At 55.7% G+C, this 57,671-nt stretch carries 38 protein-coding genes (1 of these 38 cut by a window edge); 19 read left to right on the plus strand and 19 right to left on the minus strand.

All coding sequences use genetic code 11. The features are described from left to right. The first annotated feature begins 22 nt into the window (after positions 1-22). From URZ40_RS03670 to URZ40_RS03685, 4 genes are all read left to right on the plus strand, one after another. Positions 23-706, plus strand: a complete 684-nt coding sequence (locus tag URZ40_RS03670; protein WP_163330619.1) for a molecular chaperone — start codon at positions 23-25, stop codon at positions 704-706. Between the two features lie 36 nt (positions 707-742). Next, complete coding sequence (locus URZ40_RS03675; protein ID WP_320719777.1) at positions 743-3,259, plus strand: fimbria/pilus outer membrane usher protein; 2,517 nt, start codon at positions 743-745, stop codon at positions 3,257-3,259. Positions 3,260-3,261: 2 nt separating this feature from the next. Continuing rightward, entirely contained in the window at positions 3,262-4,290 is a 1,029-nt protein-coding gene (locus URZ40_RS03680) for a fimbrial protein (protein WP_163330617.1), read from the plus strand. Positions 4,291-4,398: 108 nt separating this feature from the next. After that, a complete protein-coding gene (locus URZ40_RS03685; protein WP_116342800.1) occupies positions 4,399-6,219 on the plus strand; it encodes an integrin alpha in 1,821 nt (606 codons plus the stop codon). Between the two features lie 54 nt (positions 6,220-6,273). Here the strand turns inward: URZ40_RS03685 and URZ40_RS03690 are convergent, their stop codons facing one another. Next, positions 6,274-7,470 (minus strand): NAD(P)/FAD-dependent oxidoreductase, encoded by a 1,197-nt coding sequence (locus URZ40_RS03690; protein WP_163330616.1) that lies wholly within the window; start codon positions 7,468-7,470, stop codon positions 6,274-6,276. Between the two features lie 228 nt (positions 7,471-7,698). On the opposite strand from URZ40_RS03690, the gene pitA reads away from it, so the two are divergent. Further along, positions 7,699-9,198: an inorganic phosphate transporter PitA gene (gene pitA, locus URZ40_RS03695; RefSeq protein ID WP_116342802.1), complete on the plus strand. Its 1,500-nt coding sequence runs from the start codon at positions 7,699-7,701 to the stop codon at positions 9,196-9,198. Between the two features lie 184 nt (positions 9,199-9,382). After that, the gene (locus URZ40_RS03700; protein WP_316380221.1) at positions 9,383-9,790 is read left to right on the plus strand and encodes a hypothetical protein; all 408 of its coding nucleotides are present in this window, start codon (positions 9,383-9,385) and stop codon (positions 9,788-9,790) included. 43 nt (positions 9,791-9,833) lie between these two features. Here the strand turns inward: URZ40_RS03700 and uspB are convergent, their stop codons facing one another. Further along, positions 9,834-10,169 carry a universal stress protein UspB gene (gene uspB, locus URZ40_RS03705; RefSeq protein ID WP_003861224.1) on the minus strand — a complete coding sequence of 112 codons (336 nt, stop codon included), beginning with the start codon at positions 10,167-10,169 and terminating at the stop codon, positions 9,834-9,836. Positions 10,170-10,452: 283 nt separating this feature from the next. On the opposite strand from uspB, the gene uspA reads away from it, so the two are divergent. Next, positions 10,453-10,890 (plus strand): universal stress protein UspA, encoded by a 438-nt coding sequence (uspA, locus tag URZ40_RS03710; protein ID WP_003861223.1) that lies wholly within the window; start codon positions 10,453-10,455, stop codon positions 10,888-10,890. A gap of 78 nt (positions 10,891-10,968) precedes the next feature. On the opposite strand, the gene rsmJ is transcribed toward uspA, so the two are convergent. Both rsmJ and prlC read right to left on the minus strand, forming a co-directional pair. Continuing rightward, positions 10,969-11,733 (minus strand): 16S rRNA (guanine(1516)-N(2))-methyltransferase RsmJ, encoded by a 765-nt coding sequence (gene rsmJ / locus URZ40_RS03715; protein ID WP_316380220.1) that lies wholly within the window; start codon positions 11,731-11,733, stop codon positions 10,969-10,971. Positions 11,734-11,740: 7 nt separating this feature from the next. After that, positions 11,741-13,783: an oligopeptidase A gene (gene prlC, locus URZ40_RS03720; protein WP_302220503.1), complete on the minus strand. Its 2,043-nt coding sequence runs from the start codon at positions 13,781-13,783 to the stop codon at positions 11,741-11,743. 177 nt (positions 13,784-13,960) lie between these two features. Between prlC and URZ40_RS03725 the strand changes: the two genes are divergently transcribed. Together URZ40_RS03725 and gorA are read left to right on the plus strand one after the other, a co-directional pair. Beyond that, positions 13,961-14,803 (plus strand): 23S rRNA (adenine(2030)-N(6))-methyltransferase RlmJ, encoded by an 843-nt coding sequence (locus URZ40_RS03725; protein WP_109846188.1) that lies wholly within the window; start codon positions 13,961-13,963, stop codon positions 14,801-14,803. A gap of 71 nt (positions 14,804-14,874) precedes the next feature. Continuing rightward, positions 14,875-16,227, plus strand: a complete 1,353-nt coding sequence (gorA, locus tag URZ40_RS03730) for a glutathione-disulfide reductase (RefSeq protein WP_320719780.1) — start codon at positions 14,875-14,877, stop codon at positions 16,225-16,227. A gap of 21 nt (positions 16,228-16,248) precedes the next feature. Here gorA and URZ40_RS03735 read toward each other — a convergent pair whose 3' ends face one another. Continuing rightward, a complete protein-coding gene (locus URZ40_RS03735) occupies positions 16,249-17,031 on the minus strand; it encodes an aminoglycoside adenylyltransferase family protein (protein ID WP_233003178.1) in 783 nt (260 codons plus the stop codon). Further along, positions 17,028-20,585, minus strand: a complete 3,558-nt coding sequence (locus URZ40_RS03740) for a response regulator (RefSeq protein WP_320719781.1) — start codon at positions 20,583-20,585, stop codon at positions 17,028-17,030. The genes URZ40_RS03735 and URZ40_RS03740 overlap by 4 nt, the downstream gene beginning before the upstream one ends. 246 nt (positions 20,586-20,831) lie before the next feature. Here URZ40_RS03740 and URZ40_RS03745 point away from each other — a divergent pair, with 246 nt between their 5' ends. After that, positions 20,832-21,206: a Biofilm associated protein A gene (locus URZ40_RS03745; protein WP_226857623.1), complete on the plus strand. Its 375-nt coding sequence runs from the start codon at positions 20,832-20,834 to the stop codon at positions 21,204-21,206. On the opposite strand, the gene URZ40_RS03750 is transcribed toward URZ40_RS03745, so the two are convergent. Further along, positions 21,197-22,423, minus strand: a complete 1,227-nt coding sequence (locus tag URZ40_RS03750) for a tetratricopeptide repeat protein (RefSeq protein ID WP_320719784.1) — start codon at positions 22,421-22,423, stop codon at positions 21,197-21,199. The genes URZ40_RS03745 and URZ40_RS03750 overlap by 10 nt on opposite strands. A gap of 451 nt (positions 22,424-22,874) precedes the next feature. On the opposite strand from URZ40_RS03750, the gene URZ40_RS03755 reads away from it, so the two are divergent. Then, entirely contained in the window at positions 22,875-25,721 is a 2,847-nt protein-coding gene (locus tag URZ40_RS03755) for a transporter substrate-binding domain-containing protein (RefSeq protein ID WP_320719786.1), read from the plus strand. 82 nt (positions 25,722-25,803) lie between these two features. Here the strand turns inward: URZ40_RS03755 and URZ40_RS03760 are convergent, their stop codons facing one another. The 7 genes from URZ40_RS03760 to URZ40_RS03790 all read right to left on the minus strand — a co-directional run bounded on the left by URZ40_RS03760 (position 25,804) and on the right by URZ40_RS03790 (position 43,040). Continuing rightward, the gene (locus URZ40_RS03760) at positions 25,804-26,490 is read right to left on the minus strand and encodes a response regulator transcription factor (protein WP_116342818.1); all 687 of its coding nucleotides are present in this window, start codon (positions 26,488-26,490) and stop codon (positions 25,804-25,806) included. A 50-nt stretch (positions 26,491-26,540) separates the two neighbouring features. Beyond that, the gene (locus URZ40_RS03765; RefSeq protein WP_320719788.1) at positions 26,541-28,001 is read right to left on the minus strand and encodes a TolC family protein; all 1,461 of its coding nucleotides are present in this window, start codon (positions 27,999-28,001) and stop codon (positions 26,541-26,543) included. A 1-nt stretch (position 28,002) separates the two neighbouring features. After that, positions 28,003-29,238: an HlyD family type I secretion periplasmic adaptor subunit gene (locus URZ40_RS03770; RefSeq protein WP_233003173.1), complete on the minus strand. Its 1,236-nt coding sequence runs from the start codon at positions 29,236-29,238 to the stop codon at positions 28,003-28,005. Further along, the gene (locus URZ40_RS03775) at positions 29,235-31,493 is read right to left on the minus strand and encodes a type I secretion system permease/ATPase (RefSeq protein ID WP_162874987.1); all 2,259 of its coding nucleotides are present in this window, start codon (positions 31,491-31,493) and stop codon (positions 29,235-29,237) included. The genes URZ40_RS03770 and URZ40_RS03775 overlap by 4 nt, the downstream gene beginning before the upstream one ends. 215 nt (positions 31,494-31,708) lie before the next feature. Continuing rightward, positions 31,709-32,614 (minus strand): OmpA family protein, encoded by a 906-nt coding sequence (locus URZ40_RS03780; protein WP_096928588.1) that lies wholly within the window; start codon positions 32,612-32,614, stop codon positions 31,709-31,711. Positions 32,615-32,658: 44 nt separating this feature from the next. Next, positions 32,659-38,046 (minus strand): Ig-like domain-containing protein, encoded by a 5,388-nt coding sequence (locus URZ40_RS03785; protein WP_320719792.1) that lies wholly within the window; start codon positions 38,044-38,046, stop codon positions 32,659-32,661. Positions 38,047-38,132: 86 nt separating this feature from the next. Next, positions 38,133-43,040: an Ig-like domain-containing protein gene (locus tag URZ40_RS03790; protein ID WP_320719793.1), complete on the minus strand. Its 4,908-nt coding sequence runs from the start codon at positions 43,038-43,040 to the stop codon at positions 38,133-38,135. Between the two features lie 276 nt (positions 43,041-43,316). Here URZ40_RS03790 and URZ40_RS03795 point away from each other — a divergent pair, with 276 nt between their 5' ends. Together URZ40_RS03795 and URZ40_RS03800 are read left to right on the plus strand one after the other, a co-directional pair. Further along, positions 43,317-43,940, plus strand: a complete 624-nt coding sequence (locus URZ40_RS03795; RefSeq protein ID WP_192983783.1) for a response regulator transcription factor — start codon at positions 43,317-43,319, stop codon at positions 43,938-43,940. A gap of 185 nt (positions 43,941-44,125) precedes the next feature. Beyond that, on the plus strand, positions 44,126-45,775 hold the full coding sequence (locus tag URZ40_RS03800) for an alpha,alpha-trehalase (RefSeq protein ID WP_116342834.1): 1,650 nt from the start codon (positions 44,126-44,128) through the stop codon (positions 45,773-45,775). A gap of 122 nt (positions 45,776-45,897) precedes the next feature. On the opposite strand, the gene URZ40_RS03805 is transcribed toward URZ40_RS03800, so the two are convergent. Beyond that, on the minus strand, positions 45,898-47,487 hold the full coding sequence (locus tag URZ40_RS03805; RefSeq protein ID WP_320719794.1) for an STY4199 family HEPN domain-containing protein: 1,590 nt from the start codon (positions 47,485-47,487) through the stop codon (positions 45,898-45,900). 147 nt (positions 47,488-47,634) lie between these two features. Here URZ40_RS03805 and URZ40_RS03810 point away from each other — a divergent pair, with 147 nt between their 5' ends. Together URZ40_RS03810 and URZ40_RS03815 are read left to right on the plus strand one after the other, a co-directional pair. Next, positions 47,635-48,174, plus strand: a complete 540-nt coding sequence (locus URZ40_RS03810) for a GNAT family N-acetyltransferase (RefSeq protein WP_163331098.1) — start codon at positions 47,635-47,637, stop codon at positions 48,172-48,174. A 71-nt stretch (positions 48,175-48,245) separates the two neighbouring features. Then, the gene (locus URZ40_RS03815) at positions 48,246-48,584 is read left to right on the plus strand and encodes a glycoside hydrolase family protein (protein ID WP_320719796.1); all 339 of its coding nucleotides are present in this window, start codon (positions 48,246-48,248) and stop codon (positions 48,582-48,584) included. Here URZ40_RS03815 and URZ40_RS03820 read toward each other — a convergent pair. Further along, positions 48,563-49,165 carry a response regulator transcription factor gene (locus URZ40_RS03820; RefSeq protein WP_320719797.1) on the minus strand — a complete coding sequence of 201 codons (603 nt, stop codon included), beginning with the start codon at positions 49,163-49,165 and terminating at the stop codon, positions 48,563-48,565. The two genes, URZ40_RS03815 and URZ40_RS03820, sit on opposite strands and share 22 nt — an antisense overlap. A gap of 173 nt (positions 49,166-49,338) precedes the next feature. Continuing rightward, positions 49,339-50,097 carry an SDR family NAD(P)-dependent oxidoreductase gene (locus URZ40_RS03825; protein WP_166712748.1) on the minus strand — a complete coding sequence of 253 codons (759 nt, stop codon included), beginning with the start codon at positions 50,095-50,097 and terminating at the stop codon, positions 49,339-49,341. 119 nt (positions 50,098-50,216) lie between these two features. Between URZ40_RS03825 and URZ40_RS03830 the strand changes: the two genes are divergently transcribed. The 3 genes from URZ40_RS03830 (at position 50,217) to URZ40_RS03840 (ending at position 53,776) form a co-directional block, all read left to right on the plus strand. Further along, entirely contained in the window at positions 50,217-51,116 is a 900-nt protein-coding gene (locus URZ40_RS03830) for a LysR family transcriptional regulator (RefSeq protein WP_151413439.1), read from the plus strand. Between the two features lie 51 nt (positions 51,117-51,167). Further along, the gene (gene yhjD / locus URZ40_RS03835) at positions 51,168-52,193 is read left to right on the plus strand and encodes an inner membrane protein YhjD (RefSeq protein WP_320719798.1); all 1,026 of its coding nucleotides are present in this window, start codon (positions 51,168-51,170) and stop codon (positions 52,191-52,193) included. A 260-nt stretch (positions 52,194-52,453) separates the two neighbouring features. After that, positions 52,454-53,776, plus strand: coding sequence for an MFS transporter (locus URZ40_RS03840; RefSeq protein ID WP_233003166.1), 1,323 nt, complete (start codon positions 52,454-52,456; stop codon positions 53,774-53,776). 60 nt (positions 53,777-53,836) lie between these two features. On the opposite strand, the gene URZ40_RS03845 is transcribed toward URZ40_RS03840, so the two are convergent. After that, on the minus strand, positions 53,837-55,879 hold the full coding sequence (locus URZ40_RS03845) for an AsmA family protein (protein WP_316380208.1): 2,043 nt from the start codon (positions 55,877-55,879) through the stop codon (positions 53,837-53,839). 65 nt (positions 55,880-55,944) lie between these two features. Beyond that, positions 55,945-56,718 (minus strand): cyclic-guanylate-specific phosphodiesterase, encoded by a 774-nt coding sequence (gene pdeH / locus URZ40_RS03850; RefSeq protein ID WP_166712593.1) that lies wholly within the window; start codon positions 56,716-56,718, stop codon positions 55,945-55,947. 229 nt (positions 56,719-56,947) lie between these two features. Here pdeH and URZ40_RS03855 point away from each other — a divergent pair, with 229 nt between their 5' ends. Next, positions 56,948-57,671, plus strand: partial view of a sugar kinase gene (locus URZ40_RS03855; RefSeq protein WP_320719801.1) — the 5' portion only. The gene runs 206 nt beyond the window's last position; only the first 724 of its 930 coding nucleotides appear in the window; the start codon lies at positions 56,948-56,950; its stop codon lies off the right edge, out of view.

Here is a 57,671-nt window from a genome sequence, read left to right on the forward strand (position 1 = left end):
GCCCGGAACGCAAGGATGTTTTATGTTAAGGAAACGCTACCTGACGCTGCTGGCCTTGCTCCTGGGCTCTTGTTTGTCACACGCCAGTGTGACCTTATCGAATACGCGAGTGGTATATAATGCCGACAAGAAAGAGAGCAATATTAATGTCAGAAACAATACTGCCAGCCCTTTCCTGGTACAAAGCTGGGTACAAGGCAATGATACACAGGGTACCAAAGCCCCGTTTATTGTGACGCCACCGCTATTTCGTCTTGATGGAGGTAAAGCCAACGCACTACGTATTATCTATAACGGCGCCGCGTTGCCGCAGGATCGTGAATCGCTTTTCTGGCTCAACGTAAAATCGATCCCGTCTTCTTCAAGAGAGGATGTCAACAAACTCCAGATAGCGGTAAATACCCGAATCAAATTATTTTACCGCCCGGCGAATTTAGCAGATGAAACGAGGGACATTGGCAAGAATGTCCAGTGGTCTGTTAAAAATAATGAACTCATCGTACGCAATAACTCGTCTTATTACATTTCATTTGCGGAGGTGAAGATCAATAACAAAAAATGGTCAGAGATTGATATGCTGGCACCTAAAAGCAGTAAAAAAATCACTGTGAATAACGCGCAACTAAAAAACAACGCAACCGTACAATGGAAATATATCAATGATTATGGCGGCAACAGCCAGTTAATCACACAAAAAATAGAATAACAATTTTAAAACAATAACCTCGCAGGGGTATTTTTCATGACTATATTTTGGGGCATTCGTCCAGCGCTTTGCTTTGCCTGGATATTACCCAGCGCACTATACGCCAGTGATTATTTCGACCCGGCCTTTCTGGAAACAGGCGGCGCGCCGCGCACCGCTGTCGACCTTTCTCTCTTTGAGAATAAAGATAGCCAGACACCCGGCGTTTATCGCGTTGACCTCTTTCTTAACAATAAAATGATCGACACGCGCGATATTACGTTTCGACTCGAAGAGAACGCGCAGCATAAAAATATTCTCGCTCCGTGCCTTAGCAGGGAGACGCTTCAGTCGTTTGGCGTAAAAACGGCTGCCTTCCCGCTGCTGCAGGATGATACTCAGGGCTGTGCAAAACTGGCGGCAATCCCGCACGCGAGCAGCGAGTTTGACTTCAGCGAGCAGGCGTTAAGACTTAGCATTCCCCAGGCGGCCCTGGACAGCCAGGCTCACGGCTACATCGATCCCGCGCGTCGGGAGCAGGGAATTCCGGGCCTGACGCTCAGCTACAACTACAGCGGCGCCAGCTGGACCTCGAATAACGGGACGGGAACCGATAGCCAGTACCTTAGCCTGCGTCCGGGTCTGAACGTTGGCCCATGGCGTTTACGCAATTTTTCGACCTGGAGCAATAGCCAGGGGCAAGCCGGTCGCTGGGAATCGGTCTATACCTATTTACAGCGCGATATCAGCGCCCTGAATAGCCAGCTGATTGTCGGGGATAATAGTTCAACCTCTGACGTCTTCGACAGCACCCCATTTCGCGGCGTGCAGCTCTATTCCGACGAACAGATGCTTCCGGGAAGCATGCGGGGCTATGCCCCCGTAATCCGCGGTATCGCCCGTACTAATGCCCAGATCACCATTTATCAGAATGGCTACAGCATTTATCAAAGCTATGTCCCGCCCGGCGAATTTGTCATCAACGATCTTTACCTCGGCAGCAGCGGCGAGCTGAAAGTGGTTGTGAAAGAGGCAGATGGCAGCGAGCAAGTCTCTTTAGTCCCCTACGCGTCGTTAGCGGTTATGCAGCGGGAAGGACAATATAAATATGAAGTCATTAGCGGCACCTATCGTTCCAGCAGCAGCGATGCTGAGAATGCGCCGTTTTCGCAAGGGAGCCTGATTTACGGTCTTCCATGGGAAACCTCGATATACGGTGGCATGCAGGCCGCCAGTCAATACCAGTCCCTGCTCTTTGGCATGGGAAAAAACATGGGTGATTTTGGCGCACTGTCATTTGATATTACCCAGGCCTGGGCAACCACGAAGCATGCAGAGAAAAACCGGGGGCAGTCGCTACGCCTTCGCTATAACAAAAACCTGCTCTCTACCGGCACTAACGTTGCGATTGCGGGCTATCGCTACTCAACGTCCGATTACTACACGCTGGGTGAAACGCTGAGCAGCTACCACTCGCAGCACTCCATCCCGGAGCGACGTCGCAGCCGTACAGAACTGACGCTAAACCAAAACCTGGGAGAAAACCTCGGCTATCTCTCCTCCATGCTGGTCAGCGAGGATTACCACACCAGCAAAAAACGCACGACCTCTGCCTCGCTGGGCTATGGCAATAGCTGGAACGGTATCAGCTATAGCCTGAACTACAGCCACTATCTGAACGTAACAAAAGAGGATAACCAGCGTCGCTATAACCAGGACAATCTGTTCAGCCTGAGCGTGAGCGTTCCTCTGGACAAATGGCTCCGCTCTGCACGTGCCGGTTACTCATTTTCCGCAGCAGATAACCGCTCGCCTGGCCACAGCGTTTCCCTGAGCGGCAGCGCCCTTGAGGACAATAACCTGAACTGGAGCGTACAGCAGAACATCAACCCAGGCAGCCAGGCAAACAGCAGCGATGCATCGCTTAGCTATAGCGGACGCTATGCGCAGGTTGGCGCCGGGTATGGCTATAGCCGGGACGCACAGCGGCTGAATTATAACCTGCGAGGCGGCGTGCTGGTTCACCCGCATGGCGTCACGCTGGCGCAGTCGCTGGGTGAAACGGTCGCTCTGGTTGAAGCGCCGGATGCCGCAGGTGTCAGCGTCCGTAACCACGCTGGCGTGCGTACCGACTCCCGGGGATATGCCGTGGTGCCGTACCTGGCCCCTTATCAGGAGAGCACAATCCAGCTGAGACCCGACACGCTGCCAGATGATGTTGAGCTGGAAAGCAATAGCCATAAAGTCGTTCCCACACGGGGAGCCATCGTTCGGGCACGTTTTACCACCGCTGTGGGTAAACGCCTGATGATGACCCTGAAAGATGCGCAGGGTAAACCCGTTCCATTCGGCGCCGTTGTTTCTCAAAACACCACCAGCAGCATTGTGGGTGATGAAGGCAGCGTATTCCTCACAGGGATGGCGGAAAAAGGAACGTTAGACGTGAGCTGGGGTAAGAAACCCAATCAGCGTTGCCAGGTTAACTATCAGCTTTCTGGCCAGGAACCCACGATTAGCGGAATTGTGCAGTTAACACAGATCTGCAAAAAACCCGTTAATGATGTAAGGAATTAATCATGAAAAAATTAGCGTTACTCGTGTGCCTGGCAGCAGGCGGATTGATGGGATCGCCTGCCTTTGCTGCTATTCCGGGCAGTTGCTGGCCAATTGGCGGAGCAACCGTTTTTCCGATTAGCAAAAATCTCACTGCCGAACATATACCAGGGTCTGTACAGGAGGGATGGGATAATAATCAAAACTTTTCGGGCATATGCTTCTGTAAAAACTCGTCCGATAAAGAAAGTGTCTTCTTTAAATTTACCAGTGACGTGCTGAAATCGGGAAGTGGTAAACGTAATGGCGAGTTTATTTACTATCCATTCGATGAAGAGAAAGGTATTAATATCGGCTTTAGGATAGACATTGGTGGTACTATCCAAAATCAAGCGACTGTTGATTTGCAAAATCTTTCAGGGGTAGATAATCAAAACATAACGAATCTCGACTGTGACGATGTTAATGAAGAACATCCGTTTAAAACGGGTTCTAGCGGGACGGTTTCAGTAGAGTTAACCAAGAAGATCACAGGCCATCATGTATACCCTGCACAAGAGCTACTTACAGTTTACGCCCGAAAAAAATCAGGTGATTTCGATCCCACTAAACCATTTGTGAAACTCAGCTTTGAAATGAGTATTACTATCCCGCCAAATTGTACGATTAATGGCGGAGAACCCATTAACATCCCGTTTGGTGATATTCCAGCAAATGAATTTACGCCTGAAGCCAACAGTAAGCAAAAAAGCATTCCGCTCAACGTAACCTGTGATGACGAAGCGGATGTCAGCAAGGCGAATATTAAATTTCGCACCTCCGATTTTAATGACGCTGGTTTTATCAGAACCCGTAACAAAGAAGGAGGGGATCGCAACGATTTAGGGATAAAACTTGAACACAACGGTAATAAAATTGATGGCAGCAGTTCGGCCATTCCGACACAGGAGGGTAATGTCACTATTGTAGCTACGCCCGTGCAACAAGGAGAAAAATCTCCAGAACCGGGGAAATTTGAAGCCACATCAACGCTGGATTTCGAGTTCAAATAAAGAAAAAACTTAATCCACTAAAGAAAGGTCTTATTTCACTGCAACTCATAGCGCTATAGAAATGAGTTGCCGGGTATTTAAAAATGGATTTGTATAAGGATATATAGCATGAAACTAAAAAGTAAAACGCGCATAGCATTTTGCATTGCGGCCTTATTAGGTACAGGCTTCACGGCATCTCAGGCCATCGCCAGCGATATTGAGCCCTACTCAGCGCCTTTCGCCATCAAGGGTGAAAAGAGTAATGACTATTTCGGTATGACAATGACCACTATCGGTAAGTTTTCCGATAAGGACAACGGCACACATATCGCGGGCGAAGATATTGTGATCACGGCCCCCTGGGGGGATGGCGCGAAAGGGATTGCCTACGTTATTTTCGGAACTTCCGGCGGTAAAACCATGCAGGAAGTGAACAACGTAGGTGAATTCGATCCGCAAAACGCGCTTAAAATCTTCCACAGCAATAAAGCGAATAAGCCCGGCTCAGTGACGACAAAATGGATGGGCGTTGCGGTACGCAAAATTGGTGATATTAACGGTGATGGATATGACGATTTAGTTATCGCCTCCCACTGGCATGATCAGGTCTATATTATCTGGGGCGGGCCGCATCACCGTACAGGCGCGCGTCTTTCTAATCAGATTGACCTCAATGATATCGACAACGGCGACGCTCGCCTGGGTATTCGCATCCGTACGGTGAATTCTTCAGGCAATGCGAATACCGGCGGCTGGTTTGGCGCCGCGGTAGGCCCAATTAAATATAAAAATTCTGCAGTGGCTAACAAGATGGTCGATCTCGCTATCGGCGATATCGAAGGCACTGGCGGACGCGGCGGCGCGGTCATTATCTACGGCGCCCAAAAGCCAGGCGACCAGTGGCAGAATATCGATATTAAGCGCAACAACCTGGGCGACTGGGAGATCCCTGCCGCAACCGGCGCCTATATTCGTCCGCAGATGACCGCCACCAACGGTCCGGAGAAACCGCTTAACTACAACCTTGGACAGCAGATCAGCGATGTCGGGGATATTAACGGCGACGGCTTCAGTGATTATCTGATCGTCGACCCGGAATCCGTCAATGAAGGCCGTAAATCCGAAAACAGCGGCACTGATGGGCGCGGTACGGCTTATCTTGTCTACGGCAGCAGCTTCAACCAGGGGAATCTCGACATTGCCTCGTTAAACGCGACGCAGGCAACCCGCATTCACGGTATGGGGGCAGCTTTCCTTGGCGGTCAGTCCGGCGGAGGTGAAGGGAGTAACGATCATAGCGCCTATACACAGGATAAGCCCAATAACGGCACCATTACGCCGTTAGGTAACTTCCTGAGTACACATTATAACGCTTTTGCGATTAGCGCCCCTGCCGACATGGGTATCGATAAAAAACGTTCCGGGCTGGTCTGGATTATCAAAGGTAAGACCGACGGCAGTAAGCTGCCATCATCCCTGTTCCTTGATGCGGCGCACACCCGGCTGAACTACAACAAAAAATTTAGCGTACGAGATGGCTATGCTATCTACGCCGACAGGCCTGGCAGCAAGCTGGCAGGGTTCGGGAACAGCATTCTCGGTAATGTGGACTTGAACGGTGACGGTAAGAAGGATCTGGTGATTGGCGATCCGAATGCGCTGAACTCCAGCGGCACTCAGGTCGGCGCCGTGTATGTGATCAACGGCGGTAAAAGCCTGGATGATTACGCTGATGATGAAGGCATGATCGATATTAATACGCTGGTGAGTGAAGGTGTTGCGAAAGTCTACTGGGGTAAAAATCAGTATGAAAAATTCGGTGCCTCCATTGCGGCCGGGAACTTCAATGGCTTCACTCAGGACAGTCTCGCCATTGGTTCTTACCGTGATAACAGCTGGACGGGTAAAGTCACCTTCCGCATTGCGGATTACATCATCCCGGATTAATTCTTACATCATCTGAATGGAGCAACACTGCCGGGGAGGAGACTCCCCGGCAATTTATTGCGCGTTTTGCAGCGCCTGCGCGCACGCCCAGGCGCTCGACCACGCCCACTGGAAATTATATCCGCCGAGCCAGCCGGTAACGTCCATCACTTCGCCGATAAAGTAGAGCCCCGGTACGTTACGCGCTTCCATCGTGCGTGAAGAAAGCTCATTCGTGTCAACGCCGCCCAGCGTCACTTCCGCCGTGCGATACCCCTCGGTGCCGTTTGGCTGAACGCGCCAGTTCGTTAGCGTATCCACCAACGCTTCCTGCTCGCGGCTGTTAAGCTGCTTGAGCGACACGTCCGGGATCTGCCCCAGCACCTGCAAACATTCCACCAGACGTTTTGGCAGCTGCATCGCCAGGGTGTTTTTCAGGCTCTGATTCGGGTGCGCGGTACGCTGCTCGTTAAGGAACGCGCCGAGATCGCAGTCCGGCAGCAGATTCACCGTAACAAATTCCCCCGGCTGCCAGTAGCTGGAGATTTGCAGTACCGCCGGGCCGGAGAGACCGCGGTGGGTAAAGAGCAGGTTTTCGCGGAATACCGTCCCGTCTTCGGCAGTAATGACTGAAGGTACAGAGACGCCGGAAAGCGTCTGAAGCTGCTCCAGCAGCGGCTTATGCAGCGTGAACGGCACCAGCCCGGCGCGGGTTGGCAGAACCTTCAGGCCAAACTGTTCGGCGATTTTATAGCCGAACGGTGACGCGCCCAGACCCGGCATCGAGAGGCCGCCGCTGGCGATCACCAGATTATCGGCGCTGACGGTTTCACCGTTCAGCTGCAGCGTGTAGCCCTGCTCGTCGCGAGCCACCTCCAGCACTTCCGTGCGCAGGCGCATCACCACGCCGCCCTTCTCGCACTCGGCCACCAGCATATCGACAATCTGCTGCGCGGAGTCGTCGCAGAACAGCTGCCCCAGGGTCTTTTCATGCCACGCGATGCCGTGCTTACCCACCAGGTCGATAAAGTCCCACTGGGTATATCGCGCCAGCGCAGATTTGCAAAAATGACGGTTCTGGCTCAAATAGGCCGCGGGTTCGACATAAAGATTGGTGAAGTTGCAGCGCCCGCCGCCCGACATCAGGATTTTGCGGCCTGGCTTTTTTCCGTTGTCCAGCAACAGTACGCGACGACCCGCCTGTCCGGCCATCGCCGCACAAAACATACCCGCCGCACCGGCGCCAATTACCACGGCATCAAACCTTTCCACGTCAAAACCCTCTTCGTTAACTGCCGCGGATTGTAAAGTTTCCTCTGTGGTCACACCAGCGTAAAAAGATATTACAAAGCCATTCCATTGAAATTTAACGATTATCCTTTCAGGCACTTTTCTCAAATCAGGTGGTATGTCAAAAAAAGTCTATATTTCACTTTGCCCGTTGCGCATTTGTCCTGGATAATGCGCCGCGTTCATGTCCTCAAAATGGCGTAACGTCCTATGCTACATTTGTTTGCCGGCCTGGATTTACATACCGGGCTTTTACTATTGCTTGCTCTGGTTTTTGTACTGTTTTACGAAGCGATCAACGGCTTCCACGACACTGCAAACGCAGTAGCAACGGTTATCTACACTCGCGCAATGCGATCGCAGCTTGCGGTCGTTATGGCGGCGGTATTTAACTTTTTTGGTGTCCTCCTGGGCGGACTGAGCGTTGCGTATGCCATCGTGCATATGCTGCCAACGGATCTGCTGCTTAACGTGAGTTCCGGTCATGGCCTTGCCATGGTGTTCTCAATGCTGCTTGCTGCCATTATCTGGAACCTCGGTACCTGGTATTTCGGCCTGCCTGCATCCAGCTCTCACACCCTCATCGGCGCGATTATCGGTATCGGGTTAACCAACGCCCTGATGACCGGGACATCGGTTGTTGATGCGCTGAACCTGCCCAAAGTACTGGGTATTTTCGGCTCTCTGATCATCTCCCCTATCGTGGGCCTGGTGGTTGCGGGTGGATTGATTTTCATCCTGCGTCGCTACTGGAGCAACACGAAGAAACGCGCGCGTATCCACCTGACGCCAGCTGAGCGTGAGAAGAAAGACGGCAAGAAAAAGCCGCCGTTCTGGACGCGTATCGCCCTGATCATTTCCGCTATCGGCGTGGCCTTCTCTCATGGCGCGAACGACGGGCAGAAAGGCATTGGTCTGGTGATGCTGGTTCTGATCGGCGTCGCACCGGCGGGCTTCGTGGTGAACATGAACGCTTCTGGTTACGAAATCACCCGTACCCGTGATGCGGTCAACAACGTTGAGACCTATTTCCAGCAGCACCCTGAGTTGCTGAAAAAAGCGACCGGCGTTGATCAGCTGATTCCTTCCCCGGAATCAGGTGCGACGACGGCACCGGGCGAATTCCACTGCCATCCGGCTAACGCGATTAACGCGCTGGAACGCGCCAAGGGCATGCTGGGTAATATCGAAAGCTACGACAAACTGGCCGTTGAACAGCGTGGTCAACTGCGTCGTATCATGCTCTGCATCTCTGACGTGACCGATAAAGTCGCGAAGCTGCCAGAGGTGAATGCTGACGACAAACGTCTGCTGAAGAAACTGAAAAGCGACATGCTCAACACCATCGAGTACGCGCCTATCTGGATCATCATGGCCGTCGCGCTGGCACTGGGTATTGGTACAATGATTGGCTGGCGTCGTGTAGCGACCACCATCGGCGAGAAGATCGGTAAGAAAGGCATGACCTATGCGCAGGGTATGTCCGCGCAGATGACGGCGGCGGTATCTATCGGTCTGGCGAGCTATACCGGTATGCCGGTATCCACCACTCACGTACTCTCCTCGTCCGTGGCAGGTACCATGATTGTTGACGGCGGCGGTCTGCAGCGCAAAACCGTGACCAACATTCTGATGGCCTGGGTGTTCACCCTTCCGGCGTCCATCCTGCTGTCTGGCGGTCTGTACTGGATTTCGTTGAAGCTGATTTAATCGCTTGAAGGCGACAAAAAAGCGGGTCAGGAAACTGGCCCGCTTTTTTTATGGCTGTTGTTTTACTCAACCCATTGCTGTCATCAGTACAATCTGAACATTATTCGTTCAGATTTTCCCTGCACAAATAATTATCCTAGTAGAGAGTCATCTCAGGACAAACATTCCACGGACGAAACAGATTATGTCATTCAAAACGGCTACTAAATGGATTCATCGCCTTGTGACACTATCGCTTTTAGCTCTGGTCATTGGATTTTTTTGGCTCAACCACCAGCCCAACCGGCAAGCGAGTGATGAACTTCAACGCGTTTATAAATTATCTGACCGCGTCTGGCTCTATATGACCGTGAACAACCAAGGCGGCGCAACCGTGCCAACAATCTACCGCTACTATCTCTCGCAAAAGATAGCAGGGGAAGATACTGACATTATCCATCAGCTCGCTATGAAGCATCCGGTCATTGAAGGTACAGGCACAATTACCTCTGCCAGCATTGATGCAAACGGAGAAGTGAAAATTACCTATAGCGGGAAGGTCATCTCGATTGAGGATACTGTTTCAAATCTCCAGTTCTCCGTTAAGCCCTGAGCCAGATGTAACAAGGCGGGGCTTACCCCGCCTGCTGTAATGCTCAGTGCCAAATCATCAATGCAATCATACTGACCACGACCAGCCCGCACAGGGCGCTGGTCAAAATGAACTGACGACGCAGACGCTCGCAGCGACGGATAAACTCTTCATCGTGATGATCGCGGTAGCGCTGGTAGTAGATATACCCGACCAGACGCATCTGCTTGCTGGGCTGTCCATGCGAGGTGAAGAACCCTCCACCGTCCACATACTGATACAGCAACGGATCGCAACCACGAAGTACCACTAACAGCGCACGTAACGATGAGAAGTAGCGCGCCATATTCACTATGCAAACTACGCATAACGCCCAAAACAATGCGACGGTGCTAATCATACATCCTCCCCGGCGTCCGCCCACGAAGCAAGGCTCCTGAGCTACCGCACCCCAATGCCCTGACAGACAGTTCAGTGAAAGAATGACCAAAAGTCGATCCGGTTCGCGTTTTAATATCCGAACGGCTCATTAAATAGTGTAGGAGATCCGTTAATTTTTTTGCCACAAGGTTAATCGTTATCAACACCAAAGCTTGAAAAATATGTTTAACTGGGCCGTAATGAAAGTATCAGACGACGGCATTCTCATTTAGTCATCGATAACTTAAGGAAGGAGTAACACTATGGCTTACAAACACATTCTCATCGCGGTAGACCTCTCTCCGGAGAGCAAAGTGCTGGTTGATAAAGCAGTATCCATGGCACGTCCCTACAACGCGAAAGTCTCCCTGATTCACGTTGATGTGAATTACTCCGACCTCTACACCGGTCTGATCGACGTAAATCTCGGCGATATGCAGAAACGCATCTCCGAAGAGACTCACCATGCCCTGAGCGAACTGTCCACCAACGCGGGCTATCCAATCACCGAAACCCTGAGCGGCAGCGGCGACCTGGGCCAGGTACTGGTTGATGCGATTAAGAAATACGATATGGATCTGGTGGTATGCGGACACCATCAGGACTTCTGGAGCAAGCTGATGTCTTCCGCGCGCCAGCTGATTAACACCGTTCACGTGGATATGCTGATTGTTCCACTGCGTGACGAAGAAGACGAGTAAGTAAGGCACAAACCTTAGCTTACCCCTCACCCTAACCCTCTCCCCATAGGGGAGAGGGAACGATCGAGCCCCTCGCCCCTATGGGGAGAGGGGTTGGGGTGAGGGGACATAAATATCAAACCGGTGTCCTTTAGTGGTCACCGCGTTGGTCGTGGCAACGTCCGCCAGCGGCGGCGCGTAGTCCGGACGCTTCACCACCACCCGCTTCGTCGCGAGCTGACGAGCCGGCTCCAGCAGGCCATCTGCGTCTAAATCCGGCCCCACCAGCGACTGAAACACCCGCATCTCTTTCTTCACCAGCGCGCTTTTCTGCTTATGCGGGAACATAGGGTCGAGATAGACCACCTGCGGGCGCGGGGTGATATCGGTCAGCGCCGTCAGGCTTGAAGCGTGGATAAGCTGCAAGCGCTCCTGCAGCCACGGGCCGATTTCCGGGTCTGCGTAGCCTCGCGCTAGCCCGTCGTCGAGCAGCGCGGCCACCACCGGATTGCGCTCCAGCATGCGCACATGACAGCCCACCGACGCCAGCACAAAGGCATCACGCCCCAGCCCCGCCGTGGCGTCCACCACGTCCGGGAGATAGCTTCCTTTAATGCCGACCGCTTTGGCCACCGCTTCGCCGCGACCGCCGCCGAACTTGCGCCGGTGCGCCATCGCCCCGCCAACGAAGTCGACAAAAATCCCGCCGAGCTTCGGTTCGTCGCGCTTGCGTAATTCGAGATGCGCTGTCGTCATCACCAGCGCCATCAGGTTCTCTTCGTCGTGCTCCAGCCCCCAGCGGGCCGCCAGAACGGATAAGGCGCCGTCTCCGGCGCCCGTTTCATCAACTAAGCAGATCTTCACGTAACAATCAGCCTTTGATCCCGTAATGTTCAAGCATCGCATCCAGCTGCGGCTCGCGGCCGCGGAAGCGTTTGAACAGCACCATTGGCTCTTCAGACCCGCCACGGGTCAGGATGTTGTCGAGGAACGACTGGCCGGTTTCGCGGTTGAAGATCCCCTCTTCTTCGAAGCGAGAGAAGGCATCCGCCGCCAGCACGTCGGCCCACAGGTAGCTGTAGTAGCCCGCCGCGTAGCCGCCCGCGAAGATGTGGCTGAACGCGTGCGGGAAGCGGCCCCAGGTTGGCCCTGGAATAACGGCAACCTGCTTTTTAATCTCGGCCAGGGTTTCAAGGATTTTCGCGCCCTGCTCCGGGCTAAACTCCGCGTGCAGGCGGAAGTCGAACAGGCCGAACTCCAGCTGACGCAGGATGAACATTGCCGCCTGGTAGTTTTTCGCCGCCAGCATTTTATCCAGCAGCGCTTTTGGCAGCGGTTCGCCGGTTTCATAGTGACCGGAGATAAACGCCAGCGCGTCCGGCTCCCAGCACCAGTTTTCCATAAACTGGCTTGGCAGCTCGACCGCATCCCACGGCACGCCGCTGATGCCGGCAACGCCTGCGGTTTCGATGCGGGTCAGCATATGGTGCAGGCCGTGACCGAACTCGTGGAACAGGGTAATCACTTCGTCGTGAGTGAACAGCGCAGGCTTGCCGTTCACCGGACGGTTGAAGTTACAGGTCAGGTAGGCGACCGGCTTCTGCAGGGAGCCGTCGGCTTTACGCATCTGGCCCACGCAGTCGTCCATCCACGCCCCGCCGCGCTTGTTTTCACGCGCGTAGAGGTCAAGGTAGAAGCTGCCGCGCAGCTCGTTTTTCTCGTCATACAGCTCGAAGAAGCGCACGTCCGGGTGCCATACGTCGATATCAGTACGCTCTTTGGCGGTGATGCCATAGATGCGTTTCACCACTTCGAACAGGCCGTTAACGGCTTTGTTTTCCGGGAAGTACGGGCGCAGCTGCTCGTCGCTGATGCTGTAGAGGTGCTGCTTCTGTTTTTCGCTGTAGTAGGCAATATCCCACGGCTGCAGCTCGTCTACGCCGAACTCCGCTTTCGCGAAGGCGCGCAGCTGGGCCAGCTCTTTCTCGCCCTGAGGACGGGCGCGTTTCGCCAGATCGGTCAGGAAGTCGAGTACCTGCTGCGGGTTCTCCGCCATTTTGGTGGCGAGGGATTTATCGGCGTAGCTGTCGAAGCCGAGCAGCTGGGCCAGCTCGTGGCGCAGGGCGAGGATCTCCGCCATCACCGGGCTGTTGTCCCACTTACCGGCATTCGGCCCCTGATCGGAGGCGCGAGTGCTGTACGCGCGATACATCTCTTCGCGCAGGGTCTGGTTGTCGCAGTAGGTCATCACCGGCAGATAGCTTGGGATATCCAGCGTTAACAGGAAACCTTCCTGCTCTTTCGCTTCGGCCTGGGCTTTTGCCGCCGCCAGCGCGCTTTCAGGCATACCGGCCAGTTCGGATTCATCGGTAATCAGCTTTGTCCAGCCCATGGTGGCGTCGAGGACGTTGTTGCTGTACTGGTTGCCCAGCTCGGACAGGCGCGCGGCGATTTCACCGTAGCGAACCTGCTTCTCTTTTGGCAGACCGATACCGGACAGCTCAAAATCACGCAGGGCGTTATCGACGGATTTTTTCTGCGCCGTGTTCAGTTCAGCATAGTGGTCGCCGTCGCGCAGGTCGCGGTAGGCTTTGTACAGCCCTTCGTGCTGACCAACCCAGGTGCTGTACTCAGAGAGCAGCGGCAGGGTTTGTTCGTAAGCTTCGCGCAGTTCCGGGCTGTTTTTAACCGAGTTCAGGTGGCTCACCGGGGAGAAGATGCGCCCCAGCACGTCGTCCACTTCGGCCAGCGGCTGACACAGATTTTCCCAGGTGTACGGCCCGCCCTGCGCAACCACGCTTTCTACCGCCGCACGGCAGTTTTCCAGCGACCGGGTAACGGCTGGAACAACATGCTCAGGGAGGATTTTAGAAAACGGCGGCAACGAAAAAGGCGTCAGTAATGGATTGGTCATAAACGCTGTCCTGTTGAAATAGGTGAATGAAGCGCGCATCCGGCGCTGTGCATATTGTTCAGTAATGGGGTTAAGTGTAGAGGATTTCAATAGCCGCGCTTACCGGGCCTACGGGTAATCTGTGCCGTTCTGCTGTAAACTGTGGCAAATCGTCAATTCAGCGGAATATCAATACCCATGCTCAGTTATCGCCACAGCTTCCACGCAGGCAACCACGCCGACGTCCTTAAACACACCGTTCAGAGCCTGATCATCGAATCGCTCAAAGAGAAAGAGAAGCCGTTTCTCTATCTGGACACCCACGCGGGCGCGGGCCGTTACCAGCTGAGCGGCGAACATGCTGAGCGTACCGGTGAATATCTGGAAGGGATTGCCCGCATCTGGCAGCAGGACGATCTGCCTGCCGAGCTGGAGCCGTACATCGGCGTGGTCAATCACTTCAACCGCAACGGACAGCTTCGCTACTACCCGGGCTCGCCGCTGATTGCCCGCCAGCTGCTGCGCGAGCAGGACAGCCTCCAGCTGACCGAGCTGCATCCGAGCGACTTCCCGCTGCTGCGTTCTGAATTCCAGAAAGACAGCCGCGCCCGCGTGGAAAAATCCGACGGCTACCAGCAGCTGAAAGCCAGGCTGCCGCCGGTTTCGCGCCGCGGCCTGGTGCTGATAGACCCGCCGTACGAAATCAAAACCGACTATCAGGCGGTGGTGACCGGCATCCATGAAGGCTACAAACGCTTCGCCACCGGGACCTACGCCCTGTGGTACCCGGTGGTGCTGCGCGCGCAGATCAAGCGCATGATCAAAGATCTGGAGGCAACCGGCATCCGCAAAATCCTGCAGATTGAGCTGGCGGTACGACCGGACAGCGACCAGCGCGGCATGACCGCCTCCGGGATGATTGTGATCAACCCGCCGTGGAAGCTCGAAGCGCAGATGAACAACGTGCTGCCGTGGCTGCATAAAACGCTGGTGCCAGCGGGTACAGGCCACGCCACCGTCAGTTGGATCGTGCCGGAGTAATCGCAGCCATCGGTGGAAACTATTGATTTCAGGTATACAATCGCGGCAATTCACGATTAAGGACAAAAGCTATGACTAAGCATTATGACTACATCGCAATCGGCGGCGGCAGCGGCGGCATCGCCTCCATCAACCGCGCGGCCATGTACGGCCAGAAGTGTGCGCTGATTGAAGCCAAAGCGCTGGGCGGCACCTGCGTGAACGTGGGTTGTGTACCGAAGAAAGTGATGTGGCACGCGGCGCAAATCCGTGAAGCTATCCATATGTATGGCCCGGACTACGGCTTTGACACCACTATCAATCACTTCGACTGGGACAAGCTGATCGCCAGCCGTACCGCCTACATCGACCGTATTCACACCTCATACGACAACGTGCTGGGTAAAAATAACGTTGACGTGATCCACGGCTTTGCCCGCTTTGTGGACGCGAAAACGATCGAAGTGAACGGCGAGACGATCACCGCCGATCACATCCTGATCGCCACCGGCGGCCGTCCGAGCCACCCGAACATTCCGGGCGCTGAATACGGCATCGACTCCGACGGTTTCTTCGAGCTGCCTGCCCTGCCAAAACGCGTTGCCGTTGTTGGCGCGGGGTACATCGCGGTGGAACTGGCCGGCGTGATTAACGGCCTGGGCGCAGAAGCGCACCTGTTCGTGCGTAAGCACGCGCCGCTGCGCAGCTTTGACCCGCTGATTGTCGATACCCTGGTCGAAGTGATGAACACCGAAGGCCCGACCCTGCACACTAATGCCGTGCCAAAAGCGGTGGTGAAAAACGCGGACGGCAGCCTGACGCTTGAGCTGGAAGATGGCCGCAGCCAGACCGTTGATTGCCTGATCTGGGCGATCGGCCGTGAACCGGCGAACGATAACTTCAACCTGGCTGTAACGGGCGTAAAAACCAACGATAAAGGCTACATCGTCGTTGATAAGTTCCAGAACACCAGCGTGCCGGGCATTTACGCGGTCGGCGATAACACCGGTGCCGTTGAGCTGACTCCGGTAGCTGTTGCGGCGGGCCGTCGTCTCTCCGAGCGCCTGTTTAACAACAAGCCGGACGAGCATCTGGACTACAACCTTATCCCAACCGTGGTCTTCAGCCACCCGCCAATCGGCACCGTCGGCTTAACCGAGCCGCAGGCGCGCGAGCAGTATGGCGACGACCAGGTGAAAGTGTATAAATCGGCGTTCACCGCGATGTATACCGCGGTTACCTCCCACCGCCAGCCGTGCCGCATGAAGCTGGTCTGCGTCGGCCCGGACGAGAAGATTGTCGGCATCCACGGCATCGGTTTCGGCATGGACGAGATCCTGCAGGGCTTTGCGGTGGCGCTGAAGATGGGCGCAACCAAAAAAGACTTCGACAATACCGTAGCGATCCACCCGACGGCGGCGGAAGAGTTTGTGACGATGCGCTAACCAGAGCGTTACAGGATGGCACTACGCCATTTTTTCCTGTATCGCTTTTTTGACATCACGGACAAATGCCGCAACCTGCGGCATTTTTTCTGCCCAGTCCACGGTGACCAACCCGAGATACTCTGCACGCGCCTCCTCAAGCAGTTTCGCATGAGCTTCGGGCAATTGCGGCCGCAGCCAGGCTGCGGCCTCGTCTTTAGCCGCGATCTTACCCGTCTCAACGCTATACCCGATACGCGCCAGCGTCAGGAGGATATGTCTTTCATCACCCTTAAGATCGTCAGCCCTGCTCCACAGCGCCAGAGTCTGACGAAAGGTCTCCAGCAGATCGTTTTCTGGCACAGCCTCGAACAACTCGCAGGCTGCTTTTCCCCGCAGAGGGAGACTGTTCTGACGCGCTTTGGTCAGTAAAATCGCCAGATCGGGGTCGGGCTGCGCCGGTTCGTATTTCCCGTTTGTAATATCATCCCGTAGCCATTCTCCAAACTGCAGTTCCCGCACGGGCGGAAAGTGCCATGGCACAATCTGCGACCAGACTACGACCGTTACTTCCAGCGCCCGGTAAATCTCCGACGTGCCGGGCCAGGCCGAAATCGCCAGCAGCTTCTGCATCAAGGTATGGCGTTGTTCATCCCGCAGCGGCGAACGTACCGTGACCAGCAGGTCGATATCGCTCAGCGGCTTCAGGCCACCGTCCATCGCCGAACCGTATAAGTGAATTGCCATCAGCTTGCTTCCGAGAACGCTTTCGATGAGCGCGCAGGCGCTCTGTAGCTGTTTTTGTGCGCAGGGGGGCTCGTTCATCCTACCTCTTCGTCTGACGATAGCTGCTGATTAAACCGGGTTATCTCTTCCAGCACGCGGTTGACCAGAAGGTCAATCTCTTGCCAGGGTCGATCGTCGTTACAGGCCGTTTCCAGCTGTTCACAGGCTTGCTGCAAAGATGTCATGCTCATCATCCTTGCGCCACCATTGATACGGTGCGCCATACGGCCAACCTTATCGCGATTTTTCTGTGCGAGCCACTGCGTCAACTGGCTGGCATCCTGTCTGTTCACCTCCACCATTTCGGCCTGCAGCGCCCGCGTGGCATCGCTCTCCAGGGCAGGCTTCGCGCTGCTGCCGGCAAAATAACGATCCAGCAGCGTCTGGAGTTTTTCCGCCGTCAGCGGTTTCTCCAGATATTCATTCATACCAGCATCGATACAGCGCGCTGCCGTTTCTGCGCCGCTCATCGCCGTCAGGCCGAATATCGGGACAGGCGGATGACCATAAAGCTGTTCGGTATGACGGATCTGCTGCGCCAGCTCATAGCCGTCCATCTCCGGCATCGTGCAGTCGGTAATAATCACATCGTAGCGGCCAGGATTTTGCTGCCACATCGACAGCGCCTCCGCCCCCTGTGTCGCCAGCGAAACCCGGTGCCCCCAGGACTCCAGCCGCTGCCGCAGCGCACGGCGTGCTGGCGGATAGTCGTCGACCCCAAGAATATGCAGGCTGCGCATATGTTCGACAGGCGGAGGGGTTAGCACTTTGCTGGCGGCAGGCACCGCGTTGAAGTGAAGGCTCACCACGCAGCCCTCATGCGGTTCACTGTCGATACGTACCTCCGCACCGGCGGCATGGGCCATATACAGGCAGGCCGGTAAACTGAACCCGGTGTCGGTCCACTCTGATTTCAGCGTCACGTGGTGCGCTCGTCTGGCAATGTCCTCAATCAGGTGCTCGTCAATGCCCTCGCCCCGATCGCACACTTCGATGACCAGCGGGATCGTCGTGGCATTCGGCTCTTTGCTGCCCTCATACACTTCAACGTCAATATCCTGACCATTCGAATGCTTGATGGCGTTACGCAGCAGGCTGGAGAGGATGCGAATAATCAGCAGCGGATCGGTGGTAAAACGCTCGACAGAGAGCTCGATCAGCACGTTCAGGGTGATCCCTTTCGCTTCAGCCTGCTGCCGGTAAAGCGCCACGGTACTGTGGATTAACTGGGGCAGATGCGTGCTGCGCATCGTTCCGTTCAGCTGCGGGTTATCTGCACGGAAGACGTCAAACATATCGCCGATCAGCGAAAGCAGGTTGAGGGAGGATTCCCAAATCAGATTCAGGTTTTCATTATGCTCATGCCGCGCATCGAGCGCCTGAAGCTCCATCTCCAGCAGGCCGGTGATGACGCTGAGTGGGGTGCGCACTTCATGCCCCATGCTCTGCATAAAGGCGTTTTTGCTGCCTATTGCCTGCTCAAGATTACTCTTCGTCTCAGAGAGCTGAGCAATCAGCAGCTCTTTTTCAGTGACATCCAGCCAGCCGCCAATCAGACCACCAATTTCACCCTGGCTGTCGTGCCACGGCACAACCCAGCCCTGCAGGTAGCGCGTCTGGTTGTTTATCGTAAAACTGTCAGCCCAGTTCTGCGGTTGCCCATCCTGTAACGCCTGCTGGTATTTTGCCTCCAGGTTCGCCAGCACCGCCGGTTCTACCATGTCGATCGCGGTTACTGGCTGCCCCTGGAAGGCATCGCCCGGCTGGCCGATGGTATCCGCCCAGGCCTGGTTGTAGCGCAGCAGATGGCCGTTACGATCGCGAACGTAGAGCGCCACGGGCGAGGCGTCGATCAGTGCCTGGGTAAAACGTAACTGTTCGGTAAGCTGGCGCTGCAAGACATTGCCACGGCGCAGCGCGGCGCGCAGATACTGTATCCATAGCCAACACCCTGTCACCACCAGCAGAAGCAGCACGCCCCAGACCAAAGAATTGAGTAATGAACTTTGCGCCCAGGTTTCACTATTGTCGATGGCCGCTTGTCGCCAGTCACCCGCCAGCTGCATCAGTGCCTGCGGCTGCATATCTGCCAGCGCTTTATTGAGAATATTAACTGGCTGGCTGGTCTCGGTTTGCGCGGCAATGACGACATCAATGAGGGGGACAGGCACCGTGACGGCAAGATGAAAACGGGTGGGATGATGGCGCGTCACCAGGTAGTTGGCGATAAACTGCGGCGCGATCACACCGCGCACTTCACCTTTTTTCAGCCGCGCCAGCGCGTCGTCCATGTGGGTCAACGACACCAGTTTGATTGTAGGATACCAGGTTTCCAGCCAGGGGCGCAGCGGATCGTCGGCCATAATCGCCAGCTTTTCACCCTTCAGCTGGGCAAAATCGTCCGGTCGTTTGATCGTCTGATCCATCACCACCACGGCCGGCGTGGTGAGCAACGGCGAGGTCATCGCCATGGCCGCGGACGTTTTTTGCGACACGTCAGCCACCTGCCTGAGCACCAGCGCATCCGGGTTATTCTGCTTTAACGCGTTGAGTTCGTCGTCGCTACCGGCGGTCAATATCGTGAAGTGAATATCATACTGCTCGCTAAATTGGTTGAGCAGATCAACCACCAGACCCGCTGGCGTGCCATCCTCCAGAAACGAGAGCGGGCGCTGGCGACTATCCAGAATCACCTGGATCTGACTATGCTCACGCAGCCAGTTCTCCTCCTCCCGATCCAGCGCCAGCGGATTGGCGGTAATGACGAAGCTCCGGTTAAGCCCCCAACTGGTGGTAATACGCAAACGGCTGGCTAAGGGGATATGTTTGAAGACCGCGTCGATGGCTTCCACCAGTTGCGGCAGCTGGCGATCTACACCAAAACTCATGTTCAGATTGGGCAGCGCCGGGCTGTAGCGCCAGCGTATCCCCTGAGCCTGATGATACTGGGTAAGGTACTCCGCACTGGCCCGGTTAATCCACAGGGCATCTATCTGCTTAAACGCCAGCGCGCTGACTGCTGAAGGATACCAGGACTGGAAACGGAGCGTACTGCCGGGATAGTGGCGACGCAGCGCCGGGCTGGCGTTGGTATCAGTCATCAAACCTAATGTCTTTGGGCTCTCTTCAGGCGCGTCATCGGCTCGCTCGCGAGTGGTCATTAAGACCGACTTATCCAGCAGCCATGGCGGCGTGGTCACCAGTTCGGCGTTTGGCCACAGCTCCGGGTTCCACATCGCCACCATCTGAATTTCATGGCGGCGCAGCGCCTGGAAAGCATCACGACTCTGGTTGTAATAGTGGAGTTTGACGTTGACCTTCAGGCTATCTTCCAGCAACGCTAGATAATCGGCCGCAATCCCGCTGAAAAGTCCGTGCCCCATGCCTTCGCTGAGAGGAGGATGCGGAGGCCCCCAGACGCCCACGTGAAGCGTCTGATTGTGTTTCAGCCATTGCTGCACGTCACCACTAAACTGGACATGCGGCGCATTGACCTGCACGCGGCGTTGCAGGGTCAGTTCCTGGGCCTGAATCTGCCCGATACTGCAAAGCAGCATAAAAAGGCTAATTAACCGGGCGGTGATAAAACGCATCGTTGGAGTCGTTCCCTGAAAAGTGAGGGCTGGAAATCAGCAGGCTGGCACAGCGTTAATTTTAGCAACCGCGCTTCGTTCTGCATTGTCTGGATAACCGCCATAATTTGCAGGAATTTTAGCAATAGGTGGGCAAGTCGGGATTAAGGTCGGTCTTGTTTTTAAAAACTATCGTTAGCGGATTTTTATAAGACCGGACTTATTGTCCCCTCCCCTGCTGGAAGGTAAAAACGCAGCAGATTTGCTATGCGTAAACAGGTTCCACAAAAAATGAATAACACGTTAACTGCCCACGGCGAAAACACTGCCGATGCCCATAAAGAGATGGCGACTGACGATCAATTTCCTGCACTGGTCGAAATCGCGCTCGGCGATATTTTCATTCAGGGGGAAGAGCGTCTTTTTATCGACGACGTTAATCAGCAGCTACTGATAAAAGGCCCTCCTGGGCAGCGGGTCAATCTGTCCGATCTGCTTCCTGCAGAATCAGAGCCAGGAGAATGGATGAAAGCCAGAGGCTCCGTTACCGTGAATGGCGTGCAATATGAGGTTTATCACCATCCGGGTATTGAGACGGAGCTACTGGTCCAGACAGGACTAGACGTTGCGCCTCAGACGTAATCAGGTTGCGTAATAACCTCAACCTGCACCTCGCCCGCGCGAAAACCGTCAGCGAGGAAGAATGGGATAGGCAATCGCCACTGCCCATCACGCACCACCGCCGTATAGCGATAGCTCTCCCCCTCAATCCGTAATACGACAGCCTGCTTTTCACCGCTGGCTTTCTCGCTCGGCCCCGCCAGCACGGTAAACCCGGCGTTGCTGCCCACGTGGAAGTGCTCAGTCTGCCAGCGAACAGGCGGATGTGCAGGCCACGGTTGAGCATGGTGAAAGGCGAAGATCTCATCATGATTCAAAATGCTCTGCCGGACCGTAGGCCAGATCGCCACTTTGAGGAAATACTGGTCGGTGAAACGGGCGCTTCCCCGGTAGCTCGCTACAAACTGACGCATCATTCCTTCCACGTCTGGGATCGCGCCGCCACAGCCGCCCCACATCCCTGCCAGCAACAGCTCGGTATGGGTGAAATAGTCGCGCATATGGTGGAAATAAAATGGCGAGCGCAGCCAGTCTTCCACGCAAACCTGTTCCCGTTCAGAGAGCAGAGAGTCAGCGTCACGCACTAAAAAACGCTCGACCTGCGGGTCATCCATCACCAGAAAACGCCACAGCGTGGGATAGATGCGCTTTTCCTGGCTCATATCCACCAGCGCGGCACCCGCCTGCGTCAGCCGCTGCCAGACGTGCTGGGGCACGGAGTCATCCAGATACACGCGACAGCGCCAGCCGGGAAACAGCTCTGCGGCGGCCTCAATGTTTTTAATTAAGGTTTCGCAGTAGCGCGGCAGATCGCCATACAGACTGAACGCGATAATGTTTTTTTCCGGGCAATCCGCCTGAAAAGGTGGCGGTGGTGTCTGGGGCAGCGGCCAGGCGGTTCCCTGACGAAAACGCTGGTCAGAGAGGGTCAACGACTCCAGACCATACGCGCGCATTTCATCCGTTTTGCCCATATGGCCGCACAGTTCCGCCAGGCCATCGAGCCAGGTTTCAGACGCTTCATGACGACGGGGCGACTGATAAATCTTGCGGTAGACTTTGTACGCCTTGTCATGTTTTCCCTCACGCATCAGGCTAAGGGCGTAATCGCTCTGTACCGACATATTATGCGGCAGAACGGCCAGCGCTTTTTCGCAGCAGCGAGAGGCCGTCGCATAATCCGTCACGGCCATTGCATGACGGTACTGCTCCGCCAGGGCAGAAAATGTCTGACGCATTGCTTCTTGTTTTGCAGCAGATGAATGAGGTTGAAGGGATCGACGCATTGTCCAGGCTCAAAATCAAATAATCGTGCGTATGATTTTCCCATTCATCTGTAAAGTAAGCGACAAGACCCGTCTTGATGTTCCCGGCAGTCAATGATGGCGCAGTATTTAAGCAGCAAAAAGCAGGCGAAAATGCACGTTTATATTAGTATTGAGAGGATAGCGTAGAAATAATAACGTTCCTGACCAGACATTGTGCTTTTCGTTATTCACAATCGCCAGAATAATAACCAAGCCTTGTCTTATAACAATGCTTTTAACGTTTAATCAGAATATCACTTTCAGTATCTTATGCTCAGGAGCGTTATAAAAAGTTATGCGTCACTACCTTCGTCATTTTTTGCTTCTGGTTTTATTTTTATTCGTGATGCCTCCGGCACACAGCGAAGAATATAAGATTCTGATGCGCACCCCCATTGAGGGCATGAGTCGCTTGCCGCTCACCGAAGAGCAGGCAACGCTGCTAAAGCATATGCAAAACTTGACGGTGGGTATCACACGTTATGACGTGCCTCCTTTCGGCATGCGCAACATACGCCATGAATATGAGGGGCTGAGCGCCGACTATCTCGGCCTGGTGTCCTGGCAGCTTAATCTGCCGGTGCAGGTTAAAATGTACGACTCGCAGGAAGAGCTGTGGCAGGCGCTGGCGCGCGGTGATATCGATCTTATCCCCTCTGTCTCCGCCTTTGACGCCAACGACGCATTTGTCTTCTCAACGCCCTATGCCAGCGATAAACCGGTGCTGGGGGCGAACGACCGGGATACCCAGCCTCTCGCGGACGACCTTGCTAACACCGACGTCGCGATGGTCCGGGACTACCTGCCTCTGGCACAGGTGAAAGCGGCCTATCCCAACGCGCGCTTTCGCCTGTTTGACAGCTATCAGGAAGCGCTGAGCGCCGTGGCGTTTGGGCATTCACGCGCCTATCTCGGTAACAGCTATTCGCTGAGCCGAAACTATTTAAACAATATTCATATCGATCGCATCTCGCGGCTGCCCAACCGTGAAGTGGGGTTCGCCCTGAGCCAGAATAACCCTCTGCTTAACCAGTTGATTAACGCGACCATCCGCGCGGTACCCGAAGAGGAAAAGCTGGATCTCTATCGCCGCTGGCAGCCCGATCGGGTCGATATTGCACAGGGAACCAAGTCGCTGGTCTTTACCGACCAGGAGAAAGCGTGGATCGCCCGGCATCCGGTGGTGAACGTGCTCATCTACAGCCAGGATAATGCCGCCCCGGTCTCCTTTATCGATAACAAGGGGATGCTGCGCGGGGTAGTGGCGGATCTCTTCTCCGTGGTGTCATTGCGCACCGGCTTGCGCTTTAGCTTTGAGACCGGCAATACCACCGATGATTTGATAGCCCAGGTCAACCACGGGCAGGCTGACATGCTCGCGTCAGTGACGCCGAGCGAGGCGCGCAAGGGTCAGGTCCTGTTCACGCGGCCCTACTTACGCAGCGCGTTTGCTCTTGCCACATCATCCTCACGTAACGACATTAACACGCTGGCCGACCTGCGCGGCAAACGCCTGGCGCTGGTGAAAAACATCGGCGTGGAGCAGCTGGTGCGCGAACGTTACCCGGAGATCAAAATAGTTCACGTGGGCAATGAATCGCAGCTGCTCGCCAGCATCACCAACGGCGATGCCGACGCGGCAATAGGTATTCTGGTGATGACGGATTACCAGATCTACACCAATTTTCAGGACAAGCTAAAGGTGGTTTCGATTGTTGGCGACTCCCCCGCCTGGATCTCCTTTGGCGTTGGCCTGGCAAGCCCGGAACTGCAGAGCATTCTGGATAAAGTCCTGCTGAGTATCTCACCCATTGAGATGGAAAATCTGGCGAACCGCTGGCGACCCAACGAGCTGGTGGTGGTCGACAGCTTCTGGTATCGCTATCGCGAAGTGCTGATTGCCACGGGTGTCTTCAGCGCCGTTCTGGTGCTGTTAGCGCTGGGATGGGCGCTCTATTTGCGTCGGCAGATTGTGCGTAAAGCGGCGCTGCGCAGGCAACTGAACGAGCAGCTCACCCAGCTGCGCGAGATGCTCACCGAACGTGAGTCGCTGCTGGCGGAACTGAGCGAGGCGAAAGATCGCGCCGAAGACTCTAACCGGGCAAAATCGGTATTCCTGTCAACCATGAGCCATGAGATCCGCACCCCTATGAACGCCATTATCGGCATGCTGGACATCGTTCTGAAAAAAGGGCGCAAGGGCGAGCACGATCTTCAGGCGCTGGAAGTCGCCTACGACTCGGCAGAGGGTCTGGTGGGGTTGATTGGCGATATCCTGGATATCTCCCGTATCGAGGGAGGGCATCTCGATTTCAACCCGGAACCCGTGCAGTTCGGCAAACTCATCGACAACATGATGCGGGTGTTCCAGGGCGTGGCGATAGAAAAAAATATCCAGTTGAATAAGGTCTTCCCGACAGAGGCGCTGTATGAGGTCTATGCCGACCCGCTGCGTATTAAGCAGGTGCTCTCCAACCTGCTCAGCAACGCCATCAAGTTTACCGACCGCGGCAGCGTGACGCTGACCTTATCGCAGCGTGAGGAGCCCGGCACCGATAACATCCAGTTTGTCATTGAGGTGCAGGACAGCGGTATCGGTATTGATGCAAGCCAGCAGGCCGCACTCTTTAAGCCATTCAGCCAGGCGGACAATCGTCGGGCGGGCACCGGCCTTGGGTTATATATCAGCCGAACCATCTGTGAAAGCATGAATGGCACGCTCACGCTCGCCAGCGAAAAGCATGTCGGTACCACCGTCAGGGCGACCTTCTCCCTGCCTAAAGTTACCCGTGCCGTTACGCCGCCTGCCCAGCCTGATGCGGAAGATGAAAAGTTACCGGCGCTTAACGTGCTGGTGGTGGATGACAATCCCGCAAACCGCATCCTGTTGGCCAAACAGCTGGCCTGGCTGGGGCAGCACGCGCATCTGGCTTCCGGTGGCGATGAGGCCCTCAAAATCTGGGCCGATACTGCCTTTGATGTGGTTATCACCGACTGCAATATGCCGGGCATCAACGGTTATCAGCTAACGGGCATGATGCGTAACGCTGAGCGTGAGCAGGGCCGGACACCGGCATGGATTATTGGTTTTACCGCCAATGCGATGCATGAGATTAAGGAACGGTGTTTGCAGGCGGGAATGAACGATTGTCTGTTTAAGCCGTGCTCTATTAGCGATCTGGCGACGGCGCTGCGTAACAGTACTTCTTGCCGGGTGGCGCTGCGCTGAGCCGGCCTACAATCGACAATAATATCAATTAATTGAACGATTTATTGTAGGCCCGTGCAAGCGTAGCGCCGCCGGACAACACTCACAGCAGTTGGTCGTGCCAGAGGAACAGCTCAGGGTCGGTCTTCACGCCCAGCTTTTTCATTGCGGATTTCTTCTGGCCGCTAACCGTTTTGCGGCTCCGGCTGAACTTCTCAGAAATTTGCAGCACCGACATACCGGAAAGGAAAAGGCGTAACACCTCCAGTTCCCGGGCAGAAAGCTGGTCCAGACGGCCAATGCCGTCAATTACATGCTGTTCATCTTCAGCGTCACCGGATGCAGATGGCTCGGAGATAAGATAAAACTCCTTCTCCATGCTTTCGGAAAGGCAGATATGCCCAGCCGCCACGCGGCGCACGGCATCCACCACTTCCGAGGCGTCACGGCTTTTGCCGATATGCCCGCGCACGCCTGCCTTCAGCGCCATACGAACAATGGCGGTATTTTCCAGCGTCGATGAGATCAAAATTTTCAGCCAGGGAAAATTGCTCATTAACTGCTTAATCATCGGCAATCCGTCAATGTCTTCATCCCCGAGCAAATAGTCGAGGATAAGCACATCAATCCGGTTGGTACGTAAAAAGTTAATCAGATCAATGCGGCTGGCAAAGCTGCCCTTCAGTTCGAAATCCGGCTCCTGGCTGAAAATAATTTCCAGCCCTTTGCGGACAATCGGATGATCGTCGAGTAAGGCGATATAAATTTTCTTTCCTGAATACTGATTCATCTGCACTCTCTTTCTGTGCCTGCTGTGTGGGTCATTATAAAAATGGCTGGTTACTGCTTTCTCAGCCACTGCAATAATGTTCCCGCACTGGCATAACTACGAAAAATAGCAGCGTAAGCGTCAAAGCGGTTGGTGGCTTCTGCAACCTGGTTACCGTAATAATCACTTTCTGCACTCAGCACATCCAGCAGGGTTCGTCTGCCAAGGTGGTACCATTGATCGAAGAAATCATGGCGAATGCGATCGGATTCAAAGGCTAAGTCATGGTACAACTCAGCGCGTTCCAGCATGCTGCGGGCGTCCTGATCCGCCGCGCGCACGCGGTTATCCAAATCGCGTAACTGTTTTTCTATAGTTTCTCTGCTGGCGTCCGCACGACGCGCGGCAGAGAGTGCAGCGGCTCGCTGAGAACCGCCGCGGAAAATCGGCCAGCTCACGTTCACACCCGTCTCCCAGGACTGTTCACGCCCCAGTTCGTCACGCCCGGTGCTTTTGCCCACGTTCCAGGTCACTGTCGGGTAAGAGGCCGAGCGCGCGACATCCGCATCCGCCAGCGCCGACGCGGTCTCCGCCTGAGCCTGGCGAATCGTCGGATGCGTGTCGATGGCCGAAAGCTGTGTCGTCAGTTCACCCGGTTTCAGGTTCCAGGTCGTCGCCGCAGGCAGGGGTACTTTTTTGTCCCCCAGCAGGCGGTTAAGGGTAATTTCAGTATCTCGCGCACGTGAGACGGCCGTGTCCAGCGACGATTGCGCCTGGAGCAGCCGCCCCCGGGCCTGCGTCAGCTCGCTGCGGCGCCCCTGATCAACCTTCACGATCCCGTCCAGCATCTCAACCAGCTCGTTCATCCGCGCCACATACTTTTGGCTCAGACTGATAATCTGGCGCTGCTTGCTCAGTTCGACGAGCGCGCTGCTGACCTGCCAGGCGATATCTTCCGCCTGGGCATCGACGTTATTTTTCGCCGCGTCATGCAGGGCTTCACGGCTTTTGATGGTGTTACTGGTGCGGCCAAAATCGAGCAGTGTGGTCGCCATATTCACGGTGACCGCCGGTCGGCTGTCGCTGTAGCGACGCTCACCACCACCAAACTGATAACTTTTGGAACGGGTGCCGACATCAATCTGCGGCCAGCGCTGACCTTTCGCTTCGTCAACATTCGCTTCTGCCGCTTCAGTATTATAATTCGCACCACGCACTTCGGGGCTGATACTGAGCGCGGTATTCACCGCATCATTAAACAGGGCGCGAATTTCCCTTTCGCTGGGCGTGCGGGCCGTATTATCACGTTTCGGCGCGGCGGCCGCATGTGTCACCGGCGCCTGCTCCACTAACGGCGCAGCGGGTGCGGGCGGTGTCGAGGCCATCACCATGCGAGATTTTACCGCAGGGTCTACAGGCGCAAAGGCTAATAAGCCATCGCTATTGGCGGTACTTTTAGCCGATGCCAGGCAAGCCGCGGCCGTTAACAGCGCCGCCAGGCGGCGCTGCATAAAAATAGAGTTACTTTTCATATTAACGCTCGCGGAACGCTTCCTTCGCTTTGAAGATAGGTTTCAACAGGTAATCGAGAATGGTTTTTTCACCGGTGCGGATTTCAACCGTGGCAATCATGCCGGGAATGATAGGCAGAGATTTACCGCCCGCATTCAGCGTGCTGCTGTCAGTTAATACCATCACCCGGTAATAGGTGTCGTCAGGGCGGCCAGCGGCGGCTTTGGCGTCATCCTTCAGCGTATCCGGGCTGACCAGAGACACGTGCCCTTTCAGGCCACCGTAGATGCCGAAATCGTATGCGGTGATTTTCACCATTGCCGGTAATCCGGCATGCAGGAAGGCGACGTCAGACGGTTTGATTTTCCCTTCAACCAGCAGCTGGTCTTCCAGCGGCACGATTTCCATAATGTGTTCACCGGGCTGGATAACGCCGCCGATGGTGGTGACACGCACGTTTTTCACGGTGCCTTTTACCAGCGCGGAGATGGTTGTCCGGCTCACCACGTCGGCACGTCCTGTCAGGCTCTCTTCGGCCTGCACCAGATCCAGCTCCTGGCGAATCAGCTCGGCGTTGGCATCCGCCTGATAGCGGTTACGACGCTCGACAATTTGCGATTGCAGGTCATTCGCCTGACGACGCATACGCAGCAGCTCCACTTCTGAGAGCAGGCCGCGCGCGGCCAGCGGCTCGGACATGGCAATTTCGTTTTGCGCCAGGCGGTAGCTTTTCTCGAGCGAGGCCACCCCTTCTTCCAGCGCCTGTTTGCGGCTGTTGTAGGCGCGGGTTTCCAGGTCCACTTCGGAAGGGTACTGTTTCACCCGGTCGCTAAACGTCAGCGGCAGGCCGTAGGCTTCTGCACGCAGGCGGTTAACGGTCGCTTCCAGCGCCACCACTTTACGCAGCGTCTCCTGATAGCTGGACTGGGCGCGGGTCGGGTCTATTTTCAGCAGTACCTGCCCCGGCTCGACAATGTCACCCTCGCGGACGTTCAGCTCTTCGAGAATCCCGCCTTCCAGGCTCTGGATTATTTGCTCGCGGCTTTTCGAGACGATTTTCGCGTCACCTTTGGTGATCTCCTCCACTTTGGCGAAATGCGCCCAGGTTAAAAACCCGACGAACACCGCCAGAATCAGCCATAGCACCAGGCGCGACTTTGGCGTGGTCTGGGAGAATAGCGCTTCCTGGATATCGCTCATCCAGGCGGCATCACGCGCGGATAATGCCTTGCTGTTGTTACGTTTTAAGAATTTCATGCGCTGGCCTCCACGGGCTGTTTTCCTGTAGCGGCTTTTGCAGGGGTACTGTCGTTTGCGGGTGCGCCGTTCAGAGCGGCCAGCACCTGCTGTTTAGGACCATCGGCCACAATTTTGCCGTCATCAATAATGACCATGCGATCGACCAGCGCCAGCAGCGACGGGCGATGGGTAACCACCACCAGCGTGTGTCCGGCGGTCGCGACTTTCAGATGTTGTAAGAAAAGGGCTTCCGTCTGGGAATCCATCGCGCTGGTCGGTTCATCCAGCAGCAAGAGATTCGGTTTCGCCAGCAGCGTACGCGCCAGTGATACCAGCTGACGCTGACCGCCGGACAAACTGTTGCCCTGCTCGCCAACAGGCATGTGGATACCGCGCGGGTGACGCGCCGCAATCTGATCCAGCCCCGTCAGACGCAGCACGTGCAGGAATTCATCAGAGGAGGCGTTCTGACGGCCAATCATAATGTTTTCACGCAGGGTGCCGTAAAAGAGGCGCGCTTCCTGGCCGACAAAGCCCACATTATTACGCCAGTCGGAGGGCTCAATCTGGTTCACATCCAGACCGCTGCTGAAGAGCTGCCCTTTCACCGGGGTGTAAAGGCGCGCGATGATGCGCAGCAGGGTCGATTTACCGCTGCCAATTTTGCCGACAATCGCCACGCGCTCGCCCGGCTTGATCGTCAGGTTGACCCCTTTGAGGATCTCCGGGTTTGGCTGCATCGGCGGCGCCGGATAGGAGAAGGTCACGCCTTTCAGCTCAATATCGCCATTCAGCTCAGGCTGTTTGATGTAATCAATGTCGCTGCTGCGATCGGTCGGGTGTTCCATCAGCCTGTTCAGCGAGCCCAGCGCGGCTTTCGCTTGCTGATAACGCACGGCTAAACCAATCACCTGGCTTAATGGCGCGGTCACGCGACCCGCCAGCATCACGGTACCGATCAGCGCACCCTGGGTCAGGTTACCGGCATCGATCAGGTATACACCGGTGACGATCAGCATCACCGTCTGCAGCTGCTGCAGGAAACTCACCGAGTTCATCGCCAGCGTCGAATAATGTTTTGACGCCGCCGCGCTGGAAGATTGCATGGCGCTGAATTTCTGCCAGCGGCTCTGCATCCAGGATTCACCGCCGACCGATTTCAGGGTTTCCATGCCTTCAATGGATTCAATCAGTACGCCCTGCTTTAACGAGGCTTCCTGCAGGCTGGCTTTCATTACCTTCGCCAGCGGCCACTGGATAAGCAGGCTGACGATCAGGATCATCGGCAACATCAGCATTGGAATAAAGGCCAGCGTACCGCCGATGGCAAAAATAATGCCGATAAACAGCAGCACAAAAGGTAAGTCGGCAATGGCCGCCAGGGTGGCTGATGAGACGAAGTCACGCACGGATTCAAACTCGCGCAGCTGGTTGGCAAACGAGCCGGAGGAGGCCGGTTTATGCTCCATTTTGACCGCCAGCGACTGACGGAACAGAACGCTGCCGACAATCAAATCCGCTTTCTTGCCGGCGGTGTCGAGCAGATGCGCCCGCACGGTACGGGTAATGGCCTCAAAGACCATCGCCACCAGTACGCCAGCCGCCAGCGACCAGAGCGTCGTAAAGGCCTGGTTAGGGATAACGCGGTCATACACGTTCATGGTGAAGAATACCGTTGCCAGCGCGAGCACGTTGACCAGCACCGACGCCAGCGCCGCGCTGCGGTAGTAGCTGCGATAGCGCCACAGGGTACTGAACAGCCAGTGACCTTTTGGTTGCGGCGGCGCGATATCGCTGACCCGGCTGTCAATGCGCGCAGTTGGTTTCGCCGCAATGGCATAACCGACATACAGCTCGCTGAGCGCCTCATGGTTCAGCTCAACCGGCTCGTCGCCCACTTCCGGCATGATCAGGGAGTAGAACAGATCCCATTTATCGTCGGCATTTTTACGACGCTCGCGCGCAAGCAGCACCATGCCGCCCGCACCTTTGCGCAGCAGAATCATGGGGAAAACCTGCTCGGGCAGTTCCGCACTATTACGCTTGATGAGCCCCCCGGTGATACCGGCATTTTTAAGCGCATCAAGCGCTAAAGAGGGTGTGAGAGTTTGTTCAACAGGCAGACCAGCCAGCAAGACATCGTCGCTCTTACCCAGACCATAATGATCGGACAGCCAGGCAATGCTTCTGAGCAGAGTGTCGTCATTGAGTCGGGTATCACGGGCGATAGTGTGCAGCTGTTCCTCCTGGGTATTGGCCATTGAGGATTCCATAATTCGCGTGTTCCTGGTTGTTAAAAGACAGTTAAATCAAAAAGATAAAATGACTTTTTGAGATGAATTAGGAATATTCTGTCACGCGGAATGGTCTTGCCTTAATGAGACCTGTCTCAATGGAACTGGTTATTTTTTGTCACGAAACAGGTTTTAGAGAGGAAACAGGGGGAAAAGATGGTGCCCTCCCGTTACGGGAAGGCAGGGTTTAGCGATTATTTCTGCGCAGGAGCAGTCACGTTCTGATCGCCGCTTACGCGTACCACAACACGGCGGTTAGGCGACAGACAGGAGATCAACGCGCTCTTGTTCGAGGCGTCACAGTCATTGACTACAGGCTCATTGCTGCCCACGCTGGTCGCCGTCATCAGGCGAGCCGGAAGACCGTTTTCAGCCAGCATGGTGCGGACAGTCTGCGCGCGCTTCAGGCCAAGCGCATAGTTGCTACGATCGCTGCCGATGGCGTCCGTGTGGCCGATCACTTGGATCTGTTTCAGTTCAACGTTTTCACGTTTGATCGTCGCCACCAGATCTTTTACTGCCTGGCGACCCTGAGCGGAAACGCCCTTCTCATTTCCCTTACCGAAGCGGAACATCACATCGCCCGAGAGGGTGTAATCTTTGTACTGTGGCGCAAGGTTCTTACAGGCCTCTACGCTTGAGGCACGGGACAGCACGTGCGTCTGCTCACGCAGACCAGCGAGATCCTTTTCCGCCTGCTCGCGCGTACGGGCTTCCGGCACCGCATTCATGGTTGAGCTGACGCGCACGAAATAGGTCTGGCCGCCGCTCATCTCGACGTTGTAGCCCTGCTCTTTGCCGCGATACTGCGGTGCATCATTCTGGTACGCGCCCAGATTATGCTTGCCCGGCGCCAGACAGAAAACGGTATAGCCGCCCGGCAGCAGTGCGTCGTGGAATTCGTTATCGACATAAATATGCGCTGCGCCACCTGCGGTGTTGCTGGCATCACGGTAGTAAACCACCTGCGTCTGCGTCTGGCCGACGGGAGCGACAGGCTGATAGGTCTTACCAAAATTCTCCGCCGCCAGCGCCGGGTGGATAACAAATGCGGAGGTAGTAAACAGCGCCGCGAATAAAGAGGTCTTGAAAAAAGTCATAAATCCTCCACAGGCCCCCTCCCGGGGGCCTGGAAAAGTTTTAGTTAGTGATTATTCACGTTGACGGTGACGCCGTTCTGCACCAGCAGTTCAACATCAAGGTTTTCCACCTGGTAAACCTGATATTCCACGCCGGAAACTTTAACGTTGCCTGCATTGGTCCAGTTACCCGGATCGCTGTTGTCTGGCAGCAGATCGCTCAGGTTCACAACATCACCTTTGTTACCCTGAACCATCATCTGTTTATTGCCATCGGCGATAAACAGATCTTTCTCAGCGTGAGTCAGCACGTCGTTCAGACTGATATTCAGCTTGTCCTGCTTGCTGTTGGTCAGATCAATGGTCTTGTGCTGGAGGTTATCCAGATTGATCTCATGACCGTTCAGCGTGCTGACGGCATGGGTGTTGTCGTCATGCTGCTCTTCCGTGCTCATCATCATGCTTCTGGAGGCAGTGCGGGTGGTGTTAACCGTCCAGCGAACATCATCAATCATGTACTGATCGGTGTTGATGGTATTACCACCGCCCGACAGACCACTGCTGGCCCCACGCCCCATATGGAAGACAATATTGCCAATCTCGCGTCCCGCTGGTGCGGTGGCGGAGAAGGTCGCTTCCCCAGAAGGCAGATACCCGGATGAAATCACCTTGCCTGCAGTATCGTAGACAATGAAGGTGGATTTCACGACACTCGATTGAATTGAGTCGTTTGCACCGGAAAGCTTCATGCTTACCGCATTCACACCATCAAAATGCATGGTGATATCACCGGTCAGTGCCAGTTTACGGCTATTCCCTACACCCCACTGATAAATTGAACCACCGTAACCCGGATAATAGTTATCGCTTAACGTAAATTTCAGACCACTCGCCAGTGTAACCAGCCCCTTCCCATAGCTCTGTGGGGTCAGCGCATTAAAGTCCTCAAAGCCACTTGTTTTCGGTGAGATTACCGTCAGGCTACGGGAAACACCCGCACTCCTGTTACCCGCCTGATCAATCGAGAAGACGCTAAAGGTATGGTTACCCAGCGGCAGTGCAGACGGTGTAAAGCTCCAGCTACCCGTCGCCGAGGCGGTGGTCGAGTAGGTGCCACCATTCACGGCGATATAGACCGTACTGCCTGCCTCCGCCGTACCGTTCAACGTTGGCGTGCTGTCATCCGTTTTACCCAGGTTGGCAACATTGCCGGTTTCATTCCCGACGTTATCCATCACGCTGGTAATGGTCGGTGCTGCGTTAACCGTATCAACCACTACATAGTGCTGGTTACCCAGAGCACTCTTGTTGCCCGCCAGGTCAGTCTGATTAGCACGGAAATACCAGGTTCCATCCTGCAATGCCTTCGGAATTTCCAGGCTCCAGGTACCGTCCGCTTTGGCGGTGGTGGTGTAAACGAGGTTTGTACCGCTCGTCCACCCCTGACTACCCAGCGCCAGCACGATTTCGATCTTCGCGCCCGCTTCCGCACCGTTACCGGTGATGGTCGGACGGTTGTCGTTAGTACGATCTCCGTCAACCAGGTTACCGACTTTACCGCCCGCCACGTTATCAGTAATAACCGTTACGTTCGGCGCGGCAGCCACGGTATCGACAACAACATAGTGCTGGTTCCCCAGAGCGCTCTTGTTGCCCGCCAGGTCAGTCTGATTAGCACGGAAGTACCAGGTGCCATCCTGCAATGCCTTCGGAATTTCAAGGCTCCAGGTACCATCGGCTTTGGCCGTGGTGGTGTAGACGAGGTTTGTACCGCTCGTCCATCCCTGGTTACCCAGCGCCAGCACGATCTCAATCTTCGCACCCGCTTCGGCACCATTACCGGTAATGGTCGGACGGTTATCGTTAGTACGATCTCCGTCAACCAGGTTACCGACTTTACCGCCGGTCACGTTATCAGAGATAACCGTTACGTTCGGTGCGGCCACCACGGTATCCACGGTAATCGCGAAGTTGGTGGAGTTCTCCGAACGGTTCCCGGCTTTATCAACAGAGTAAGCCTGGAAGTTATACGTCTGGTTATAGTTGGTGGTCAGCGGGAAAGACCATTGTCCATTCGCACCCGCCGTGGTTGAACCATGCACCCCACCGTTTGCCGGGTTGATGATATACACCACGCTGCCCGCTTCCGCCGTGCCGCGTAAATCCAGCGTTCTGTCGTTGGTTACGCCACCGTTACCCACCAGACCGTTATACACACCGCCCTGAACGTCATCCCAGGAGCCGGTAATGACAGGTGCGTTATTGACCGTATCAACTGTAATCGAGAACTTCGCAGAGTCCACTGAACGGTTGCCCGCCGGATCGACAGAGTACGCATGGAAGTCGTACTGCTGGTTGTAGTTAGTCGTGACAGGGAATGCCCAGTTACCTTTCGCATCCGCCGTCACGGAACCCGCAACAGTGCCATAGTTATCGATCACAATGTAAACAACACTATTTGCTTCCGCCGTGCCGCGTAAATCCAGCGTTCTGTCGTTGGTCACACCGCCATTACCCACCAGACCGTTATATACACCGCCCTGGACATCATCCCAGGAGCCGGTAATAACCGGCGCGTTTGGCGCTTCGGTATCAATGGTCAGGCTCCACGCAGCCGTTGGTGCGCTCTTCACGCCGGTCGGGCTCTGGAATACCGCTGTCAGAGACAGCTCAGTGCCGTTGTTCTGCTGTGGCAGCGTATAGTTCCAGGTATTTGCTGGGCCTACGGTGACCGAGTCAAGCAGTCGGGTACCGTCGTAGATAAACACCACATCACCTGCCACACCTTTACCGTACAGGGTTGGGGTGGTGTCATCGGTCACGGCCGGGTTCGCCAGATCGCCCTGAACCAGACCCACGTCATCCGCGACGCGATCCAGAGAACCTGTCGGCACTCGCGTATCCAGCGTCAGTTCGAACGGTGCGGTTTGTGCACTCTCACCTGCGCCTGCGTCTTCGCTGGCGGTGATCTTATAGGTTGCATCCGCTGTCAGCGCCGGGCTGAGGGTGTACTGCCATGCACCGGTTACGGCGTCAGCGCGCACGCTGTCGATGTATTTGCCATCAACGTACACTTTCACCAGGGCACCCGCCGTCGCACGGCCCACCACTGTTGGGGTCGTGTCGTCAGTGTGGCTACCGCTGCCCAGATTACCGACGAAGTCGCCCTGATCGTCCACAACGTGGCTGATGGAAACACCGTTACGGCTGGTATCCACGATAAAGTGGATCGGCGCAGACTCAGGACCCACGTTACCGGCTTTGTCTTCGATAGAGACTTTCCAGGTATAGTCGCCATCCGCCAGCGCTGGTGCCGGGGTGTAGCTCCAGTTACCTTTCTCGTCTACCGGTACGCGCACGGTAGTACCGTTACCCAGATCGATAATCGCGGTACCGTTCGCCTCACCCTTACCACGGTAGGTTGGGGTGTTGTCATCGGTGGTGCCGTCATTGGCGATGAGACCCGGCGTGCCGAAGTCGTCCCACAGCTCAATGTCCGTAGGTGCCAGCGGATCAACGGAATCGACAATAATCACCCACTCGCCGGTTTCCGGACCGCGGTTACCGGTTCTGTCTTCGGCCACAGCACGGAAGCGGTGCTCGCCCTGCGGCAGATCAGAATCAAAGTCAATGGTCCAGCGGCCACCCGTTACCACGGCACTGCCGATCGGATCCGGGTTAGTGCCATCGTACAGATAGACCGTGGTGCCATCCTGTGCGGTACCGGTAATGGTCGGGCGTGCGTCGTTCGTGATGCCGCCGTTTTGTACCGTACCCACGTGCGCGTCAACGTCGTCGATCACGTCAGTAATGGCCGGAGCCGTCGGAATACCGCCCGCCAGCAGGTCAAACGAGAACGCGTCAGACGGCTCGGAACGCAGCCCCGCTTTGTCCTGCGCCACAACGGTGACATCGTAATGGCCGTTGGCCATGCCCAGTGCTGGCGTCCAGGTCCAGATCCCGGTTGAGGCGTCAGCGGTCACAGAGTCAACGGTTTTCCCGTTCACAATGATAAACACCAGGCTGCCCTTCTCGGCCGTACCGGTAAAGTCTGGAGTGCTGTCGTCCGTAATACCACCGTTAGCGATATTGCCGGTCTGCTGACCTGCGTCATCATAAACGGTATCGATCGTCGGTTTTGCCGGCGGCTGCGTGTCGACGATAAAGTCGATCGGATCGGACGGCTCGCTGGCGTTGCCCGCAGGATCGGTGATCACGACTACCGCTTCATGTTCGCCTTCCGGCAGCGGTTTCTCCGGGGTCACTTCCCATTTACCGTCGTCACCGACAATCGCGGTCCCCACGACTTCGTCATCAACAATCAGTTCAACGGTATCGCCAGGCACGGCGCCTTCGCCGCTGAATACCGGCTGCGTGTCATCCGTGGTGTCACCGTTGTGAATAGGGCCGACATCCGGACCCTGGTCGTCCTCGACGTCGCCAATAATCGGTTTGTTTGGTGCTTCAGTATCAATCACCAGCTTCCACGGTGCGGTCGGTGCGCTTTCCACACCGGTCGGGCCACGGAAGACCACGCTGACGTCCAGCGCAGTGCCGTTCGTCTGCTCAGGCAGGGTGTATTCCCAGCTGCCGTCAGGGCGAACAGTGACTGAATCAATGATGTCGCTGCCGTTGCGCACGAACACGATATCCCCCGGACGGCCGGTACCGTGCAGGGTTGGGGTGGTGTCATCGGTCACGCCCGGGTTGGCCACATCACCCTTATAACGGCCTTCGTTGTCTTCAATACGATCGAAGGTGCCGGTCGGCACAACGGTATCTACCGTCAACAGGAACGGACGCGTCGGCGCAGGGATTTCGCCTGGGCCGCTATACTCGCCCGCGGTGATTTCGTAGGTTTTACCCGATTCCAGCGCCGGGTTGATCTCAATCGCCCACTCGCCGGTTGTCGGATCGGCCGTCATTGAACCAACCGGGTTACCGTCCACATACAGCGTTACCAGAGAACCCGGCGTCGCCGTCCCCACGATAACCGGGTTAACATCATCCGTGCTGCTGCCGCTTGCCAGCGGGTTGGTCAGCGTACCGGTGTTATCTTCAGCGTGGCTGATGGAGACCGCATTACCTACCGTATCGATGGTGAAGCTGATTGGCGGGGTAGACGGACCGCGGTTGCCCTGATTGTCTTCCAGAGCGACTGACCAGGTATAAGACCCGTCAGCCAGCGCAGGCGCAGGGGTCCAGCTCCAGATACCTTCTGAACTGACCGGTACGCGAACGCTCTGACCGCCACCGAGGTCGATCACCGCCGTCATGCCCGCCTCACCCTTACCGCTAAAGGTTGGGGTGTTATCTTCGCTCGGATCGCCGTTGTGAATTTCACGCGGGAACTGGTAGTCGTTCCACAGTAAAATGTCTGTCGGCAGCGGTGGCAATGTCGCCATTGCGGCGATATTTTCGGTATTGTTGTTAGAAGTAATGGTCTTTTTCATACAATTTTCCAAATGAATTCTGTTTATGTTTTGGTCTAAAACGTTCTGGAGGCTCCGGTGCAGGAGCCTCACTTTCCTGGCATCAATTAATGGTTCTGTAGCGTGACCGTGACTCCCATCTGAACGAGGATCTCGGTATTCAGGCTATCCATCTGATAAGACTGATACTCCACTCCCCCAACATTCACCGTCCCGCCATCGGTCCAGTTACCCGGGTCCATACCGTTCGGCAGCAGGTCGCTCAGATTCACCGTGTCCCCCGCGTCGCCCTTCACCATCATTTGGTTGAAGTCGTTGTCGTGGAACAGGTTCTGCGTGGCGTTTTCCAGCACATCCCCCGCACTCAGCGTCAGGGTGTTGTTGCCTGTTCCCGTAATGTCGAACACTTCCACTGACTGGACAGGGTGGGTCAGCGCGCTCAGGTCGAGGTGCTGATCCGCCCCCAGCAGCTTCAGCGTGTCGGTGCCTTCTCCACCCTGAATCACCGCACCGGTCAGGCTGGCCACGTCCGCAACCTGATACAGGTTGTCCGCTGCGTCCCCGTACCAGACATCGCCCTGGTTATCCGCCAGGAACTCACCCGGGGTGACGGTTTTCGCCGTTCCGCTCACCACCAGGTTATCGATGCTGAAACCAAACCCGGTGCTTGTTGGTTGCTCCTCGTGGTGGATCTCCATCCGGTAAACCGGTGTATCATCCGGGCTGGTAAACGACACCGGGACGTTACGGTTGCTGAGGAAAGCACTCACCGTCTGCGAACTAATCTCATTGCCGTTGATGTCGTAGAACGTCACCACCGTCGATGGGCCAGCAAGGCGCGGGTTGAAAACGAAATCGATCGTTTTAGCGCCATACTGGAAATCAACGAACATGCTGCCTGCCATCCCGTTATCTCCTGAGCTACTGTAGAGATACAGACTGTTGGTGCTACCCGTACCAATGACCTGTTTGTTGAACTCATAATCCGTCGGGCCGGTACCTGGTGTGTGGGAGAAACGCATCCCGTGTACCCACGCTCCCGCGTTAATGTCCGCGAACTCCGTGTCGTCTTCGAAGTTGTTGGTACTGGTAAACGCGCTGGTGCGGTAGCTGGAGCTGTTACCCGCCGCGTCAACAATCGCCGCGCCCACCGGAATATCGGTGTAGCCACCCGCAGGCATGGTCAGGGTCACGTTGCCGTTAGCAATGTCGGCAGCCGTCAGCGTATGGGTCACGGTAACGTCGCCGTTCTTCACCAGCACGGTGTCGCCCTCGACAATCCCGCTGCCTGGCAGCGTTACCGTCACGTCATTACCGCTGCGCACCACGTCGGTCGGTGCATCAGGTGCCACCTGATCCAGCACCACTTTCTGCGAGGATTCGGTGTAGTTCCCGGCGATATCGACCACACGCGTCAGGACAGTCCAGTCAGCACTGTGTCCCTGTCCGTCAACAAACGCCCATTTGTCGCCGTCGACCATCGCTTCAAGCCAGGTGTTCCCGCCGTCAGTGGAGACCAGTACTTTCCCGCCTGCTTCCAGCGGAGCTGAGAGATGACCGCTGACCAGGCTACCGGCTTTACCACTGTTAGTGATGAAGTCGCTGCCGCTGACACCGGAGTCCTGGGTCATCGCATCCACCACCGCGCTGCTTGTCGGCGCGTCGGTATCAATGGTGATTTTCCACTCCGCGGACGGGGCGCTTCTCACGCCGGTCGGACTCTGGAACACCGTCTTCAGGGCCAGTTCCGCGCCGTTGTTCTGTGCAGGCAGTGTAAAGTTCCAGGTGTTGCCCGGGCCTACGGTCACGGAGTCGATCAGCGTGTCACCGTCATAAATAAACACGACATCACCCGCGACGCCGGTCCCGTGCAGAGTTGGCGTGGTGTCATCGGTCACTGCCGGGTTCGCCAGGTCGTCCTGCACCAGACCGACGTCATCCGATACGCTATCGAATGAGCCAACCGGTACGCGGGTATCCAGCGTCAGTTCAAACGGCGCCGTCTGCGCGCTATCACCGGTGCCGGTATTTTCACTGGCGGTGATCTGGTACGTCTTGTCAGTGGTCAGCGCCGGGTTGAAGGTGTATTTCCACGCACCGGTCGCCGGGTCAGCGATCACGGTCTCGACAAAGTTGCCGTCCAGATACACTTTCACTTCGGCACCAGGCGTCGCGCGGCCCACAACGGTTGGTGTCGTGTCATCGGTATGGCTGCCGCTGGCCAGATTGCTCTTCAGTTCGCCTTCATCGTCTTCCACGTGGCTGATAGACACACCGTTGTGGCTGGTGTCCACGGTGAAGTGGATCGGCGCAGACTCTGGTCCAACGTTACCCGCTTTGTCTTCAATCGAGACTTTCCAGGTGTAGTCACCATCCGCCAGGGCCGGTGCCGGGGTGTAGCTCCAGTTACCGCTGCCATCTACCGGCACGCGCACGGTGGTGCCATTACCCAGATCGATGATCGCGGTACCGTTCGCGTCACCCTTACCACGGTAGGTTGGGGTGTTATCGTCGGTGGTACCGTTATCCGCAATAATTCCCGGCGTGCCGAAGTCGTCCCACAGTTCAATGTCCGTAGGTGCCAGCGGTTTAACGGAGTCCACAATAATCATCCACTCGCCGGTTTCCGGGCTGCGGTTGCCCACGGCGTTTTCCGCCACCGCGCGGAAGCGGTGCTCGCCCTGCGAAAGTGCAGTGTCGAAATCAATGGTCCAGGTGCCACCCGTAACCACAGCGCTACCGATTGGCGTCGGGTTAGTGCCGTCATACAGGTAAATGGTCGTCCCGTCCTGACCCGTACCGGTGATGGTCGGTTTGTCATCGTTCGTGATGCCACCCTGCTGTACGGTGCCAACATGGGCATCAACATCATCGATTACGTCCGTGATTGCCGGTGCCGGAGGAATGCCGCCTGCTACCAGCTCAAACGAGAACGCATCGGATGGTTCGGAACGCAGACCCGCTTTGTCTTCGGCAACCACTTTCACATCGTAGTGGCCGTTCGTCAGCGCCGGAGACGGCGTCCAGGTCCACTTACCTGTCGGGTCAGCGGTAACGGAATCCACTTCCTTACCGTTAACAATGATGTGCACCAGGCTATTTTTCTCAGCGGTACCGGTAAAGGCCGGGGTGCTGTCATCGGTGACCTCGCCGTTGGTCAGGTTGCCTGTTTTCAGGCCAGCATCATCAAACACACTATCAATCGTCGGTTTTAACGGCGGCGTGGTGTCTACGATGAAGCCGATCGGATCGGACGGATCGCTGGCGTTACCGACCGGATCAACGATGACGACGACAGCTTCATGATTCCCTTCCGGCAGCGGTTTCTCCGGAGTTACTTCCCACTTGCCGTCATCACCAACAATTGCGGTACCCACAACTTCGTCGTCAATAATCAGACGCACGGTGTCGCCAGGCGTACCCTTGTCGCCACTGAACACCGGCTGGGTATCGTCAGTGGTGTCACCATCATGAATTGGCCCTACGGACGGTCCCTGGTCGTCTTCAACGTCACCAATGACCGGCTTGTCAGGACCTTGCAGATCAACGATAAATTCGAAATCATCAGACGGTTCGCTGGCGTTGCCTTCTGGATCGGTAATCACCACTTTCCCGGTGTGGCTGCCTTCCGGCAACGGTTTCTCAGGGATCACTGCCCACTTGCCATCGTCACCGACGATCGCCGTTCCCACCAGTTCATCGTCCACGATCAGTCTGACGGTATCGCCAGGCGTGCCGTTTTCACCGCGGAACGTCGGCTGCGTGTCGTCAGTCGCACCGCCGTTCTGGATTGGCCCAACAACGGTACCCGCGTCATCTTCTACTTCGCCGATGACCGGTTTTTCTGGCGTAACGATAAATTTAAAGTCATCAGACGGTTCGCTGTCGTTCCCGGCCGGATCGGTGATGATCACCTTACCGGTATGGCTACCTTCCGGCAGAGGGTTTTCCGGCGTCACTTCCCATTTACCGTCTTCACCGACGATCGCCGTGCCGACCACTTCGTCGTCAACGATCAGGCGCACGGTATCGCCAGGCGTGGCACCTTCACCGCGGAAGACCGGCTGTTTATCATCAGTCGCATCGCCGTTTTGGATTGGGCCTGTTTTCGCGCCAACATCGTCTTCCACTTCGCCAATAATCGGCTTAACAGGGGCTTCCAGATCGACGGTGAAATCAAAAGAGTCGCTTGGCGCGCTGGTGCGGCCATCCGGGTCTTTACCGATCAGCACAATGCTGTGGTCGCCGTGCGCCAGCGGGGTTTCCGGCGTCCAGGTCCAGGTGCCGTCAGCGCCGACACGGGTTTCGCCGAGCTTGACGTTGTTTTCCCAGAACTCAACAATATCGCCCGCTTTTCCTGTACCGCTAAACGTTGGCGTGGCGTCATCAGTCACGCCGTTTTGCGGGATCGAGCCGGTTTTGGTGCCGTAATCGTCGTGCACATCGGTCAGTTTAGGGGTAGCAACAGGCGCAACGGTGCCTTTTTTGTCACCGCCATCGTCACGGTTATGACGAATAATGGCGCCCAGGCCTACCAGCGCACCAATCCCGGCTAACGCACCCAGCGCCAGCAGAGCAGGAGAAAATGCGGTGCCCGCAACGGCCAGACCATCGAGACCTGCAATCGCGCCCGCACCCAGCGCCTGGGCGGAAGATTCACCGTCCAGCAGGAACGCGGCTTTGTGGTCGTCGTCGCCATCGGTGGCGATGTACTCATGCCATTGACCGTCTTCGCCTTTACCGACCAGCTCACCCGGGTTATCGAAATAGTCTTCAATGATCAGCTGTGGCTGATCCTCGTCAGTGCCTTCCAGCATGACGAACAGGTCTTTGCCTACGCGTTTCAGCGTAATGTTTTCTGGCGCGACGCCATTCTCCCCTTCAGCAAGAATGTATTTTGCATTCGGGATGGCCTTAATTTTGACAGCACTGCCAACCTTTTCACTGCGCAGAACGTCAGCTTTGACAATCGTATCTTTCTCTACGACTGCAATATTTACTGGCTTGAGAGTCATTTTTTAAATTCTCGTGTAAATAATCGATCTGTGTCCGCGCAACGCGCCAGACGCACTTCCATACGGGATACATTCCCTGGCTGGCGTTATCTTCCCGGCTGGCAAGTGTTGGCTTAATAAGACCTGTCGCAAACCGGTCTTATAAGTCATTTAAGGGAAAGGTTCGGTAGAGATGGCGTGAAGAAAATAATGGCAAAGATAAAGACAAGTCTTGGTTCACTTTTTTAGAGACGGAGAGAAAATAATGTTTTTGTTACCCACTCAGGACAGACAGGAATGTCAGGTAGAAAAGTCATTCTCATGGATTCCAGCCCACTGCTGCGTGCAGGTATCAAGGGCTTATTAACAGAACAAGATTATGAGGTTGTGGCACAATTTCCTACAATCGAGGAATTGCACAGCGCATTACCTGCGTTAAGCGCGGACCTGATTATCATGGAACATCTGCAACAAAGCGCTGAGGTATTTTCTTACCTGGCGAAAATAAGAAAAACGTACCCGGATATTCGGATTCTCATCTTGTCCTCGTCTTTCAGCGATTTTCACATCCAGCTAAGCAGGCGAGCTGGCGCGGCCGGTTACATCAATAAAAATAGCTCGTTAGATAAAATAATCACTACCATCAATAACGTACTCTCCGGCCAGTATTGCTACGGTTCTGAGCTTTGGCATCATCATGCCAGATATCCGCGGGATGCCTCGTTATTATTATCTTTGTCCCATATTGATATTTGTATTTTGCGCTACATTTCTGCCGGCTATAGCAACCAGATTATTGCCTCGATGCTGGACATGAATAATAAAAAGGTGAGCGCGTATAAGCAGCGTATCATGGCAAAATTTAACATTACCCGTCTGGCGGACCTGGTCGATCTGGCAAAACGGAATTATCTGTACTGAGCACCGGAAGATGCCCGGATGACGGTTTGTTCGGGCTTGATGACATAAATCGTTGCAAAACGAATGCTCCGAAAAGAGTGATCTACCGCACATATCCCTCCACATCTACCGAAGCGAATGTCTACGCTTATAAGACGCCCGGAAAAACCTGTCTTTAGAACACACAACCGGAGGTCCTTATCACCATGTTCAACCAGAAACTACAGGCTACCGAGAACATCGAATTCGAGATTGCAGAAGAGCTGCGCTACGAGACCGATCCCTGCGAGTTAAAACTGGATGAGATGATTGAGGCGGAGCCGGAACCCGAAATGATCGAGGGGCTTCCCGCCTCCGATGCGTTGACGCCCGCTGACCGCTATCTTGAACTGTTCGAACACGTACAGTCGACGCGGCTGTTTGCGGACAGCAAAACCTTCCCCGACTGCGCGCCGAAGATGGATCCGCTGGATATCCTGATCCGCTACCGCAAGGTCAGACGCCACCGGGATTTTGACCTGCGCCAGTTCGTGGAGAACCACTTCTGGCTGCCGGAAACCTACAGCACTGAATATGTCTCCGACCCTGGCCTGTCGCTGAAAGAGCACATTGATAGCCTGTGGCCCGTCCTGACGCGCGAACCGCAGGATCACATTCCCTGGTCCTCCCTGCTGGCGCTGCCGCAGGCCTATATCGTCCCCGGCGGGCGGTTCAGCGAGACCTACTACTGGGATTCATACTTCTCCATGCTGGGGCTGGCGGAGAGCGGCCGTAACGATCTGCTCAAATGCATGGCGGATAATTTCGCGTGGCTGATCGAACGCTACGGCCATATTCCGAACGGTAACCGCACCTACTACCTCAGCCGCTCCCAGCCGCCGGTCTTTGCCCTGATGGTGGAGCTGTTTGAAGAGGACGGCGTGCGCGGCGCGAAACGCTACCTTGAGCACCTTAAAATGGAGCATGCCTTCTGGATGGACGGCGCGGAGTCGCTGCTGCTTAATCAGGCCTACCGCAGCGCGGTACGCATGCCGGACGGTTCATTGCTGAACCGCTACTGGGACGACCGTGATACCCCACGCGACGAATCGTGGATTGAGGACGTGGAAACAGCCCGCCACTCGGGTCGTCCGCCGAATGAGGTGTATCGCGATCTGCGCGCCGGTGCGGCCTCCGGCTGGGATTATTCCTCTCGCTGGCTGCGCGAGCCGGGCCGATTAGCCAGCATCCGCACGACGCAGTTTATCCCGATTGACTTGAACGCCTTCCTGTTCAAGCTGGAGAGCGCGATCGCCAATATTTCGGCGTCGAAAGGGGATAAAGAGACCGCCGAGCTGTTCCGCCAGAAGGCCAGCGATCGCCGCGCGGCGGTGAACCGCTACCTGTGGGATGAAGAGAACGGCTGCTACCGCGACTACGACTGGCGCCGCGAGGTGATGGCGCTGTTCTCCGCGGCGAGCATTGTGCCGCTGTACGTGGGCATGGCCACCCATGAGCAGGCCGAGCGCCTGTCTGATGCGGTAAAAGCGCGCCTGCTGACACCGGGCGGGATTCTGGCAACCGAATACGAAACCGGCGAGCAGTGGGATAAACCCAACGGCTGGGCGCCGCTGCAGTGGATGGCGATTCAGGGGTTCAAACAGTACGGCAACGACTCGTTGGGGGATGAAATCGCCTGGAGCTGGCTGCATACGGTGAACCACTTCTACAAGACGCACCACAAGCTGATCGAGAAGTACCATATCGCCAGCAGTACGCCGCGCGAAGGGGGCGGCGGGGAGTATCCGCTGCAGGACGGCTTCGGCTGGACGAACGGCGTGGTGCGGCGGTTGATTGGGTTGTATGGGGAGCCTTGAGAGGGGTGCGGTCTGGCCCCCTCACCCTAACCCTCTCCCCAGAGGGGCGAGGGAACTGCGCGGTGCGGTCTTTTCCCCCTCTCCCCTCTGGGGAGAGGGCAAGGGTGAGGGGTCGAATAACTTTAACGAACCACCTCATAAATGGCGGTCTGAATGGACTGCCATTTTTTTGTGGTGGCATCCGGCTGTGACTGCGCGCGTCGCGTTGCCATCTCAAGATCGTGCTTCTGGCGCTTCACCACGGCCGGCACGGTGCAGAACGCTTTCAAATACTCTTTACGTATTGAGGTCAGAGACTCGCCGTTCGACATGGCATGGCTGAGCGTATTGATGAAACGACGACACGGCTTCTCTTCCGCCATGTTCTGCCGGTAGCGCAGCATAAGCTCCAGAACGTCGTCATAGCCGGCCGACATCGCCTCTTCGGTCCATGACAGCTTCCAGTCCATCCCACCCTGTAAGAAGAGCAACGCCACGCGGGTATCGTTGCGGTTAATCGCCGAACGGAAATTATTGTCGTCCCAGGTCACCCCCATGCGCGTCAGCGTCTCGCGCGAGGAAGGGGTTTCACGCATCTCCTGCGGCGGAGCCGCTTGCGCCGTATTTTCCGCCGCAGGCGGCTTCTTGCTGCTGGTCACCAGCCAGAAGCCGCCTACCACGATGGCAATCACCATCACGCCAACCGCCCCCCATAACGCACCGGAGATAAGCTGCTCACGCTGTTCGGGCGTGCGCGGCGCGCGCTGGGTCGGCTTTTCAATCGTGTCGCGAACTTCAAACAGATCCCCACCGGTGACCCGATCCATTTTTTGCGCCTTTTCCCAGAAAGCGTGCAGCTCGCTGGCATCCACCGCCATAAATCCAGCCGGGTTGACGCGCGTTCTTCCCTCTTCAAACGCGCGTTGAACCGGCCGGGAGATCTGCATGTAGTAGTTATCCAGCAGCTGAATTTGCGCCGAACTTAACGTTTTCTGCACCGTGATGTTGTTGCGGATTTGCCGGATGTCGTCGAGAAATGTTTGCAGCGTTTTGCGCGGCTCTACCAGGAGCGTCAGCATGGACGGGTCGCTAAACAGCGAGGCGTAGTAGCGACTGAACTCTTTTTTATCCACCAGCATCTGCGCCAGTTCGCTGAACATCATGCCGCTCAGGACGTCGTTGATTTCGCCATGCTTCAGCCAGCGTCGTACGCGGTCAGCGTTGAATAAGGTTTTAAGATGATTATTGAGCCGCACCTGATCGGGCCAGGCCTGCTGAATGAGGCCTTTAATCATTAACTCAATTGCGCGTACCTGCTTGTGCGCCTGCTGCTGCTGAAGTTCACTACCCGGCACCAGCTCGGTGCTGTAGGTCAGAAGCGGCTGCTGCAGACGAAGATGTTCCAGCGTAGTCACAAACCGCATCGCCGCAATAAGCTGGTTTTCGCTGACATCCTGCCCGCTTTCATACTGCGGGACGCGCTGCTGCAGCAGGCGCAGCTGCAGCGTAAATTCCGACATCTCGGCATCATTCAGGTTGAGCTTCTTCGCAACCGCAGCCCATCCCCCGAGGCCTAAACGCGCGCTGTCCAGCTGTTCCAGAAACCAGCGTGGATCTTTTCCCTCAGAAACATGTACATTCAGAAGAAGCAAGATTTCCACCGACGCCTGGCGAATGACCGCCAGACAGTGTTCAAACTGTTCGCGGATATGATGTGATGTGCTGAGAGTCATTGTTTTCCTTAAGCGACAACGAAGACATCCGGAATGGGCACTAACGGCCGTTTTTCTTTTTATTTATACGCGCTTAACCATACCTGACTTTCTGTTGAAATAAAGTGACAACCCTAAAATCATTTAAAAAGCTTCAGGAGAATCTCAATGCCAGTTTTAATGACCTCGCGCCTGACCTGCACCCCCGTGCAGGAACAAGACTGGCCCTTTTTCCTGGCGCTGCAGCAGCATCCCGACGTCATGCGCTTTGTGGCGGAGGACCGCCCCGTCGCGGCGATCCGCGAGGCGTTTGATTCGCGCCTGACGCCCTGGACGCCGGGGAGCGCGCACTGGCTGTGCCTCGTCGTTCGTGATGCCCTCTCACAGGCCCCGCTGGGCCTTACCGGGTATATTCATCGGGAGGAGGATTGCGCCGAAGTGGGCTTTCTTTTTGCCCCCGAGGCACAGGGAAAAGGTTACGGCTTCGAATCCCTGCAGGCGCTTTGCGATTACGCTTTTCATCAGGGCGGTATACGTCGGCTCACCGCCACCGTCACTGCAGGAAATGTCGCCTCCAGGCGCCTGCTGGAAAAAGCCCGCTTCCGGCTGGAAGGCGAGCTACGCGAGAGCTATTACCTTTCCGGTCGCTGGCAAAATGACTGGTTATTTGGGTTATTGCGGCAGGAATACCTGAACAAAAATTCCTGAACAACAGCCATTTGGCGGATATTTCTCCTGCCTCGATTCCTCTACAGTATCGCCACTAAGAGGAAACGAATATGAAAGGTCATGCGCTGAATATTTCTTCTGCCGCCATTGAGTTAATAAAGAAACATCAGGGGCTTTCACTGGAGAAATATCGTGATGAAAAGGGTTTATGGGTTATCGGCTACGGACATGCGATCCGCGAAGGGGAACATTTTCGCGGCCTTATTACGCCTCTTCAGGCTGAATATTTACTCTACGAAGATATTCAGCGGGTTGAGACGCTGCTGCAGGAAAAGGGGGTTGGGCCATTAACCCAGCAGCAGCATGACGCTGTAGTACTGATGATATTGAGTTTCGGCGCGGCATCCGCGCTCCCGAAAGCGGTGCTTCAGGCCGTCGCCCGGGTATAGTACATGGCGGCCTGGGTTCGGTTTTTCACCTCCAGCCGGCGAAAAAGCGCTTCCAGATGTGCTTTTACCGTGGCCGCACTGATGTTGAGATTACGGCCAATCTCTTTGTTTGATTCACCCGCCGCCAGCAGCTTCAGAACCTCTCGCTGACGCTCGCTCAACGAGAGTAACGCCTGCGCTGACGATTGCTGGCTGACCCACTCTCCGGGAAAGCAGACCATCCCTCTCGACACGGAATCCAGCACGGCGGCAAACCGCTCAGGGTTGGCGTTACGGGGGATAATAGCCATCACGTTTCGCTGCATGAGTTGCTCAACCCATCTGGTCTCTTTTTTTGCCAGAACCATCATCACCCGTACCGACGGGAAGCGATGCATGATTTTGTCCAGGAAAGAACTCTCCTCATCCTGAATTAAATTGCCGTCAATCATGACGATAGCAGACGGTGACGCGGATATTTGCGCCCATAAATCGTCTGCCTGACAAGTCCCCGTTATATTTATTTCAGGAATTAATTTCCGCAAACCGTGTATCGCTCCATGAATAAATATCGACTGCCTGTCAAACATGATTACTCGCATCGTATTTCTCCCTCTGAGAATAGCGAAGGGGGATTCTACAGAGGCGCAATTTAAGAAAAAACTCAATGAATGCAGAGGTTACAAATCCGCCAGTGGTTTTTATATTTACCCGTATTTTGACACATCCATATTAAGGATTTCCTTAAGGGGTTCCCTCCCCTTAACATCAGACATCACAGGAACATACCGCCTGACACTTCAATACGTTGCGCATTCATCCAGCCCAGCCTGTCGCTGAGCAGGGCCGCAATAGCATCGCCGATATCGTCCGGCAGCCCCACCCGCCCCAGCGCCGTCTGTGACGCCAGCATCTGGTTAAGCTGCGCGTTGTCGCGCACGCGTCCCTCGCCAAAGTCGGTTTCGATCGCGCCTGGCGCGATAATATTGACGGAGATTCCGCGCGCCCCAAGCTCCTTCGCCTGATAGCGGGTGAGCACTTCCATCGCCCCTTTCATGGCCGCGTAGGTTCCTGAACCTGGCTGGGTAAAGCGGGCCAGTCCGCTGGAGACGTTGAGGATCCGCCCCCCGTCGTTAAGCAGGGGCAGCAGGCGCTGCGTCAGGAAGAAAGGCCCTTTGAAGTGAATGTTCAGCGCTTCATCAAACTGGGCTTCCGTCGTGTCGGTGTAGGGTGCGTATAAACCCGTCCCGGCGTTGTTCAATAAATAATCAAATGTTTCACGCTGCCAGACGCTGCTCAGGATCTCCTGAAGCTGGTGAGCAAAATTTTCGAAACTGGCAATATCACCGACGTTGAGCTGTAATGCCGCCGCCTTGACGCCTTTTCCCTGAATTTCGCGCACCACGTCCAGCGCTTCCTGCTGGCTACGATTGTAGGTCAGGATAATTCCCGTGCCGTCTGCCGCCAGCTTTAACGCAGCGTTTTTACCCAATCCACGGCTACCACCCGTCACTAATGCGATACGTTCAGTCATCATAAACCTCGTTTTGGCTGTTATGGAGATTGAGAAAGAGCTTATTAGGTGATAGAAGATCAATAAAGATGGGCAATAACGCTTCACTGTTTCAGTACAAACAACAATGAGCTTCATCTATGGATAAAATTCACGCAATGCAGCTGTTTGTTCGCGTCGCGGAACTGGAGAGTTTTTCCCGCGCGGCAGAGACATTAACGCTTCCGAAAGGCAGCGTTTCCCGGCAAATCCAGGCTCTGGAAAACCGGCTTGGCACCCAGCTACTGCACCGCACCACGCGCCGCGTCAGCCTGACGCAGGACGGCATGGTCTATTACGAACGGGCAAAAGATCTGCTGGCGAACCTGGATGAACTCGACGGTATGTTTCAGCACGATCCCTCCAGCATCAGCGGAAGGCTCCGCGTGGATATGCCCGTCGGTGTTGCTCGAAATGTCGTCATCCCCAAACTGCCTGCTTTTTTACAGCAGTATCCGGGTATCGAACTGGAGCTCAGCAGCAGCGATCGCCTGGTGGATGTGATCCGCGAAGGGTTTGATTGCGTCGTCCGCGTGGGTTCCCTGAAGGACTCAGGGCTGATTGCCCGTCCGCTGGGCAAGCTGTCGGTGATCAACTGTGCCAGCCCTGATTATCTGGCGCGTTTTGGCTACCCCGACACGCTGGACGATTTAGGCTCGCACGCCGTGATTCATTACGCCGCGATGCTGGGAAGTCGCCCTCAGGGCTTTGAATTTTATAACGGCAGCACGACGCAGTGGATAAAAACGGGCGGGGTGCTAACCGTAAACAGCACGGAAACTTACCAGGCCGCCTGCCTTGCCGGGCTGGGGATCATTCAGGCCCCGCGCGTTGGGGTACGCGACCTGCTGCGCGCGAAGAAACTGATTGAGATCCTCCCGCAGTATCGCGCGGAACCGATGCCTGTCTCCCTGATTTACCCCCACCGGCGCAACCTCTCTCGCCGGGTTCATCTGTTTATGGAGTGGCTGACCGAACTCACAAAAGCTTACGTGGATTAGTCGCAAGCTATAATTCAGTAACATCCAGCCAAACGAAAAAGGAAAAGACGCGTGACGCCGGAAAATAACCCGCAACGACCCACCCAACATTTAGATTATGAACCCATCAAGAAGATGGAAACCGAGCCAGAAGAGGCTAAAGCCCCCGGTACCGCCAGCAAGGCGCTGGGCACCGTCACCAGCCTGGCGGAGAGAATTCAGCAGTTTCCCATGGTTGCGCATCTGATACGCGCGACCGAGCGCTTTAATGACCGCATGGGGAACCAGTTCGGTGCCGCGATCACCTATTTTTCGTTCCTGTCGATGATCCCCATCCTGATGGTGTCGTTTGCAGCGGCCGGTTTTGTGCTCGCGTCGCACCCGACGCTGCTGCAGGATATCTTCAATAAGATCCTGAATAACGTCAGTGACCCGACCCTTGCCACCACGCTGAAAAGCACCATCAATACCGCCGTTCAGCAGCGTACTACTGTCGGCATCGTCGGTTTGCTCATCGCCCTATATTCCGGCGTTAACTGGATGGGCAACCTCCGCGAGGCCATTCGCGCCCAGTCGCGCGACGTGTGGGAGCGCACGCCTCAGGATCAGGAGAAAATTTGGATTAAGTATTTCCGCGATTTTATTTCGCTGATTGGTCTGCTCGTCGCGCTGGTCGTGACGCTCTCGATCACCTCTGTTGCCGGTTCAGCACAGCAGATGATTATCTCTGCGCTCTATCTTGATTACATCGAATGGCTGAAGCCCGCCTGGCGCGGCATCGGGCTGGCGATTTCTATCTTCGCCAACTACCTGCTGTTCTTCTGGATTTTCTGGCGCTTGCCTCGGCATCGTCCGCGCAAGAAGGCGCTGCTCCGGGGCACGTTGATCGCAGCAATCGGCTTTGAGGTGATTAAGATCGTGATGACCTATACCCTCCCGTCGCTGGTGAAATCCCCCTCCGGCGCGGCGTTTGGCTCTGTGCTCGGACTGATGGCCTTCTTCTACTTCTTCGCCCGCCTGACCCTGTTCTGTGCGGCGTGGATTGCCACCGCCGAGTACAAAGGCGACACGCGGATGCCCGGAAAAACACACCGCTAACTCCGCTCTCGGGCTGATATTTCAGCCCGACTCATCATTTCAGCATATAAATCCAGTCCGTAACTTTTATTTAACCGAAAACCAGTTTTATCCACCAATATTTAAAAACTGTGAAGCATTTCATGGAAGCATTTTGGCTGGCCTGAACATTATCCGCTTTTTGTTGCTTTTATCACCAGAACGCGGCTTTGTTACAGATTGAAATGTCGCTTTTGCTGTGCGTAATATGGCCTTTCGTTCGACAAAAATAAGAAAATATTATGCAATCAACAGCCACAACACTCGACTCTGGTACGGAACACGTCCCGGTAAACTCGCGCAATAAAGTTGTCGTCGCCTCGCTAATTGGCACTGCCATTGAGTTCTTCGACTTTTACATTTACGCCACCGCGGCGGTCATCGTTTTCCCGCATATTTTCTTCCCGCAGGGAGACCCGACGGCGGCAACGCTACAGTCTCTGGCGACCTTTGCTATCGCGTTTGTGGCGCGTCCGATTGGCTCTGCGCTGTTTGGACATTTTGGCGACCGCATTGGTCGTAAGGTCACCCTGGTGGCCTCGCTGCTGACGATGGGGATCTCCACCGTGGCGATTGGCCTGCTGCCGACCTACGAAACCATCGGCATTCTGGCGCCGGTGCTGCTGGCGCTGGCGCGCTTTGGTCAGGGTCTGGGGCTGGGCGGTGAATGGGGTGGCGCGGCGCTGCTGGCGACCGAGAACGCCCCGCCGCGTAAACGCGCGCTGTACGGTTCATTTCCGCAGCTTGGCGCGCCGATTGGCTTCTTCTTTGCCAACGGGACCTTCCTGCTGCTCTCCTGGCTGCTGACGGACGAACAGTTCATGAGCTGGGGCTGGCGTATTCCGTTTGTCTTCTCGGCGGTACTGGTGCTGATTGGCCTGTACGTCCGCGTTTCCCTGCATGAGACGCCGGTGTTTGCGAAAGTGGCTGCGGCGAAAAAACAGGTAAAAGTGCCGCTGGGCACCCTGCTGACCAAACACCTCCGCGTAACCGTGCTTGGCACGTTTATCATGCTGGCGACCTACACGCTGTTCTACATCATGACGGTGTACTCCATGACCTACAGCACCGCCGCCGCGCCGGTAGGGCTGGGTCTGCCGCGTAATGAAGTGCTGTGGATGCTGATGATGGCGGTGATTGGGTTTGGCGTGATGGTACCGATTGCCGGCCTGCTGGCGGATAAATTCGGCCGTCGTGCGAGCATGATTACGATCACCACGCTGATCATTCTGTTTGCTCTGTTCGTCTTCCCGCCGCTGTTGAGTTCAGGTAACCCGGCGCTGGTGATGGCGTATCTGCTGATTGGCCTGAGCCTGATGGGGCTGACCTTCGGCCCGATGGGCGCACTGCTGCCGGAGCTGTTCCCGACGGAAGTGCGTTATACCGGCGCGTCGTTCTCCTATAACGTCTCCTCCATTCTGGGCGCGTCCGTGGCGCCGTATATCGCCACCTGGCTGCAGGCAAATTATGGTCTGTTCTACGTGGGGGTGTATCTGGCGGCCATGGCGGCGCTGACGCTGATTGCCCTGCTGCTGACGCACGAGACTAAGCATCAGGCGCTGTAATTTATTGCGGCCTGATGCCCTCATCCCGACCCTCTCCCACAGGGAGAGGGAGAAAGGGAGCTACTTCTTCATCTGCGACAAAATCGTCCGGCACTGATTCGCTTCGCCTTCTGACGGCGAGATCAACGCCAGCAGCGCGGCGGCCGGGGTGACCAGCGTCGCGAGGGCTGCGGCCACCGCGCCACGCGCAATCAGCGGCCCGGGCTTGACGCCCGCCTGCGGATTTTTAAAGGTCCCGCGCACGTAAAGCGGTGAGCGCAGAGTAATAATACGAATCCCCTTACTTTCCGGGTCAATGGTCAAATCCAGCTGCTCCGAGGCCATGCTGGCAGTACCGGTCACGTTAATCACCGCGTTTTCCGTGTCGAAGGCAAAAATCTGCGGACGCGCCACGCCGTTAACCAGATCCACATTCGCCGCTGCGCAGTTCACCCGCACCTCATCATCGCCAAAGATTTGCCCGATGATAAAGTTACCGACGTTTAGCCCCAGGATCTCCATCAGGTTGCGGCTGACCAGCCCGTCGTTCATCAGCAGTTTCAGGTTACCGTTGCCGCTGCCCAGCAGCGCCGCCACGGAATTCCCCACCCCGCGAATGTCCGCATCGCCGTTCATTTCACCGAGGGTTTTCTGCATCAGCTCCACGTTCGGCATCAGCTCTTTCAGCTTCAATCGACGCGCCTGGATCTCCGCCCGTCCCTGCATCGGCTTCTTATCGCCTTCCAGGTGAATGTTGGAGGAAATTGTCCCGCCCGCCATGCCAAACTTCAGCGGCTGCAGGCGCAGATCGGCATTTTTCAGGATGATATGCGTCGACAGATCGCTCAGCGGAAGCGTGCTGCCATGCTCAATTTTACGCCCTTTGAAGCGCACATCCGCATCCATCACGTCCCATTTGTCAGTTTCAAAGCGGTCGTAAGGCAACACTTTACCCGCAGGCTGAACGTCCTTTTTGACCTCTTTTGATTTGGTGCCTTTTCCGGAATCCACGCCAATCAGCGGGCCAAGATCGGCCAGACGAAGCTGGCGAGATTCGACATCCCCTTCCAGTTTCGGCCGTGGTTTTCCGGTGGTGTAGGTCAGCGTGCCGTGGATATCGCTGTCGCCGATGCGGCCGTTGAAATCCCGGTAGTCAAAAACGGACGATTTTTCGGTGTCGATTTTGGCAACCAGATGCCCGTCCGTTTCGAACGGCGGGGTATCCGGCAGCAGTACGCCGGTCAGTTCATACAATTCACCCAGCGAGTCACCGGCAAACTTGAGCTGGAGGTCGACGCCCCCCATGTTCATCGGGTCATTAACCGTGCCCACGAACGCCACGCGCGTGTTACCCGAGCGGAAATCCGCCTGCACCGGGAACGGCGTGCCTTCACTCCGGAGCGCCAGCATGCCGCCTATTTTCCCTTTCCCGGTCAGCGGCTGGCCGTTATAGCGCCCTTTTGCCGTCAGGCCGAAGACATAGTCACCCGCTTTGGCGCTATCGTCTTTCGCTTTGTTGCCCGTGACTTCGCTAAACGGCAGCGGCTTGCCCAGCGGATCGACCAGGATCTCCACGTCCGCCTTGCTGACCTTATCGTCGATGGCGATCCGCCCGCGATCGAAAAGAATATTGTCGAGACGGAATGACCATGATGAGGGTTGAGCATTTGGATCCTTTTCACCGTCGCTGGCAAGGTTAAACGTCCAGTTATTGTTTTTTTCAGAGAGGCGGATCAGGCGCGCATCGGGCTGCTGGAGCTTGATCCACGGCAGATAGACGGTTTTGGTCAGCAGCGCTAACGGTGCCAGCGTGGCCTCCACGCGCGGCAGATGGATCATGGTTACTTCGGGGATATCCGGCGGGTTGCCGAGAATGATGTCGTCGGCGTGGATGTGGGGCCAGGGGATCCAGCTTCGCCAGCCGGTCTCCTCTTTCTGACGCTCCCATACCACACCCAGATCGCCTCGGATGGCGAAGGGACGGTTCAGCTCAGCGGAGACTTTCTGGTTGATGGTCGGCTTAAGGCGGTTCCAGTCAAACGTCGCGATAATGACGACGACGATTGCGATCAACAACAAGAAAATCCCTGTAGTCCAGGAAATGACCCTGGTTGTTTTTGTCATTGTTATCCCCTTTCCTGATGACCTGTCCTGTAAAACTATAGTCCAGACAAAGGGAAGCGGGGTTATCAGAGGGTCGTTCTGACGCTTTCGAGGAGATCCATCGGCACGGGGCGAGAGAGGAAATAGCCTTGCGCCGCCGCTGCGGGAGAGTTTTGCACGTCACGCCACTCTTCCAGTGTTTCCACGCCTTCAACGATCACGCCCTGGCAATAGCGGTTCATCAGTTGCAATAACAGCGTAAACAGATTCCGTCCTTCCGGGGTCTGACGCAGCATGATGAACAGATCGCGGGCCACCTTGATGTAGTCATAGCGCACTTCGCTGAGGGCCGAAAAGTTCGCCATACCGGTGCCAAAGTCATCCAGCCACAGCGGACCAAATTCACACATCGACGCAAAAGAGGAATCCTGCGGCAGGCGAACATGCTCCACCAGCTCAAAGCGCAGCCACGGCAGAGTGGCGATCAGCTCCTGCAGTTTCGCGTTCTGACGCAGCGCCAGCAGGGTCGGGCCGTCCACGTTAACCGAGGCGAGGATAGTATGCTGCTCGAAAAAGGCCTGTTTTGTCGCCAGCATACGGAGCTGCTCTTCCAGCACGTCCAGACGCTGGCGAACGGCAACTTCGGCAAAATAGCGATCCGGCGCGATACGCTGGGAAGGGTTTGACGGGTGCGTGACGACGGTCAAAACTTCAATTGCCATCAGTCGACCGTCCGTTCGGTAGATCGGCTGATACGTGTACGCACGCTCGCATTGCAGCCAGTAGCGATGCTCCTGCAAGTTCTCAATACTTGCCTCAGGCGTAGTGCTCAGCCGCTGGATAACCTGCTCTGACTTCATTTCAGATGTCCTGTTGTTGGGATGGCCTTTCTGGACTCGTCACTGGGTTATCGGCGCGATAATTGAGAACTTTATGTTCAATTCACCGTGAAAATGAAATTAAGATGACAGAAATTTGCCGGAACACGCGCTGGCTCAAATAAAATAATGGAACGTCGTTTTAATATAGTTGACCATCTAATTCACTCAGCGCACACTGCTGAAAATTCTTCTGTTCAGGTTCATGACTATGTCCAAAAAAATTGCCGTGATTGGCGAATGTATGATTGAGCTGTCACAAAAAGGCGCGGAAGTCAGCCGCGGATTTGGTGGCGATACGTTAAACACCTCTGTTTACATTGCCCGTCAGGTTGCGCCTGAAGCACTCGCCGTGAACTACGTCACCGCTCTTGGTACGGACAGCTTCAGCCAGCAGATGCTGGAAGCCTGGCAGAGTGAACATGTTGAAACGTCGCTGATCCAGCGTATGGAAAACCGCCTGCCTGGGCTGTATTACATCGAAACCGACAGCACCGGCGAACGCACGTTTTATTACTGGCGTAACGAAGCCGCGGCCAAATTCTGGCTGGAGAGCGATGCTGCCGCTGCCATCTGCGAAGAGCTGGCGACGTTTGACTATCTCTATCTGAGTGGGATCAGCCTGGCGATTTTAAGCCCGGCCAGCCGCGAAAAGCTTCTCTCGCTGCTGCGCGAATGCCGCGCCAACGGCGGGAAGGTGATTTTCGATAACAACTACCGCCCGCGCCTGTGGGCCAGCCGCGAAGAGACGCAGCAGGTTTATCAGCAGATGCTTCAGTGCACGGACATCGCCTTCCTGACGCTCGACGATGAAGACGCCCTGTGGGGTGAGAAGCCGGTCGATGACGTGATTGCCCGTACGCACGCAGCAGGCGTGAGCGAAGTGGTGATTAAGCGTGGTGCGGAGTCGTGCCTGGTCGCGATTGCGTGTGAAA

Source organism: Enterobacter sp. 296B2 (assembly GCF_034106185.1).
Taxonomy (GTDB): Bacteria; Pseudomonadota; Gammaproteobacteria; order Enterobacterales; family Enterobacteriaceae; genus Enterobacter; species Enterobacter cloacae_N.

What these genes read in the sequence shown, in the direction of transcription:
- URZ40_RS03825 (WP_166712748.1), bottom strand. Translation starts at nt 50,097, where the DNA reads ATGACTGAACGTATCGCATTAGTGACGGGTGGTAGCCGTGGATTGGGT.
- URZ40_RS03830 (WP_151413439.1), top strand. Translation starts at nt 50,217, where the DNA reads ATGGATAAAATTCACGCAATGCAGCTGTTTGTTCGCGTCGCGGAACTG.
- URZ40_RS03750 (WP_320719784.1), bottom strand. Translation starts at nt 22,423, where the DNA reads ATGCGTCAGACATTTTCTGCCCTGGCGGAGCAGTACCGTCATGCAATG.
- URZ40_RS03745 (WP_226857623.1), top strand. Translation starts at nt 20,832, where the DNA reads ATGCGTAAACAGGTTCCACAAAAAATGAATAACACGTTAACTGCCCAC.
- pitA (WP_116342802.1), top strand. Translation starts at nt 7,699, where the DNA reads ATGCTACATTTGTTTGCCGGCCTGGATTTACATACCGGGCTTTTACTA.
- URZ40_RS03810 (WP_163331098.1), top strand. Translation starts at nt 47,635, where the DNA reads ATGCCAGTTTTAATGACCTCGCGCCTGACCTGCACCCCCGTGCAGGAA.
- URZ40_RS03685 (WP_116342800.1), top strand. Translation starts at nt 4,399, where the DNA reads ATGAAACTAAAAAGTAAAACGCGCATAGCATTTTGCATTGCGGCCTTA.
- URZ40_RS03675 (WP_320719777.1), top strand. Translation starts at nt 743, where the DNA reads ATGACTATATTTTGGGGCATTCGTCCAGCGCTTTGCTTTGCCTGGATA.
- prlC (WP_302220503.1), bottom strand. Translation starts at nt 13,783, where the DNA reads ATGACCAATCCATTACTGACGCCTTTTTCGTTGCCGCCGTTTTCTAAA.
- URZ40_RS03785 (WP_320719792.1), bottom strand. Translation starts at nt 38,046, where the DNA reads ATGAAAAAGACCATTACTTCTAACAACAATACCGAAAATATCGCCGCA.
- URZ40_RS03760 (WP_116342818.1), bottom strand. Translation starts at nt 26,490, where the DNA reads ATGAATCAGTATTCAGGAAAGAAAATTTATATCGCCTTACTCGACGAT.
- URZ40_RS03670 (WP_163330619.1), top strand. Translation starts at nt 23, where the DNA reads ATGTTAAGGAAACGCTACCTGACGCTGCTGGCCTTGCTCCTGGGCTCT.
- URZ40_RS03765 (WP_320719788.1), bottom strand. Translation starts at nt 28,001, where the DNA reads ATGAAAAGTAACTCTATTTTTATGCAGCGCCGCCTGGCGGCGCTGTTA.
- URZ40_RS03755 (WP_320719786.1), top strand. Translation starts at nt 22,875, where the DNA reads ATGCGCACCCCCATTGAGGGCATGAGTCGCTTGCCGCTCACCGAAGAG.
- URZ40_RS03800 (WP_116342834.1), top strand. Translation starts at nt 44,126, where the DNA reads ATGTTCAACCAGAAACTACAGGCTACCGAGAACATCGAATTCGAGATT.
- URZ40_RS03770 (WP_233003173.1), bottom strand. Translation starts at nt 29,238, where the DNA reads ATGAAATTCTTAAAACGTAACAACAGCAAGGCATTATCCGCGCGTGAT.
- URZ40_RS03820 (WP_320719797.1), bottom strand. Translation starts at nt 49,165, where the DNA reads ATGCGAGTAATCATGTTTGACAGGCAGTCGATATTTATTCATGGAGCG.
- URZ40_RS03780 (WP_096928588.1), bottom strand. Translation starts at nt 32,614, where the DNA reads ATGACTTTTTTCAAGACCTCTTTATTCGCGGCGCTGTTTACTACCTCC.
- URZ40_RS03680 (WP_163330617.1), top strand. Translation starts at nt 3,262, where the DNA reads ATGAAAAAATTAGCGTTACTCGTGTGCCTGGCAGCAGGCGGATTGATG.
- URZ40_RS03845 (WP_316380208.1), bottom strand. Translation starts at nt 55,879, where the DNA reads ATGACAAAAACAACCAGGGTCATTTCCTGGACTACAGGGATTTTCTTG.
- URZ40_RS03700 (WP_316380221.1), top strand. Translation starts at nt 9,383, where the DNA reads ATGTCATTCAAAACGGCTACTAAATGGATTCATCGCCTTGTGACACTA.
- URZ40_RS03815 (WP_320719796.1), top strand. Translation starts at nt 48,246, where the DNA reads ATGAAAGGTCATGCGCTGAATATTTCTTCTGCCGCCATTGAGTTAATA.
- URZ40_RS03735 (WP_233003178.1), bottom strand. Translation starts at nt 17,031, where the DNA reads ATGAACGAGCCCCCCTGCGCACAAAAACAGCTACAGAGCGCCTGCGCG.
- URZ40_RS03790 (WP_320719793.1), bottom strand. Translation starts at nt 43,040, where the DNA reads ATGACTCTCAAGCCAGTAAATATTGCAGTCGTAGAGAAAGATACGATT.
- pdeH (WP_166712593.1), bottom strand. Translation starts at nt 56,718, where the DNA reads ATGAAGTCAGAGCAGGTTATCCAGCGGCTGAGCACTACGCCTGAGGCA.
- URZ40_RS03725 (WP_109846188.1), top strand. Translation starts at nt 13,961, where the DNA reads ATGCTCAGTTATCGCCACAGCTTCCACGCAGGCAACCACGCCGACGTC.
- gorA (WP_320719780.1), top strand. Translation starts at nt 14,875, where the DNA reads ATGACTAAGCATTATGACTACATCGCAATCGGCGGCGGCAGCGGCGGC.
- uspA (WP_003861223.1), top strand. Translation starts at nt 10,453, where the DNA reads ATGGCTTACAAACACATTCTCATCGCGGTAGACCTCTCTCCGGAGAGC.
- URZ40_RS03740 (WP_320719781.1), bottom strand. Translation starts at nt 20,585, where the DNA reads ATGCGTTTTATCACCGCCCGGTTAATTAGCCTTTTTATGCTGCTTTGC.
- URZ40_RS03840 (WP_233003166.1), top strand. Translation starts at nt 52,454, where the DNA reads ATGCAATCAACAGCCACAACACTCGACTCTGGTACGGAACACGTCCCG.
- URZ40_RS03795 (WP_192983783.1), top strand. Translation starts at nt 43,317, where the DNA reads ATGTCAGGTAGAAAAGTCATTCTCATGGATTCCAGCCCACTGCTGCGT.
- URZ40_RS03775 (WP_162874987.1), bottom strand. Translation starts at nt 31,493, where the DNA reads ATGGAATCCTCAATGGCCAATACCCAGGAGGAACAGCTGCACACTATC.
- uspB (WP_003861224.1), bottom strand. Translation starts at nt 10,169, where the DNA reads ATGATTAGCACCGTCGCATTGTTTTGGGCGTTATGCGTAGTTTGCATA.
- URZ40_RS03805 (WP_320719794.1), bottom strand. Translation starts at nt 47,487, where the DNA reads ATGACTCTCAGCACATCACATCATATCCGCGAACAGTTTGAACACTGT.